The sequence below is a fragment of the Mesorhizobium sp. M00.F.Ca.ET.216.01.1.1 genome (genome assembly GCF_004010325.2).
Taxonomy (GTDB): Bacteria; Pseudomonadota; Alphaproteobacteria; order Rhizobiales; family Rhizobiaceae; genus Mesorhizobium.
Genome location: NZ_SADR02000004.1, coordinates 1 through 56,614, shown reverse-complemented (window position 1 = coordinate 56,614; position 56,614 = coordinate 1). Strand labels below are relative to the sequence as shown.

Below are 56,614 nucleotides of genomic sequence, written 5' to 3'. Positions count from 1 at the left end.
TCGCCAGGACGGCGGTCAAGCATGTCGTGGTCGCCACGATGGGTGACATGCTCGGCGGCCTGAAGGGAGCGATCGTCAACCTGGTCGTGCGCCGCGTGAAGAAGATGGTGCCGGCCTGGTCGCTGCCCGGCCACGTCAAGTTCAATGCGGCATTGAAGGCCGGTGCCGGAATGGACTTCAAGCCCGCCAAGGTCGCCGCCGACGATATCGCCTTCCTGCAATATACGGGCGGCACCACCGGCGTCTCCAAGGGCGCTACGCTGCTGCACAGCAATGTGCTGGCCAATGTCGCCCAGAACGCGCTCTGGATCGAAGACGCCTACACGATCAAGCCGAAACCGGCGCACCCCAACTTCATCTGCGCGCTGCCGCTCTACCATATCTTCGCGCTGACGGTGAACGCGCTGATGGGCATGCAGCAAGGTGCCCAGAACGTGCTCATTCCCAACCCGCGCGACATTCCCGGCTTCGTCAAAGAGCTGAAGAAGTATCCGATCCACATCTTTCCGGGTCTCAACACGCTGTTCAATGCACTGCTCAACAATGAGGAGTTCCGCAAGCTCGATTTCAAACCGCTGATCCTGACGCTGGGCGGCGGCATGGCGGTGCAGAAGGGCGTTGCCGAGCGCTGGAAGGCGCTGACCGGCTGTCCGGTCACCGAGGGCTACGGGCTTTCGGAAACCTCGCCGGTGGCGACCGCCAACAAGTTCAGCGACGGCGACTTCACCGGCACGATCGGCCTGCCGCTGCCTTCGACCGAGATCGTCATCCGCGATGAGGACGGCAACGATTTGCCTCTCGGCGAGGTCGGAGAGATCTGCATCCGCGGACCGCAGGTGATGGCCGGCTACTGGAACCGGCCGGACGAGACCGCCAAGGTGATGACCGAGGACGGCTTCTTCAAATCGGGCGACATGGGCTTCATGGACGAGCGCGGCTACACCAAGATTGTCGACCGCAAGAAGGACATGATCCTGGTATCCGGCTTCAACGTCTATCCGAACGAACTCGAGGAAGTCGTGGCCCAGCATCCGGGCGTGCTCGAAGTGGCGGCGATCGGCGTACCGGACGAACATTCGGGCGAGGTGCCGAAACTGTTCGTCGTCAAGAAGGACCAGGCACTGACCGCGGAAATGCTGACCGCCTATTGCCGCGACAACCTGACCGGTTACAAGCGGCCCAAATATATCGAATTCCGGACCGAACTGCCGAAGACGCCGGTAGGCAAGATCCTGCGGCGGGCGTTGCGGGGATAGGCACAGCTTTGGGCGATTGCCTTGCCGGCGACGACGCCGTGGACATACGTTCGCATCCCGACCCGGCAGCGTTCATCAGGGTGAACATGCGCGTCACCGCTGTTCCTGAGCTTTCCAAAATCCGGCTTTACACCGCCCATCCTGGAAGTGGCCTGCGGCGGCTTATCGAGTGGACCGAAAACGAAGTCGAGGTAGACGACTTGGCCGAGCCTGACGAGGACGCGCCGGAAATGCAGCCGCCCTACTGGGCCTATGCCTGGGCCGGCGGCGCCGTGCTCGCCCGCTACATCCTCGACCGACCGGAGACGGTGGCGGGTCGCCGCGTGCTCGACCTCGGTGCCGGTTCGGGCATTGTCGGCATCGCCGCGGCAAAGGCCGGGGCACGCGAAGTGATCGCAGCCGAGATCGACCGCAATGGCGTTGCAGCACTTGGCCTCAATGCAGCGGCGAACGGCGTCGCGATCACGGTGACCGGCGAGGACGTCACCGCCGGTCCGCCACCGGCGGTCGACCTGGTGATGGCCGGCGACCTGTTTTACGCCTACGACGTAGCCGAGCGCGTCACACCCTTTCTTGACCGTTGCCTGGCTGCCGGCATCGGCGTGCTCATCGGCGATCCGGGCCGCGCCTGGCTGCCGCGGTCGCGGCTTCGCATGCTGGCCGAATACAAGGTGCCGGATTTCGGCGAAGGCCGGGGCACTGCGATGAAACCCAGCAGCGTTTTCTCGTTCGAGCCGGAGGGCGTTTAGCCGACGCGCGAAGGATGCGCGTCGCTGTCCGCGCCGAGCGAATGCCGCGCGCATGCGTGCTTAGGTCGTCTCCTTGACCCTGGCCGCCAGAAAGTCCGGCAGGTCGGCAACCGAATCGAGAACGACGTCGGCGATCTGCGACAGCGATTCACGCGTGCCGGTGCCAGAGAGAACGCCGATCGCCAGTCCGCAGCCGCCGGCCCGCGCCATCTCCAGGTCGTGGCGGTTGTCGCCGACCATGGCGATCGCCGCCGGCTTCAGGCCAGTCAAGTCGGAGAAGGCGAGGATCGTATCCGGCGCCGGTTTGGGATTGGCGACCGCATCATAACCATAGGCCGCGTCAAAAAGCTGGGCGACGCCGAGCGTCATCAGGGTCTTCTCAGCACCGCTGGTCGAATCGTTGGTGGCGACGCCGAGCCGGTAGGATCTCTTGTGAAGCAGGCCAAGCGTCTCGACCACGCCGGGCAGCGCCACTGCCATCGCCGATCCCTGCACCGAGGTGATCTCGTTGAAGCGGGCGACGGCAAGCATCTGGTCTTCGTCGGACAAGCGCGGAAACCACAGCTCGACAACATCCATGTTGGTGCCCGAGGCAAAGATCGAATCGGGCTTGAAGCGCTTGGTGGCGAAGTCGAAGCCCGCAGCCGCAAGCAGCCTGTCGGCCTTCCAGCGATCGCCCTCGGACGCATCCATCGCCATGAAATCGGCGACGCCGAGCCAAGTGGCGTTGAAGTCGACAAGCGTGCCGTCCTTGTCGAACAATATTCCCTTGATATCCAAGCCTTTTACTCCGAGCCGCGCAATCGGTGGATGTGTCCCACCAGCCCGGCGGTCGAAGCATCCCGCTTTGCGGCATTCTCCTTGCCTTCCACGACAGGCAGCAGCCCCGTGGCCAGCTCCTTGCCGAGTTCGACGCCCCATTGGTCGAAGGAATTGATGTTGAAGAGCGTGCCTTCGACAAAGACGCGGTGCTCATAGAGTGCGATCAGCCGCCCGAACGTATGCGGGTCGAGCTTCCTGTAGAGGATGGTCACCGAGGGACGGTCGCCGGAGAAGACGCGGTGCGGGGCGATCCTGTCGATATCGGCTGAATTCATGCCTTTCGCCAGCATCTGAGCGCGGGCTTCCTCCAGCGTGCGGCCCTTCATGAAGGCTTCCGACTGTGCCAGGCAGTTGGCAAGCAAAAGGTCGTGGTGATGTTTGAGGTCGGGCTCGTGGCCGACGGCGGCGGCTAGGAATTCGACCGGGATGAAGTCGGTGCCCTGGTGCAGGAGTTGGAAGAAGGCGTGCTGGCCGTTGGTGCCGGGCTCACCCCAAACCAGCGGGCCGGTCGGCGTCTTGACGGTGCCGCCGTCGAGGGTGACGCTCTTGCCGTTCGATTCCATGTCGAGTTGCTGCAGATAGGCCGGCAGCCGTGACAGGCGCTGGTCGTAGGGGATGACGGCGCGGGCGGGGTATTTGCAAATGACGCGGTGCCACCAGCCGATCAGACCCATCAGCGCCGGCAGGTTCGTTGCCAGCGGCGCGGTGCGGAAGTGCTCGTCCATCTCATGTGCGCCATCGAGAAAGGCGCGAAAATTCTTCGGCCCGATGGCGATCATCACCGGCAGGCCGATCGCTCCCCATAAGGAGTAACGGCCGCCGACCCAGTCCCAGAAGCCGAAGACGCGGTCCGGCGCGATGCCGAATTTCGCCACCAGGTCGAGCGCCGTCGAGACGGCGGCGAAATGCTTGCCGACGGCTTGCTTGCCGAGCGCCTTCTCAACCCATTTACGCGCCGTCTCGGCATTGGTCATCGTCTCGACGGTGGTGAAGGTCTTCGAGGCGACGATGAACAACGTGGTTTCGGCGGAAAGGCCTTTCAGCGTGTCGTGGACATGGGCGCCGTCGATATTGGAGACGTAATGCGCGCGCGGCCCGTCGTGATAGGGCGCCAACGCCAGCGTCGCCATGGCCGGGCCGAGGTCGGAGCCGCCGATGCCGATGTTGACGATGTCGGTGATCTTCTTGCCGGTGGCGCCGGCCGCCTTGCCGGAGCGCACGGCTTCGGCGAAGGCGCCCATCGCGTCGAGCACGGCGACAACTTCCGCCCTCACGTCCTGGCCGTCGAGCACGACGCCCTTGCCGGTCAGGTTGCGCAGCGCCGTATGCAGCACGGCACGGCCTTCGGTTACGTTGATCTTCTTGCCCTCGAACATCGCGGCGCGGCGGCCGTCGAGATCGGCGGCACCGGCCAGTTTCTCGAGCAGGTCCATCGTCTGCGCATCGACCGCACATTTCGACCAGTCAAGCAGCAGGTCGCCGTCGGTGGCGGAGAATTTCTCGAAGCGCTGCGGATCGGCAGCGAAAGCCTCGCGCATGGTGCCCGATCTGGCCGCGCGATGATCGCGCAACGCGGCGAGCTGTTTTTGAAAGGACGCTTGATCCACTGCCTCACTCCGAGCCTTTTGAGATGCATCATATCAGACCGGATGTTTCCGGCGCGTGTCGTCGCGGCAAACTATCGGGTTGAATTCGGTTCGTTTCAATGCGCAGCGATGACGCACTGCGTCACGCCGCGATGCCGCAGTGCAGCATCCAAGACGGCAAAGGATCACTGGCATAAATCCCAGCGATCAGAAAAATTGATTGGCGCAACACCTTGTGCCACCAGTACATTCCACTGGTCCAGCCAAGAAAAAGGCTGGCCATCGAGGAACATCTCCCATGCCACAGCGAAACGACACGGCCATATGGTCCGGCCTGTTCCGGATTTCGGCGGAATCCGGCCAGACCCTCCAGGCTCAGATCCGTCAAGCGATCGTCGCCGCCATCCTCGACCGGCAGATTGCCGCTTCGATGCCGCTTCCGTCCTGCCGAATCCTGGCCGAGAAACTCGGCGTTGCCCGCGGTACCGTGGTGCTGGCTTTCCAGCAACTCGTCGACCAGGGTTTCCTGGTAGCGCGCGAACGGCGTGGCCACTTCGTCAATCCAGATGTGTTGGCGACGCCGGCAAAGCCGCACCAGAAGGCACCCGACCAGGCCAACGAGATCGACTGGAAGGCGCGCCGGCAGATCGCCGCCAGCGACATGCCGCCGCCGGCCAAGCACGACAACTGGATCAAGTCGTCCTACCCGTTCGTCTACGGCCAGTTCGACCCGGCGCTGTTCCCAACCGCTGAATGGCGCGAGTGCAATCGCATGGCGCTTGCCGTGCTCGAAATACGCAACTGGGCGTCCGACATGGTCGACCGCGACGACCCGCTGCTGATCGAGCAGATCCAGGCACGGCTGTTGCCGCGGCGTGGCATCTTCGCCAACCCGGACGAGATCATCGTGACGCTGGGCGCCCAGAACGCGCTCTATATGCTGGCCACGCTGCTGATGACCAAGGGCTCCAAGGTGGCGATGGAGGATCCCGGCTATCCCGACGCACGCTCGATCTTCCGCCTGGCGGGTGCCGACATCCAGCCGGTCCCGGTCGACCAGTCCGGCATCGTAACCTCTTCGATTCCCAACGATTCCGGCTTCGTCTTTGTGACACCGAGCCATCATTGCCCGACCATGGTGCCGCTGTCGGCGGAGCGTCGGCAGGACCTTTTGGCACGGGCCAACCGCTACAACCAGATCATCATCGAGGACGGCTATGACAGCCAGCTTCTGGATGAAGCGCCGCAGCAGGCGCTGAAGAGCCTCGACCGTTCCGGCCGCGTCGTCTATGTCGGCTCGATGTCGAAGACGCTGGCTCCCGGCCTGCGGCTTGGCTACATCGTCGCCTCCGCCGGGCTGATCGCCGAGCTTCGCGCACTGCGCCGCTTCATGCTGCGGCACCCGCCGGCAAACAACCAGCGTGCGGTCGCGCTGTTCCTGTCGCTCGGTCATCACGAGGCGCTGGTGCGGCGGCTGTCGAGCGCCTTCGACGAACGGCGCAAGCGTCTGGTCCAAGCGATTTCCGCTTTTCTGCCGGAATGGCGTTCGACCGATTCGGCCGGCGGCACGTCGCTCTGGCTCGAGGGGCCGCGCGGTACCGATTCGCGCGGCCTGGCCGAGGCCGCCGCGTCGCGCAGCGTCATCATCGAGCCTGGCGACCGCTTCTTCGACCGCACCGAAAAGCCGTCGCGTTTCATGCGCTTGGGCATTTCCTCGATCGCGCTCCAGCACATCGAGCCCGGCATTCGCGAACTGGCGACAGCGGCTGGACGCAGGCCGGCGGCAGCTTGATCCTCTCCCCAGACCGGGGCTTGGCGCATGATCCTTTCCGAAAATCGGAATCGATTTTCGGAAAGGATCATGCGCCAAATCAAAGTGCTACAGCGTTCTTTGCGCGTCGAAGAGGACGCGCGGCGCTGTAGCGCGCCTCCGGTTTCCTTTAGCGCCCTGGCATATGCGACGGCACCCGCTGGCTCATAGGCTGTGCCAATGCCGGCGGCATAGTCGAGGCACAAGGGGACGAAGCAGACCGATGGTGGACCAACCGCCGCGCCCCGCTTCGCAGCTAAAGGTGGAGTGCCTCCATGTCAGTGGCTCTTGAAAAGCAGGATTCGTCCGCAGAGCAACGTTCGCGGCGTTCCGGCGGGCGCGAGGCGCGCCGCGCCATGCGGGCAGCGCCGCTTGCCGACGACATCAAGCCGGTGCGCGCCGGCCTCGAAGGCGGCAGCTACGGACCACTCAGCGAAAACGATCGCGAGCGCATCCACGAGGCCGTGCTGACCCTTCTGGAGACGGTCGGCTTTGCCAATGCCATTCCCTCTTGCATCGAGGCGCTGACCAAGGCCGGCGCAACCCATGGCGACGACGGCCGCATCCGTTTCCCCCGCGCCCTCGTCCTCGATACGATCAAGAAGGCGGCACGGCATTTCACGCTGCACGGCCAGGATCCGAAGCACGACATGGTGATCCAGGGCAAGCGCGTGCATTACGGCACTGCGGGTGCCGCAGTGCATCTGGTCGACGTCGAGAAGCGCGAATACCGCGAGTCGCTGCTGCAGGACATCTATGACGCCGCCCGCCTCGTCGAGGGGCTCGACAACATCCATTTCTTCCAGCGCACGATGGTGCCGCGCGACATCCCCGATCCGCTCGATATGGATTTCAACACGCTCTACGCCTGCGTGATGGGAACGTCCAAGCATGTCGGCACGTCGTTCACGGTGCGTGAGAACGTCAAGCCGGCGCTCGAAATGCTCTATGCCATTGCCGGCGGCGAGGAAAACTTCCGCGCCCGGCCGTTCGTGTCGAACTCGAACTGCTTCGTGGTGCCGCCGATGAAGTTTGCCGAGGACGCCTGCGGCGTGCTCGAAGCCTGCGTCGATGGCGGCATTCCGATCCTGTTGCTGTCGGCCGGTCAGGCGGGCGCGACGGCGCCGGCGGCGATCGCAGGAGCCGTGGTGCAGGCGGTGGCCGAGGTGCTGGTAGGCCTCGTTTATGTCAACGCCATCAAACCCGGCCATCCGGCGATCTTCGGCACCTGGCCGTTCGTCTCCGATCTCAGGACCGGGGCCATGTCGGGCGGTTCGGCCGAGCAGGCGGTGCTGACCGCGGCCTGCGCGCAGATGGCGCAATTCTATGACCTGCCCGGCGGTTCGGCCGCCGGCATGACGGATTCGAAGCTGCCGGACATCCAGTCCGGCTACGAAAAGGGCATCACCAATGTGATGGCCGGTCTTTCCGGCCTGAACCTCGTCTACGAATCGGCCGGCATGCATGCCTCGCTGCTCGGCTTCTGCCTGGAAAGCCTGATCATCGACAATGACATGCTCGGCCACTGCTTGCGTTGCGTGCGCGGCATCGAGGTGACCGACGAAGCGCTATCGATCGACACCATCGCCGACGTCTGCCTGAAGGGGCCGGGCCACTATCTCGGCAACGAGCAGACGCTCAGGCTGATGCAGACCGAATATTTCTATCCGGCCGTCGGCGACCGCTTTTCGCCGAAAGAGTGGAACGAGAAAGGCAGGCCCGACATATTGCAGCGGGCGATCGCCGAGAAGAAGCGCATCCTCGCCGAGCGCTTCCCGCGTCATGTGCCGAGGCCGGTCGACGACAAATTGCGAGCCCGCTTCGGCGACATGATCAAGCTGCCGCGCAGCGGCATGGGCGGCTAGGCCGCTTCCCGTCAGTCAGCGCTCAGCCCGTAGCGCTCGACGACCTCGGCGCTGATCAGCCTGGCATGCAGCGCCATCAGCACGATCTGCGCATCGAAGCTGTCGCCGGCCTCGAGTGCCGCCTCGATCCGGCGCTCTGCGCCCAGCCTAAGCTCAAGCCCATTGGCCAGTTCGAACGCTTCCGGCCCGGCGATGCAATAGCCGAACAGCTGCGCCAAGGATGGATAGGCTTGTGGCGGCGGCTCGTCGGGCCAGTGATCCTTCATCAGATTGACGATGGTGAGTTTTACGCCCTCCGGCACGAGGGCGGGGTGAAGGTCGACGCCGCGCATTGCGGCGTCGAGCTCCCTGAGATCGCCTGAGCGGCCGAACATTCCAAGGAATCCCAGGGAAGAACGCCGTCTCGTCATGATGGTCATCCGTTTCCCATCAATATGGCACCGCGCGCCCTATTACGCACAAGAGGCGGATTGCCTGGAGACTGGGCGGCTATCTGGTGAAAGCTGTAATACGAGTCTGGCTTCGCCGATCACCGGTGGGAACCAGAGCAATTTCTGCGAGGCAAAGACGATGAAAAAGACCTATCACGGCAGCTGCCATTGCGGCGCAGTGCATTTCGAGGCCGATCTCGACCTCGCCGACGGCATCCGCAAATGCAATTGCAGCTTCTGCTGGAAGCTCGGCTACCGCAAATCCTTCACAGCCTACGAGGCACTGCGGGTGACGGATGGCCGCGACCGGATGCGGGAATACAAGGCGAGCCCGTCCGACTGGCCGGAAGGCGACATCAACCACTATATGTGCCCGAACTGCGGCGCAAATTTCTTCTCCCGCGGCTACCTCGACTTCATGGGCGGGAATTTCTGGGCGGTGAATGTCGCCTGCCTCGACGATGCCACCGAAGAGGAACTCGCCGCAGCACCAATCGTCTACGAGGACGGCAAGCGCAACAGACAGGACCAAGCGCCGGAGATCACTGGATATTTATAGGCCGCGGTTCAGGCAAGCCGGCGGTTTTGATCGAGATCAAGCCGCCAGCTTGCCCATTTGCGAAAGCACCCGCGATCTGGCGTTCAGTGATTGTCCCGCGGTACGCCGCTGGTGTGCGCCACGTCCTGGTATTTTACCGCCGGCTTCAGCACCATGCCCGCGGAAAACTGGTCGACCATGCCGCGCTGGATCTCCTGCCACGGCGTCTGATGCTTGGGGTAGTGATAGCCGCCATTGTTCTGCAATTCGGCGCGCCGCCGCGTGATCTCGTCATCGGTGACGAGGATGTCGGCGGTGCCCTTGCGCAGGTCGATGCGGACGCGGTCGCCGGTTTTCAACAGCGCCAACCCGCCACCGATGGCGGCTTCGGGCGAGGCATTGAGGATCGAGGGTGAGCCCGACGTGCCAGACTGGCGGCCGTCTCCGATACAGGGCAGCGCATGGATGCCCTTCTTGATGAGATAGGCTGGCGGCTGCATGTTGACGACCTCGGCGCCGCCCGGATAGCCGATCGGGCCGGCGCCGCGCATGAACAGGATGGTGTGTTCGTCGATGCCCTGCGCCGGATCGTCGATGCGGGCATGGTAGTCCTCGGGTCCGTCGAAGACGATTGCCTTGCCCTCGAAGGCCTCTGGGTCCTTCGGATTTGAGAGATAGCGCTCGCGGAATTCGGGCGATATGCCGCTGGTCTTCATGATCGCCGAATCAAACAGGTTGCCCTTGAGGTTGATGAAGCCGGCATTGGTCTTCAGCGGTTCGGCGGCCGTGCGGATGACGTCGGTACTCTCGTTGGCGACCCCCTTGCAATTGTCGCCAATCGTCTTGCCATTGACGGTGATGGCATCGGGATGCGGCAACAGGCCGCCCTTCATCAGTTCGGCGACCACTGCCGGCACGCCGCCGGCATGATGGTAGTCCTCGCCTAGATATTCGCCCGACGGCTGCAGGTTGACGAGCAGCGGTATCTTGTGGCCGACGTTCTGCCAGTCGTCATTGTCGAGCGGCACGCCGAGATGGCGGGCGATGGCGTTAAGATGGATCGGCGCATTGGTGGAGCCGCCAATGGCCGAGTTGACCACGATGGCATTCTCGAAGGCCTTGCGGGTCATGATGTCGGACGGCTTCAGATCCTCGTGCACCATGTCGACAATGCGTTTTCCCGTCTCGTAGGCGATCTGGCCGCGCTCGCGATAGGGCGCCGGAATGGCGGCCGAACCCGGCAGTTGCATGCCGAGCGCCTCGGCCAGCGAGTTCATGGTGGTGGCGGTGCCCATGGTGTTGCAATAGCCGGTCGACGGCGCCGAAGAGGCGACGATATCCATGAACTCGTCATAGTCGATCTCGCCGGCCGACAGGCGCTGGCGCGATTCCCAGACGATGGTGCCGGAGCCGGTGCGCTTGCCCTTGTGCCAGCCGTTGAGCATCGGGCCGACCGACAGCGCAATAGCCGGAATGTTGACGGTGGCCGCGGCCATCAGCAGGGCAGGCGTCGTCTTGTCGCAGCCAATGGTGAGCACGACGCCGTCGAGCGGATAGCCGTAAAGCACCTCGACTAGGCTGAGATAGGCAAGGTTGCGGTCAAGTGCGGCGGTCGGCCGCTTGCCGGTTTCCTGGATCGGGTGGCAGGGGAACTCGAACGGAATGCCGCCCATCGAGACGATACCCTCGCGCACGCGCTTGGCCAGTTCGAGATGGTGCCGATTGCAGGGCGAGAGATCCGAGCCAGTCTGGGCAATGCCGATCAGCGGCTTGCCGGACATCAGTTCGGCGCGCGTCAGCCCGTAGTTCAGGTATCGCTCCAGATAGAGTGCCGTCATGCCGGGATTGTCGGGGTTGTCGAACCACTCCTGCGAGCGAAATTTCTTCTTTGTTGTGGGTGCGCCGGCCATCATGGTCTCCGTATTTGTATGACAAATCGATATGACAACGCGCGGGAGCAAGCAAGGGGGACGTGAGATCCAAACCCGGACTTTGGTGCGATGGACATGTACCTGGCTGTACGCTACGGCTTCGGGCCTGTCATGTCCGGGAGATTTTGATGGCTTTGGTGATCGAAGGCGAGGAGCGCATCGCCGCATCCCTGCAAAAAGTTTGGGAAGCGCTGAACGACCCGGACGTTCTGAGAAAAACCATTCCCGGCTGCCTGAGCCTGGAGAAAAAGTCGGACACCGAAATGGCGGCGACCGTGGTGGTGAAGATCGGACCGATCAAGGCGACGTTCAACGGCGGGGTGACGCTGAAGAACCTCAACCCGCCGCATTCCTACACGATCCAGGGCGAGGGCAAGGGCGGCATCGCCGGCTTCGCCAAGGGCGGCGCCGACGTGACGCTGACCGCCGACGGACCGGAGACGACGATCCTCAAATACGCGGCCAAGGCCGATGTCGGCGGCAAGATCGCCCAGCTTGGCAGCCGGCTGATCGAATCGACCTCGAAAAAACTTGCCGGGCAGTTCTTTTCGAGCTTCGGCGCGACGGTGGGTGGCTAAGCATTCCCCCTCGAGGGAAGGGTAGCTCGCAGGTCGGGTGGGATCCTCAGTGACGCGCTCCGTCTTGTCCTGTCAAAGGTCGAGGTTACCCTCCCGCCTCGCTTCGCTCGGCACCCTCCCCTCAAGGGGAGGGGATCCGCATCACTCGAATACGATCGACGGCACCGCGGCTTCGGCCGTGCCGCGTTCTTCGTTGACCCTGTCCCAGACCTTCGAGGCGATGTCGCGGTAGATCTTTGCCTCGGCGCCGCCTGGCTTCGAGGCGACCACCGGGGTACCGGCATCCGAGCTTTCGCGGATACCCATTTCGAGCGGCACCTCGCCGAGGAAGGTGACGCCGAGACGCTCGGCCTCGCGGCGCGCGCCGCCGTGGCCGAAGATGTCGTAGCGCTTGCCGGTGTCGGGGGCGAGGAAGTAACTCATATTCTCGACTATTCCCAACAGCGGCACATCGACCTTTTTGAACATGTTGAGCCCTTTGCGGGCGTCGATCAGGGCAAGGTCCTGCGGCGTCGAAACGATGATGGCGCCGGCCAGCGGCACCTGCTGGGCCATGGTGAGCTGGGCGTCGCCGGTGCCGGGCGGCATGTCGACGACGAGCACGTCGAGCGGACCCCATTCGACCTCGCGCAGCATCTGCGTCAGCGCCGACATCACCATCGGCCCGCGCCAGATCATCGGCGTCTCCTCGTCGACGAGGAAGCCCATCGACATGACCTTCAAGCCATAATTCTCCATGGGCTTCAGGACCTTGCCGTCGACGGTCTGCGGACGGCCATGGATGTTGAGCAGCCGCGGCATGGACGGGCCATAGATGTCAGCGTCGAGCACGCCGACCTTGAGGCCGTTGGCGGCAAGGCCAAGCGCGATGTTGACGGCGGTGGTCGACTTGCCGACACCGCCCTTGCCGGAGGCGACGGCGATGATCGCCTCGATGCCGGGCACGCCGCGCTTGCCGTGACTGTGCGAGGCGGGCGCCTGAGGCGTTGGCCGCGCTGGTGCAGCCGGCGGTGCGGGCCTGGGAGCGGGTCTTTGCGGGACCGGAGCCTCCATGCCGCCGCCCTTCTTCTCCGCCGTCAGTGCAACGACGGCGCTGGCAACCCCGGGGATCGCCTTGACGACACGCTCGGCAGCGGCGCGCAGCGGCTCCATCTCCTGGGCGCGGGCAGCGGGAACTGTGATCGAGAAGAAGACCTTGGAATCGGCAATGAAAATTTCGGAGACCATGCCGAGGTCGACGATATTGCCGGTGAAGTCCGGTCCGTTGACCGTCTTCAGGCGCTCGATGACGATTTCCTTGGTCACGGACATGAGTTTTTTCCTCTGCTTTTCGCTCCACATAGTGCAATTCCCGAACAGAACCAAGCGGCGGAACGACACGTATCGCGGCATGCCTTCAAAGCCTGCACTCGCCTGCGGGTATTGCAGGAGTCAAAACGTCTCGAGTGAAGGCGCACTCCGATCAGACAAGGTGCGGTCGCCACACGACGACGCAGCGCTATTTCCTACACAGCGTTTGGGACGTGCCCGCCAGCAAGGAGGAGACCATCATGCTCGGAAACAGCAATGCAACAGCCAACCTCGCGGTCAAGGATCTGGTCAAGGCCAAGGCCTTCTACGAAGGGACACTCGGCCTCAATGAAGTGCACAATGAGGGCGGCGAGTTGATCGTCTACAAAAGTGGCGACACCAGCATCAATGTGTACCAGTCGAAGTTCGCCGGAACCAACAAGGCGACGGCGCTGACCTGGATGGTCGGCGAGGAGATCGATGATGTCGTCAGGGCGCTGAAATTGAAGGGCGTCGCTTTCGAGCACTACGACATGCCCGGCCTGACGCTGGAGGGCGATATCCATGTCGGTAACGGCATGAAGGTCGCATGGTTCAAGGACCCGGACGGCAACATCCTGAACCTTGTGGACCGGTAGATCTAGGCGTTCGCGCACTGCTGCCGCGCCATGCCAACGTGCTCACATCACCTTGCCAGGCCGACCGCCAGGTAGGTGAGAGCCGAAATCGCGGCCGTGGCCGGCAAGGTGACGATCCACGCAATGACGATGTTGCCGGCAATACCCCAGCGGACAGCCGAGACGCGGCGCGCAGCGCCGACGCCGACGATGGCGCCGGTGATCGTGTGCGTGGTCGACACGGGAATACCGAGCCAGGTGGCGGCAAACAGCGTGATTGCGCCGCCGGTCTCGGCGCAGGAACCCTGCATCGGATTGAGTCGGGTGATCTTCGAGCCCATCGTGTGGACAATGCGCCAGCCGCCGAATAACGTGCCCAGCGCCAGCGCCGATTGGCAGGTGATGACGACCCATAGCGGCACGTAGAATTTTTCTCCAAGCATGCCTTGCGAATAGAGCAGCACGGCAATGATGCCCATGGTTTTCTGCGCGTCGTTGCCGCCGTGCCCGAGCGAATAGAGCGAGGCAGAAAAGAACTGCATGACGCGGAACGTGCTGTCCACGGCGAACGGGGTCTGCCGCACGAACAGCCAGGAGACAACAAGGATCAAGACGAGCGCCAGAAGAAACCCGGCTGTCGGCGACAACACGATCGCCGCCGTGGTCTTGCCCAGCCCAGCCCAAACGATGGCGCCGCTGCCTGCCTTTGCAACGCCGGCGCCGACCAGGCCGCCGATCAGCGCATGCGAGCTGCTGGAAGGGATTCCGACCAGCCAGGTGACAATGTTCCACAAAATGGCGCCGACGAGCGCAGCGAAGATCACCGCCGGTGTGACGATGCTGGCATCGATGATGCCGGTCCCCAGCGTCTCCGCGACATGAAGACCGAAGAACAGGAAGGCGATGAAGTTGAAGAAGGCCGCCCAGAACACTGCAAAGTGCGGCCTCAGCACGCGGGTGGAGACGATGGTGGCGATAGAGTTGGCGGCATCGTGCAAGCCGTTTAGAAAATCGAAGAACAGCGCGACAGCGACAAGGCCGACCAGCAGGGGAAAGGCAATAGCGGCTTCCATCAGCTAAACGTTCTCGATGACGATGCCGCTGATCTCGTTGGCGACGTCCTCGAAACGGTCGACCACCTTTTCCAACTCACCGTAGATTTCGCTGCCGATCAGGTAGGCCATCGGGTCGCTGCGGCCATGCCGCTTGAACAGATCCTTCAGGCCCTGCTCGTGCAGATCGTCGGCCCGACCTTCCGCGCGCATCACCTCTTCGGCGATGGCGTTGAGGCGCACCGTATGCGCCCCGACCTTGCTCAGCAGTGGAATGGCCTCGGCGACCAGCTTGGCCGCATCGACGATGACGCCACCCATTTCCTGCATCAGCGGGTCGAATTCCTTCTTCTCGAACAGCTTTACCGTCTTGACGGTCTTGTGCATCATGTCGATGGCATCATCCATCGACTGGATCAGGTCCTTGATGTCGCCGCGATCGAAGGGCGTGATGAAGGAGCGCCGCACGGCGTGGAGGACTTCGGCGGTGATGTGATCGGCCTCGTCCTCAAGATCGACGATCTTCTGGCACCAGCGATCGATATCCTTGCCCTGAAGAAGCTGCTGCAGCGCCTCGGCGCCGCCGACCACGGTGCGGGAGTGCTGTTCGAACAGGTCGAAGAAGCGATCTTCGCGCGGCAGCAGCCTACGGAACCAGCCCAGCATGTTCGATCTCCGTCGCGCCCGGTCCACGACCCGTTCCATTCACATAGCGCCGCATTCCGCCGCGGGAAACTGGTAAGCCGGCTGAAAGATGTGGATGCCGGCCTTTGCGCATTGAGCTTGCGGTGAAGCACATTTTCCCCGACCTTGCGCGGAACGATCGGGCAGAAAGTCCATAACCGGCTCCAAGTGGCATGATCGACAAACTGGAATTCTTCATCGCGCTGGCCAGGGAAGAGCATTTCGGCCGGGCGGCGGAAGTGTGCGGCGTCACCCAACCGACGCTTTCGGCCGGCATCAAGCAACTGGAAGGCCAGCTCGGCGTGATGCTGGTTCTGCGCGGCTCGCGCTTCCAGGGGCTGACGCCGGAGGGCAAGCAGGTGCTGGTGTGGGCGCGCCGCATCGTCGGCGACACCCGCACCATGCGCGAGGAGATGCGGGCGGCGCGCCACGGCCTTTCCGGACGCATCCGCATCGCCGCGATCCCGACGGCGCTCGCCATGGTGGCGCGGCTGACGACGCCATTTCGCGCCAAACATCCCGGTGTCACTTTCTCGGTGCTATCGCGCACCTCGATCGAGGTGCTGTCGCTGCTCGGCAATTTCGACATCGACGCCGGCATCACCTACCTCGACAACGAGCCGCTGGGGCGGGTGACCAGCGTGCCGCTCTATGACGAGCGCTATCAACTGATCACCGCTGTCGGAAATCCCTACTCCGACCGCGACAAAGTGACATGGGCCGAGATCAGCCAGCTGCCGCTCTGCCTGTTGACGCCGGACATGCAGAACCGCCGTCTCATCGACCAGCACCTGGCCGAGGCCGGCGTGCAGGTGCGGCCGACGCTCGAATCCAATTCGATGATCGTGCTGTTTTCCCATATCCGCACCGGTAAATGGTCATCGATCATGCCGCTCAACCTCTCGGAAACATTCGGCTTTTCCGAGCCGATCCGGGCCATTCCGATCGTCGAGCCGGATGCCAGTCATACCGTCGGGCTGGTGGCCGCGCCGCGTGAGCCTCATACGCCACTGGTCTCGGCGCTGTTGGACGAGGCGATGGCGCTGGCGGACGATTTCCACGCGCGCCGCTAGGCTAGATATGGCTGCTGGACGCAATTGATAGAGAATTTCTATCGAGCAACGGCACAGCTTTATTGATCTAGCGGGTTTCCTCTGATTTCCTAAGTACTTAGCGGAAGATCGCCATGACCAGGGAGGGCGCTGCATGACAATGCAGCCTGCAAGTACCGAGATCGCATCGCGCACGGCAGCGATCGTCCAGGAGCTGAAAGGCCTCGAAGGCCCGCTGCTGCCGATCCTGCACAGCATCCAGGAGGAGTTCGGTCATGTGCCGCAGGACGCGCTGCCGGTGATCGCCGAGGCGCTCAACATCTCCAGGGCCGAGGTGCATGGCGTCGTCACTTTCTACCATGACTATCGGCGTCATCCCGCCGGGCGGCATGTGCTTAAGCTCTGCCAGGCGGAAGCCTGCCAGTCGATGGGTTCGGACGCGATCGCGGCCAAGCTCAAACAATTGCTGGGCATCGGCTTCCACGAGACGACCCGCGACGGTTCGGTGACGCTGGAACCGGTCTATTGCCTCGGCCTTTGCGCCTGCTCGCCGTCGGCGATGCTGGACGGCGAGGTGATCGGCCGGCTCGATGACGAAAAGCTCAACGAGATCGTCGCCGAGGTGCGCTCATGATCCCGCGCATCTATATTCCCGGCGATTCCGGCGCGCTGGCGCTTGGCGCCGAAAAAGTCGCCAAGGCGATTGCGAAGGAACTCGCCGACCGCGGCGTCGAGGCCAAGATCGTGCGCAACGGCTCGCGTGGCGCCTATTTCCTCGAGCCGATGGTCGAAGTGGCGACCGCCAATGGCCGCGTCGCCTACGGGCCGGTGAAGCCTTCGGACGTCAAGAGCCTGTTCGACAGCGGTTTCCTCACCGGCGGCCACCACAAGCGCTGGCTGGGCGCGCCTGACAAGATCCCGTTCCTGGCCAGGCAGACGCGTCTGACCTTCGCGCGCTGCGGCGTCACCAATCCGCTGTCGCTCGACCACTACAAAGCGCATGGCGGGCTGAAGGGCCTGCAAAATGCGGTGGCGATGGCGCCCGCCGACATCGTCAGCCAAGTGACCGAGTCCGGCCTGCGCGGACGTGGCGGCGCCGGTTTCCCGACCGGCATCAAATGGAAGACGGTGCTCGATACCACGGCCGACCGCAAATACATCGTCTGCAACGCCGACGAGGGCGATTCGGGCACATTCGCCGACCGCATGATCATGGAAGGCGACCCTTTCGTACTGATCGAAGGAATGGCGATCGCCGGCATCGCGACGGGCGCCACCAAGGGCTTCATCTATATCCGCTCGGAATATCCGCACGCGGTGGCGGCCATGCGGAAGGCCGTCGAAACCGCGCGCCGGAACGGCGTGCTCGGCGTCAGTGTCATGGGCTCTCCCAACACGTTCGACATGGAAGTCCGCGTCGGCGCCGGCGCCTATGTCTGCGGCGAGGAGACCTCCCTGCTCGACAGCCTCGAAGGCAAGCGCGGACAGGTGCGGGCCAAGCCGCCGCTGCCGGCGCACAAGGGCCTGTTCGGCAAACCGACGGTGATCAACAACGTCATCTCGCTGGCTTCGGTGCCTGTCATCATGGACAAGGGTGCCGCCTTCTACAAGGATTTCGGCATGGGCCGTTCGCGCGGCACCATCCCGATCCAGATCGCCGGCAACGTCAAATATCCCGGTCTCTATGAGGCGGCGTTCGGCATGACGCTGGGCGAGATCGTCGACGATATCGGCGGCGGCACGGCGACAGGACGGCCGGTCAAGGCCGTTCAGGTCGGCGGGCCGCTTGGCGCCTATTTCCCTCGCGCTTTGTTCGACACGCCGTTCGACTACGAGTCGTTTGCCGCCAAGGACGGGCTGATCGGCCATGCCGGCATCGTCGTTTTCGACGACACGGCCGACATGCTGAAACAGGCGCGCTTCGCCATGGAATTCTGCAGCATCGAAAGCTGCGGCAAGTGCACGCCCTGCCGCATCGGCTCGACGCGAGGCGTCGAGGTGCTGGACCGGCTGGCCCAGAACATCGAACCCGAGAAGCAGATCGCGCTGGTCACCGACCTTTGCAATACGATGAAGTTCGGCTCGCTTTGCGCCCTGGGCGGCTTCACTCCGTATCCGGTGATGAGTGCACTCAACCATTTCCCCGACGACTTTCGGCCGACGCCGGTCGCCGAAGCAGCGGAATAGGAGCGGACAGGCATGAACGCGGCATTCGATATCAAATCGCTGGTCCAGGAAATCGACTACGGCACGCCCGCCTCGGAAGCGCAACAGCAGGTGACGCTGACGGTCGACGGCAAGTCAGTGACGGTGCCGGCGGGAACCTCGATCATGCGCGCTTCGATGGAAGCGGGCGTCGAAATCCCGAAGCTCTGCGCGACCGACATGCTGGACTCGTTCGGCTCCTGCAGGGTCTGCCTCGTCGAGATCGATGGCCGCGGCGGCACGCCGGCCTCCTGCACGACGCCGGTCGGCGAAGGCATGGTTGTGCACACGCAGACTGATCGCCTCAATGCCATCCGGCGCGGCGTGATGGAACTCTACGTCTCCGACCATCCTGTCGGCTGGAACGAGAAGGCCGGCACCGGCGCCAGCGAGTTCGACAAGGTCGTCAAGACGGTCGGCCTGACTGAGAACCGCTATGGTGTGGACGGCCGCAACCATGTGGCGCCCGGCAACGGCTCGCTGGCCATCGACTACATCGCGCGTGACGAGTCGAACCCCTATTTCACCTACGACGCAGCGCAGTGCATCGTGTGCTCGCGCTGCGTGCGCGCTTGCGAGGAGGTGCAGGGCACGTTCGCGCTGACTGTCGAGGGCCGCGGCTTCGAATCCAGGGTCTCGGCCGGCATGCACGAGGCGTTCGTCGATTCCGAATGCGTGTCCTGTGGTGCCTGCGTGCAAGCCTGCCCGACCGATGCGCTGAGGGAAAAATCCGTGCTGGCGAAAGGCCTGCCGGAGCGCTCGAGCGTCACCACCTGCGCCTATTGCGGCGTCGGCTGCTCGTTCAAGGCCGAGGTCAAGGGCGACGAGGTCATTCGCATGATGCCCTACAAGGAGGGCAAGGCCAATCACGGCCACTCCTGCGTCAAGGGCCGCTTCGCCTACGGCTATGCAACGCACAAGGACCGTATCCTGAAGCCGATGATCCGCGAGAAGATCTCCGATCCGTGGCGCGAGGTGTCGTGGGAAGAGGCGCTCAGCCACACCGCCAATGAGTTCCGCCGCATCCAGTACCAGTACGGCCGCACCTCGATCGGTGGCATCACCTCGTCGCGCTGCACCAACGAAGAAACCTACCTCGTCCAGAAGCTTGTCCGGCAGGGCTTCCGCAACAACAATGTCGATACCTGCGCCCGCGTCTGCCATTCGCCGACCGGCTATGGCCTTGGCCAGACCTTCGGCACCTCTGCCGGCACACAGGATTTCGATTCGGTCGACCATGCAGACGTCATCATGATCATCGGCGCCAATCCGACCGACGCTCATCCGGTGTTTGCCTCGCGCATGAAAAGGCGGCTGCGCGGCTCGCCCGGGAAGGAGGGCGCCAAGCTGATCGTGCTTGATCCGCGCCGCACCGACGTCGTGCGCTCCGCCCATATCGAAGCACAGCATCATCTGCCGTTGAAGCCCGGCACCAACGTAGCGGTACTCACGTCGCTGGCGCATGTGATCGTCACGGAAGGCCTGTTCGACGAGGCCTTCATCCGCGAGCGCTGCGACTGGGCTGAGTTCCAGGACTGGGCGGCGTTTGTCGCCTTGCCCGAGAACAGCCCGGAAGTCGTCGGTCCGCTTGCCGGCGTCGAACCGCAAGAAATCCGCGCCGCCGCCCGCCTTTATGCCACCGGCGGTAATGGCGCGATCTATTACGGCCTCGGCGTCACCGAGCACAGCCAGGGTTCGACCACCGTCATCGCCATTGCCAACCTCGCCATGGCGACCGGCAATATCGGCCGGCCGGGCGTTGGCGTTAACCCGCTGCGCGGCCAGAACAATGTGCAGGGCTCCTGCGACATGGGTTCGTTCCCGCACGAATTGCCGGGCTACCGCCATATCTCCGGCGAGGCGGTGCGCGAGATCTATGAGAGCCTGTGGGGCGTCAAGCTCGACGACGAGCCCGGCCTGCGCATCCCCAATATGCTGGACGCAGCCGTCGACGGTTCGTTCAAGGGCCTCTATGTGCAAGGCGAGGACATCTTGCAGTCCGACCCTGACACCAAGCATGTCGCCGCCGGCCTGGCGGCGATGGAATGCGTGGTGGTGCACGATCTCTTCCTCAACGAGACGGCCAACTACGCGCATGTCTTTCTGCCCGGCTCGACCTTCCTCGAGAAGGACGGCACCTTCACCAATGCCGAGCGCCGCATCAACATGGTGCGCAAGGTGATAGAGCCGAAATGCACCTATGCCGACTGGGAAACGACGCAAAAGCTCGCCCAGGCGATCGGCCTCGACTGGAACTACCAGCATCCGTCGGAGATCATGGACGAGATCGCCAGGACGACGCCGAGCTTCGCCGGCGTTTCCTTCGACCTTCTCGACAGGATGGGCTCGGTGCAGTGGCCCTGCAACGAGAAGGCGCCGCAGGGCACACCGATCATGCATATGGACGGCTTTGTGCGCGGCAAGGGCAAGTTCATCCGCACCGAATATGTGGCGACCGACGAAAAGACCGGACCGCGTTTCCCGCTGCTGCTCACTACCGGCCGCATCCTGTCGCAATACAATGTCGGCGCGCAGACGCGGCGCACCGACAATGTCGTGTGGCACAGCGAGGACCGGCTGGAGATCCACCCGCACGACGCCGAAAACCGGGGCCTTCGCGACGGCGATTGGGTCCGGCTGACCAGCCGCTCGGGCGAGACGACGCTGCGCGCGCTGATCACCGAGCGGGTATCGCCCGGCGTGGTCTATACGACCTTCCACCATCCGGACACGCAGGCCAACGTCATCACCACCGACTTCTCCGACTGGGCGACCAACTGTCCGGAATACAAGGTCACCGCCGTGCAGGTCGGTCCGTCAAACGGCCCGTCGGAATGGCAGCGCGAATATGACGAGCAGGCGAAGCGCAGCCGCCGCATCGCTTCGCTGGAAGCGGCGGAGTAGCGTCCGGTGTCCTGCCGGAGCATCCCCCTCTGGCCTGCCGGCCATCTCCCCCTCAAGGGGGGAGATTGGCAGCGTCATGCTCACCATCCTTCCTGCAACGTCGGCGATTGGCGAAAACCGGCGCGACGTCCGATCTCCCCGCTTGAGGGGGAGATGGCCGGCAGGCCAGAGGGGGGTGCCCTTTGACCCGCAAACGCCCCGCCATCACTCAGATCTCGCGCCTCGCGCACCGCGCTGGCGGCACTGCGGCTGCCAATCGCATGGTGCCGGAGGAGACGCCGGTGGCGTTTTCCTTTGCCGGCACCACCCATGCGGTGATGATGGCAAGCCCCGCCGATTTCGAGGATTTCGCGCTCGGCTTCTCGCTGACCGAAGGCATCATTGCCGACCCGCAAGAGATCGAGGCGATCGAGGTCGAGGACCTCGGTGCCGGCATCGACATCCAGATCCGGCTGAAAGATCAGGCCAACACCCGCTTCGAGGCGCGGCGGCGCAGGCTCGCCGGCCCGGTCGGCTGCGGGTTGTGCGGCATCGAGTCGATCGAGGAAGCGATGCGCTCGGTCGAGGCAGTCGGTTCGTCAAAGCTTACGCTTCAGGCCGACGACATCGTCCGCTCGGTCAAGCTTTTGTCGAAGGTGCAGCCGCTGCACGCCGAGACAGGCGCGGTCCATGCTGCTGGCTTCTACCTCCCCGGCAAGGGCATCGTCCTGGCGCGCGAGGATGTCGGCCGCCACAACGCGCTCGACAAGCTGGCCGGCGCGCTCGCGAGGGCCGGCATCGGCGGTGCTTCGGGGGCTGTCGTCGTTACGTCGCGGGTTTCGGTCGAGATGGTGCAGAAAACGGCGGCGATCGGTGCCCCCTTCATCATCGCCGTCTCGGCGCCGACGGCGCTTGCCATCCGCACCGCCGAGGACGCCGGCATGACGCTGGTGGCGCTGGTGCGCGGCGACGATTTCGATATCTTCACCCATCCCGAGCGGGTGGTTTCCGGAGTTGCCAAGCATGTCGCATGACGAAGGCCACATCATGAGCACCAGCGAAAAGCTGGTCCGCATGGCCAACCAGATCGCAGCCTTCTTCCATTCCAAGCCGCGCGATGAAGGCATTGCCGGCGTTGCCGAGCATATCAACAAGTTCTGGGAACCGAGGATGCGGCGGCAATTGTTCGAGATGCTGGACCATGGCGGCGAAGGGTTCAACGAACTTGTCGTGGCTGCTGCGGCAAAGATCAAGCGACCGGGCGCGCCGGAAGAAGCAGGCTTCGTGGCCGGCGAGCGCGGCGCTCCGGGCGGCAAGGGCCCGGCGGCCTCGAAAGCCGCGAGCGCCGCTTCGCAGAAGTAGGGCTTTTCAGGACTCCTTCTACCTATATTCCCTTTCTCTAAAGTTTGATCTGCCGCAAGCGCCGCGCTATTGTCGGCGATCAGAAATCGTCGGGCCGGGCGGACAATCTCGTGAGGCCGATCGAAACTCGATACGCCCGTAGTGGCGATGCGCGGATCGCCTATCAGGTGGTCGGCCAGGGATCGTTTGATCTTGTCTTGGTCCCCGGCTTCATTTCCAATCTCGACCTGCACTGGGAAGACGAAGGCTACAGTCGACTTCTGAGGCGGCTTTCGGCGTTCTCGCGGTTGATCCTGTTCGACAAGCGCGGCACGGGCCTGTCGGACCGCGTCGATGCCCACCACCTGCCCAGCCTCGAAACCCGCATGGACGACGTACGCGCGGTGATGGACGCCGCCGGCAGCGGCCGCGCGGCGTTGCTCGGTGCGTCGGAAGGCGCGCCGATGGCGATGCTGTTCTCCGCCACCTATCCGGAGCGGACGCGGGCTCTGGTGCTCTACGGCGGCTATGCGCATTTTCACAAATGGGTGATGCCGCCGGAACGCCTCGACGCCTTCATCGAGATGGCGGAGACGGCATGGGGCACCGGCGCCACCTTGCCGCATTTTGCGCCCGGCCGGGTTGACGATTCGCGTTTCGCGCTTTGGTGGGGGCGCTTCGAGCGATTGTCGGCGAGCCCGACGGCAGCGGCGGCACTGGCGCGCATGAATGCGGGTATCGATGTGCGCAGCGTGCTAGGGGCGATCAGCGCACCGACGCTGCTGCTCCACCGCCGCAATGATGCGCGGGTCGACCCCGATGCTAGCCGCTTCCTGGCCAAAAAGATCCCGAATGCGCGGCTGGTCGAGGTACCCGGGCGCGACCACCCGATCTGGACCGGTGACGTCGACCGGGTGGCCGATGAGATCGAGGAGTTCCTGACCGGCCAACGCGCGGTGGCCGAGGTGGAACGCGTGCTGGCCACGCTTCTGGTGACCCGCGTCTACGACACGGCACGGCTTGGCGACCGCATGTGGAGCGAACGCAGCCAGCGCTTCCAGGAAACCTGGCGGCTGCTGGTCGGGCGTCATGGCGGCCGTTCGGCAGGCACGCATGGCGAGCTGATTATCTCACGCTTCGACAGCCCTGCGCGCGCCTTACGCTGCGCGGCGGCGCTGCGCTACGCCGCGCAGGAAATCGGCATGGCCAGCGCCCAGGGGGTGCATGTCGGCGAGATCGAATTGCGCGGACCACCAGTGGGGCTGACGGCGCGCGTGACGACGCAGCTTGCCGCCCATGCCGGCCGCGGCGACATTCTCGCCTCGCGGCTGGTCGCCGATCTGGCAACCGGCTCGGGCGTTCATTTCACTGACGCCGGGCACATCGCGCTCGACGAACTGGACGAGCCGCTGGCGCTGGTCCTGGCGATGTCGGAGCAGCATCTGGAACCGGCCTGCCATGCCAAAACCCGACCGGCTGAGCCAACCGCACTAACGGCGCGCGAAAGCGAGGTGGTGAGCCTGATTGCCGACGGCAAGAGCAACGCCGCGATTGCCGCGGAATTGAGGCTGAGCGAGCACACGGTCAAGCGCCACGTCGCCAACATACTGCTCAAGCTGGACCTGCCATCGCGGGCCGCGGCAGCGGCATTTTCTGCCAGGCACGCTGGCCCGGATGGGCCATGAGAGCCATGGCGCTTTCGGGCGAAGCGGCCGAGGGAGCATAGGCGCTATCAATTCTCCCCACGCAGGCCAGGCGGATGTCGCCGGGAAAGTGCTGCAAACGGAGGATAAAATGCTGAGGTGGAAGATCAAATCGCTTGCGACGGCGGCGGGGTTTGGCGCGCTGCTCGCTATTTCTCCGGCCAAGGCCGAGGATGCCTCGGCGACGGCTGCCTACAAGGATATCCAAGCGACGCTCGGCTCTGTGCCAGACATGTTCAAGACCCTTCCGGACGTCGCTGTCGCCGGCGCCTGGGCCGAGATTAAGGGGGTTCAGCTCAACCCGAACACCGCGCTCGACGGCAAGACCAAGGAATTGATGGGCCTCGCTGTCGCGTCGCAGATTCCGTGCCAGTACTGCATCTATTTCCACACTCAGGCGGCCAAGCTCAACGGCGCCACCGACGAGGAGATCAAGGAGGCGGTGGCAATGGCCGCGATCGTGCGCCACTGGTCGACGATGCTCAACGGCAGCCAGGTCGATCTCGCGACGTTCAAGCAGCAGAGCGACGAGGTGTTCGCTGCCGTCAAGGCGAAGTCGCAATAAAAATCGCTGCCCGGCGCTCAGCGCCGGGCAGTGTCTGTGCAATCGAACGCCCGATCGTGAAGACGGGCCATGGAGGATAAAATGCTGACCAAGACACAGGCCGTTGACGGCGCGGCGATCAAGAAAGCGATCGAAGGCCGTGATGGAAAGATGCTGTCGAGCTTCTATACCGACGATGCCCTGGTGCGGGTGATCGACCGCAACAACCCACCGAGCAAGCCACGCGAAATCCGCGGACGTGCGGCGATCACCACGTTCTGGGACGACATCTGCAGCCGGGCGATGACCCACAAGGTCGACACCACCATCGCCGACGGCAACAGCCTCGCCTTCACCCAGGCGTGCGCCTATCCGGATGGCACGAAGGTGTTCGCCGCAGCGATGCTGGAGCTGAACAACGGGCGGATTGCGCGGCAGACCGTCGTGCAGGCCTGGGACGAGTAATCAATCATGGCCCACGGGCCGAATCTCGGAGGAGAACCAACATGTTCAGCGCAAGGTGGCAGATCGATGCGAAGTTCGGGCACAAGCAGACCGTGCTCGAACTGTTGAAGAAATGGGAGCGCGAGATCGGCTCGCAGGTCGGTCTCGACGAGTTGAAGTTCCAGATCATGACCGGATCGATCGGTGCACGGGAGGCGACGGTCGAGTCACACCACCAGGTCGAAAGTCTCGCCCAGTTGGAGGAGTTCTTCGCCAAGATCAGCAAGATCGAGGCGCACGCCAAATGGGGCAAGGAGATGGAGCCCTATGTCGTGTCGGGCACCAGCCTGTGGAACATCTATCGCATTGTGGAGTAGTGAGCGCAGCACCCTCTACCTCGCCTCCACAAGGGACGAGGTAGAAGGCGCTAGCCATGCGCTACCATGACATGGCGGACGGCGGTGTAGTCCTCCAAGGCATAGAGCGACATGTCCTTGCCGTAGCCGGATTGTTTCATCCCGCCATGCGGCATCTCGTTGGTCAGCATGAAATGCGTGTTGATCCAGGTGCAGCCATATTGCAGCCGGGCAGCCGTCGCCATGGCGCGCGAAACATCCTTGGTCCAAACCGACGACGCCAGGCCGTAGTCGCTGTCGTTGGCCCAGTTCACCGCCTCGTCGACTTCCGAAAACCGGGTGACCGAGACAACCGGCCCGAACACTTCGCGGCGCACGATCTCGTCTTCCTGCAGCGCGCCGGCGACAACGGTCGGCTGGTAGAAGAAGCCGGAACCTTCGCCCGGTTTGCCGCCGGTGGTGATCTCGATGTGCTTCAGCTCCGAGGCGCGTTCGACGAAGCTCGATACGCGGTCGCGCTGGCGGCGTGAGATGAGCGGCCCGATCTCGTTCTCGGTATCGTCGGGACGGTTGTACTTGATAGTCGAGACGGCCGAAGAGAGATCGGCGACCAGCTTGTCGTAGATCTTCTTGCCGGCATAGATGCGGCAGGCAGCGGTGCAGTCCTGGCCGGCATTGTAGTAGCCGAAGGCGCGCAGGCCGTTGACCACCGCATCAAGATCGGCATCGTCGAAGACGATGACCGGCGCCTTGCCGCCAAGCTCGAGATGCGTGCGCTTGACCGATTTGGCGGCGGCCTGCAGCACCTTCTTGCCGGTGGCGACATCGCCGGTGATCGAGATCATGTTGACCTTGGGGTGGTTGATCAGCGTGTTGCCGACGCTGTCGCCGCGGCCGAGCACGACGTTGACGACGCCCTCGGGCAGGATCTCGGCAAGGATCTTCGCCAGCTTCAATGCGGTCAACGGCGTCTGTTCCGAGGGCTTGAAAACGACAGTGTTGCCGCCGCCGATAGCCGGCGCCAGCTTCCAGGCCATCATCATCAGCGGATAATTCCACGGTGCGATCGAGGCGACGATGCCGATGGCATCACGGCGGACCATCGAGGTGTGGCCAGGAATGTATTCGCCAGCAACCTGGCCGGGCATCGAGCGGACAGCACCGGCAAAGAAGCGGTAGCAGTCGACGATCGCTGGGATTTCGTCGTTGAGCACGGCATTGATCGGCTTGCCGCAATTGAGCGCCTCGAGCGTTGCGAAATCCTTGGCCTCCGCTTCGATGCGGTCGGCGATCTTCAGGAGATAGCCGGCACGCTGCGCCGGCGTGGTGCGCGACCAGGTGACGAAGGCTTTTTCGGCCGCAAGCACCGCCTCCTCGATCTGCGCCTGGCTGGCTTCGGGCAGGTTGAGGATGGTCGCCCCGGTTTTCGGATTGAGGATCGGTTCCTCGGTCTCGGTGCCTTTCTCGAATCTCGAGCCGATAAGCATCTGGGTGTCCATGGCAGTCTCTCCCTTGCGGATTCTTGGCATCATTTGCTCGAACCGGCGATCTGGTCGCCGTCGCGGGTTAGGTAATAGGCAAGAAGGATAGGCAGCAGCGTCACCAGCACGACGACCATGGCCACGACATTGGTGACCGGGCGCTGGCGTGGACGGATCAGCTCCTCCAGCATCCAGATCGGCAGCGTCTGCTGCTGGCCGGCGGTGAAAGTGGTGACGATGACCTCGTCGAACGACAGGGCGAAGGCAAGCATGCCGCCAGCAAGCAGCGCTGTGGCGATGTTGGGCAGCACGACATGGCGGAAGGTCTGGAAGCCGTCGGCACCGAGGTCCATCGAGGCCTCGATCATCGAGCCGGAGGTGCGGCGGAAGCGGGCCACAGCGTTGTTGTAGACGACGACCACGCAGAAGGTGGCGTGGCCGAGCACGATCGTCCAGAACGAGAACGGAATGTCGGCCAGCGCGAAGGCCGAGCGCAGAGCGATGCCGGTGATGATACCGGGCAGAGCGATCGGCAGGATGACCAGCAGCGAGATGGTCTCACGGCCGAAGAACTGGGTTCGTGACACAGCGGCCGAGCATAGCGTGCCGAGGACCAGGGCAATGGCAGTCGAGATGGCCGCGACCCGGACCGACAGCGACAGCGCCTGCCATACGTCCGGCCGGTTCCAGGTGACGGCGAACCACTGCGTGGTCAGTGCCGGTGGCGGCCAGACGAAGCTCTTCTCCTCGGTGGTGAAGGCATAGACGAAAATCAAAAGGATCGGCAGGTGCAGGAAGAGCAAGCCGCAGGCAGCGGCGATTTTCAGGCCGAGAGGGGCGGATTGTGAGCGATCAGAGCGCATCGAAGGCCCCCATGCGCTTGGCGCCCCAGAGGTAGAAGCCCATGATGACGATCGGCACCACGGTGAAGGCGGCAGCGAGCGGGATGTTGCCGGCGGTGCCCTGCTGCGAATAGACGGCCTGGCCGATGAACAGCCGCGACGTGCCGATGATCTGCGGGATGATGTAGTCGCCGAGCGTCAGCGAAAAGGTGAAGATCGAGCCGGCGACGATGCCGGGCAATGCCAACGGAAACAGCACGTTGCGGAAGGTCTGGCCGGGCGAGGCGCCGAGATCGGACGAGGCCTCGACCAGATTGCTGGGCACGCGCTCCAGTGCTGCCTGCACGGGAAGGATCATGAAGGGCAGCCAGACATAGACAAAGACGATGAAGGTGCCGGTAAAGGAGACCGACAGCGAATTGCCGCCGACGACCGGCAGCGACAGCCAGGCATCGAGCAGCCACAGCAGATTGAGCTTGGCGAGCAGCCAGGTGAGAATGCCTTCCTTGGCGAGGATAAGCTTCCAGGCGTAGATCTTGACCAGGTAGCTCGACCACAGCGGCAGCATGACACCGAGATAGAACAGCGCCTTCCAGCGGCCGCGCGCATAGCGCGCCGCATAATAAGCGATGGGGAAGGCGATGATCGCCGAGGCAAAAGTGACCAGGGCCGCCATCGTCGCCGTGCGCAGGATGATGTCGAGATTGGCGGCCTGGAACAGGTCGCCATAGGTCTTCAACGTGAACTCGCGGTTGATCAGCCCGGAGAACTCGTCGATCAAGAAAAAGCTCTGCAAGAGCAGCGCGAACAGCGAGCCGATATAGACGATGCCGAGCCACAGTACCGGCGGCAGCAGCATGAGCAACAGCAAGAGCTTCGGCTCGCGCCAAAAAAGGTCCGACAACGCGCCGCGCAGGCCGCCGCTTCCGGGCAGGATAGCGGGCGCGACTTTCGTCGTTATCGCCGCGTCGAGACTCATGCCGGCTCGTCCATCAGATGCAGGTGTTCGCGGTTGAAGGTGAGCACGACCGCTTCGCCTTGCTCCGGCAAGGCAGTGCCGGCCGGCACGATGGCGTGCAACCTCAGCCCGCCGGCGTCGAGCGCCAGCCTTGTCGTGGCGCCGAGATAGTTGGTCGAGACGAGGCGGGCGGCAACGCCGTCGCCGCTGGCGGCGCTACCAACACGAATGGATTCGGGCCTGAGGCTCCCCCAACGATGCTGGCCGGAATAACGCTGGACGAAATCCGGCGGCAGCACGTTTGAGGAGCCGACGAAATCGGCAACGAAGCGCGTCTTCGGCCGCTGGTAGATGTCCTCCGGCGTGCCGATCTGCATGATCTTGCCGTCATTGAAGACGGCGACGCGGTCTGCCATGGACAGCGCCTCACCCTGGTCGTGGGTGACGAAGACGAAAGTAATGCCGAGCGCCTTCTGCAGTGATTTCAGTTCTTCCTGCATGTTTTCACGCAGCTTGAGGTCGAGCGCGCCGAGCGGCTCGTCGAGCAGCAGCACCTTGGGCTGGTTGACCAGCGCGCGGGCGAGCGCGACGCGCTGGCGCTGGCCGCCGGAGAGCTGACCAGGGCGGCGGGCGCCATAGCCCGGAAGCCGCACCAGCGACAGCGCCTCTTCCGCTGCCTTCTGCCGCTCCGGCTTGCCGACGCCCTTGACCATCAGCCCGTAGGCGACGTTGTCGAGCACGTTCAGATGCGGAAACAGCGCATAGTCCTGGAACACGGTGTTGACGTTGCGGCGATAGGGCGGGACGCCTTCGGCGCGTTCGCCGAAGATCGCGATCGAGCCCGCTGTCGGTTGCTCGAAGCCGGCGATGAGGCGCAGGCAGGTCGTCTTGCCGGAACCCGATGGACCAAGCATGGCAAAGAACTCGCCGGGAACAATGTCGAGGTCGACCGCATCGACGGCGCGCACGCTGCCGAAATGGCGGGAGACTCTGGCGAAGGAAACGGCTGAGGTCATGGGTTGTCCTGATCTGTCAGGCTCATCAAATTCAGGCGGTCATGCTGCCCCTCACCGTCTGCCGGCACCTTCTCCCCGTATTGTGACGGGGAGACGGGACTGGCTGAAACGCTCGCGATACCCTCTCCCCGTTCTTCACGGGAGAGGGTAAGGGTGAGGGGCAGCGATGCGCTCTCAGAAAGAGCGAGATGAACTCACCGTCCGCCGATGACGCCGATATAGTCCGACACCCAGCGATAGTAAGGCACGCACTGGTCGTTTTGGGTGGCGCATTTCGACACCGGCGTCTTCCAGAACTTGATCTTGTCGAAATTGTCGTAGCCGTTGGTCTTGCAGCCGTCTTCGCCGAGCAACTCGTTGCCCTTGCAGGCGGCCGGCACCACAGGCAGCGATCCGAACCAGGCGGAGACGTCACCCTGCACCTTCGGCGACAGCGAGTGTTCCAGCCACATATAGGCGCAATTCGGGTGGGCAGAGTCGGCCTCCATCATCGTGGTGTCGGCCCAACCGGTGACGCCTTCCTCGGGGATGGTCGAGGCGACCGGCTTCTTGGCGGCAACCAGCGTGTTGACCTGGTAAGGCCATGAGCCGGAGGCGACGACACCTTCGTTCTGGAAATCGTCGACCTGGATGGCGGCGTCATGCCAGTAGCGCCCAACCAGGGTGCGCTGGACGCGCAGCAGATCGAGGGCCGCCTTGTACTGGTCCTCGGTCAGTTCGTAGGGATCCTTGATGCCGAGCTCCGGCTTGTGGGCCATCAAATAGTTGGCGGCATCGGCGATGTGGATCGGACCGTCATAGGCCTGAACGCGGCCCTTGTTCGATTTGCCGTCGGGCAGCTTCATTTCCTCAAAGACGACGTTCCAGCTCTTCGGCGCTTCCTTGAAGACGTCGGTATTGTACATCAGCACATTCGGTCCCCACTGGTAGGGAACGCCGTAATGGACGCCGCCGACGGTGAACCAGGGAGCATCCTTCAGGCGGTCGTCGACCGTCTTCCAGCTCGGGATGAGATCGGTGTTGATCGGCTGGACGCGCTTGCCGGCGACGAGGCGCAACGAGGCATCGCCCGAAGCAGTGACGAGGTCGAAGCCGCCCTCGTTCATCAGCGAGACCATCTCGTCGGAGGTGTTGGCGGTCTTGACGTTGACCTTGCAGCCGGTGTCCTTCTCGAAGGACGTCACCCAGTCGTAGCCCTTGTCGGTTTCGCCGCGCTCGATGTAACCGGGCCAGGCGACGATGTTGACCTCGCCTTCACCCTTGCCGAGCTCCTTGACCTGGGCGATGGCCTGGCCGGAGAAGGTCAGCGCGACCGTCAACGCAGTGCATGACTTCAGGAATGAATTCATCGTCGATCTCCCATTTGAGGGGCCGCACTCGCGGCGGCTTTCGTTCCCTGACAGAGAAAGTGCTGTGAAATTTCCGGTTTCGCAAATTCATTTATCAGAAAGGCGATATCGGTTTTTCCGATAGATCAGCGGCCAACCTTGTCGGGTCTCTGGCGGACCATTCGCTGCGATTGGGCGAGGCCGATGAAGTCGCGCGCGGCCTGCGGCAGGCCGGAGCCGCGGCGCCAGACCATGCCGACTTGGACGACCGGCAAGGAGCCCGAAAGATCGCGCGATTCGATGCGGTCGCCTTCCAGCGACCACGGCCGATAGACGAGGTCGGGCAACAACGCCACGCCGGCACCGGTGGCGACAAGGCTGCGCACCGCCTCGACCGACCGGGTGCGGAAGGCGACATTCGGCTTGGCGCCAATCGCGGCCAGTAGCTTGCCGGTGTTCTCCTCGATCTCGTCGACGGTGAGCATGATCAGCGGCTCCGAGGCGATGTCGCCGATGCCGATAATGTCGGCGCTGGCCAGCGGATGGCTGAGCGGCACCCACAGCCGGTAGGCCGAGACCTCGAGGATTTCGGACTGCAGCGCGGTGCGGTCGCGCAGGTTGGACGTCACCATGACGGCAATGTCGAGCTTGCCGCCGATCAGCAGGTGCTCGAGGTAGTCGCCATTGTCCTCGATGGCCGAGACCTCGACGCCCGGATAGGCGCGGCGGTAGCGGGCAAGCAGATCGGACAGCACATAGCCGGCGACGAGCGAGGTGACGCCGAGCTGCAGCCGGCCGCCTGCCACCACCTGGTCGCCGAAGAAGGCACGGCGGGCGTCGGAAACGTCGGCAAGGATCTTGGTCGCGTGGCGCAGGAACTGGTGGCCCTTATGGGTGATGTTGAGGCCGCGCGGGTGACGCTCGAACAGTTCGACACCAAGATCATGCTCGAGTTCCTTGATCGCCTCGGTGACCGATGACTGCGAGATCGAGAGGTTCTGGGCGGCGCCAGACACCGTGCCTTGCTCGGCGACGGCGATGAAAAACTGTAATTGGCGGATGGTGAAGGCCATTGCCGGACTAAACACGGCGGAGGCGGCTCTGGGAAGTGGGAACGCCAGTCGCTGATCTTCGAATGGAGATCAGAGCCCGGTTTCGCCGCCCGCAATGCTGAGCCGCGCGCCGGCCTGGCCAAGGGCCGCGGCAATGTCGCGTGGCGGCGGCCGGTCGGTGGCAAGTTCGGAAAAGTCGTCGAAGCCGCAGACCTGGACCAGCCCCTGGCGGCCGAATTTGCTGTGGTCGGTGATGACGAGCGAGCGCTGGCCGCGAGACAGCACCATGCGGGCAAATTCCGCCTCTTCCAAATCATAGTCCATGACGCCGGTCACGGCATCGACGGCGCCGGTGGAGATCACCGCGTGGCTGACGGAAAAGCGGCTGACGAATTCGATTGCCGAGACACCGAGGGCAGCACCGGAATCGCTGCGCAACTCGCCGCCGGCCATGTAGACCTTGTTGCCGTTGATGGTGGCCAGCGTGCGGGCGATGTCGGACGAATTGGTGACGACCGTCAGCCGCCGATGGCCGAGCAGTTCGCGGGCCAGGAACGAGGTGGTGGTGCCGGTGTCGAGCATGATCGATTCGCCGTCGCGGATGGTGGCGGCGACCATGCGTGCGATGGTGCGTTTGGCGTCGGCATTCTCGCGCATGCGGCGCTCGAACGGCGCCTCGCCGGCCATCGACGGCAGGCCGATGGCGCCATGCATCTTCAGGATCGAACCATCATTGGTCAGCGGCTTGACGTCGCGACGCACGGTCTCCAGCGACACCCCCAGCCGGTCGGCCAGGCTGGCGATGGTGATGGTGCCCTCCTCCGTCAGGAGGCGAAGGATTTCGCCGTGCCGTTTCGAGTGGATCATCGGGTTTCACCCAATCGGATTGTTTGTGCGCTGACCGCTTCTAAGGCAAATCTGCCACATGTTACAAGAAATCCTTGCGAGTTCGGGCATAAAGGCAGAAAAGCCCACAAATTTGCGTTGACAAGCCAAGCTGCATGGCGCGACATTATTCCTGTGACAGGCTCGGAAACTGCCACGAAAAAATGATGGCTGAGCCGATCGCAAACTCGCTTGCCCGAACGTCTGAAACCGGCCGACGCAAGCGAAACGGAATTTTTCGAATCCGCGGGGGCGGATGCCGGCGTCGAAGAACCCGGCACAGGGGCTCGTCGGTGCGGTGCGGGATACCGATCCCGGCGTCCCGCACCGACGAGACTTTCGCAGTTCTCCCTCCAGCGGGCCATCTTTGTATTGTGGCGCTTTGTCGAACCTCCGCCAAACGAGGGATGAACCCGTGACTGTCGAAGACCGCATCCGCGCCCTGCCTTGCTGGACCGGCAGCATCGATATCGAGCCACTGCCGGGTGGCCTGAGCAATGAAAACTATCTGGTCAAAGATGCGGCCGGACGGCATGTCGTTCGCTTCGGCAAGGACTATCCGTTCCACCACGTCTTTCGCGAACGCGAGCTGATGACCGCGCGAGCGGCACATGCCGCCGGTTTCGCGCCGGCGGTCCGCTACGCCAAGCCCGGCATCATGGTGACGGAATACCTCGGCGCCAAGACCTGTGCCGCCGAGGATGTGCGTGCCAATCTCGGCCGCGTTGCAGCCTTGTTGCGCGGCTTTCACCGCGAGATGCCCAATCACATCTCCGGCGCCGGTTTCATGTTCTGGGTGTTCCATGTCGTTCGCGACTATGCGCGCACCCTGGAGGAAGGCGGCAGCCGCAAGCGAAGCGATCTGCCCCAGTTGCTGACGCTGGCGGACGAGCTGGAGCGCGCGCAGAAACTGCTGCCGATCGTCTTCGGCCACAATGATCTCTTGCCGGCAAATATTCTCGACGACGGCAGCAGACTGTGGCTGATCGATTTCGAATATGCCGGCTTCAACACGGCGATGTTCGATCTTGCCGGCGCGGCCTCGAATGCCAGCATGAGCGATGAGGAATCCTTCGCCTTCCTGACCGCCTATTTCATGAAGGAACCGGACGAAGCTATCCGCCGCTCGCATGCGGCCATGCAATGCGCGTCGCTGCTGCGTGAGGCGATGTGGAGCATGGTCTCCGAGCTCTATCTCGACACGCCGGGCATCGACTACGTGGCCTATACCCAGGAAAACCTGACGCGGCTCGACGCCGCGCTGGAAAACTACAGAACAAAATACGGGATACAGAAATAATGACCTTGCCCACCCATGCCGGGATCGTCGTTATCGGCGGCGGCATCATCGGCTGTTCGACGGCCTATCATCTGGCGCGCGACCACAAGGCCGACGTGGTGCTGCTCGAACAGGGCAAGCTGACCTCGGGCTCGACCTGGCACGCGGCCGGGCTGGTCGGGCAGTTGCGCTCGTCGGCCTCGATCACGCGCGTGCTCAAATATTCGGTCGATCTCTACAAGGGACTGGAAGCCGAAACCGGACTCGCCACCGGCTGGAAGATGACCGGATGCCTCAGGCTCGCCACCAATGCCGACCGGTGGACCGAGTACAAGAGGCTGGCGACGACGGCCAAGAGCTTCGGCATGGACATGCAGCTGCTGTCGCCGGCCGAGGTCAAGAGGATGTGGCCGCTGCTGGAAACCGGCGATCTCGTCGGTGCCTCCTGGCTACCGACCGATGGCCAGGCAAGCCCTTCCGACATCACGCAGTCGCTCGCCAAGGGCGCGCGCATGCATGGCGCGAAGCTGTTCGAGGACATGCGCGTCACCGGTTTCGAGATGAAGGACGGCCGCATCACCGTGGTGAAGACCGACAAGGGCGATATCGCCTGTGACAAGGTGGTGAACTGTGCTGGGCAATGGGCCCGGCAGGTGGGAGCGCTGGCCGGCATCAACGTGCCGCTGCAGGCCGTGAAGCACCAGTACATCATCACGGAAAAGATCGACGGCCTGTCAACGGACGCACCGACGATCCGCGACCCCGACCGCCGCACCTATTTCAAGGAGGAGGTCGGCGGGCTGGTGATGGGTGGCTACGAGCCGAACCCGCAGGCCTGGATTACTGATCTTCCTGGCGGCGACGTGCCTGATGATTGGGAATTCCGGCTGTTCGACGACGACTACGATCATTTCGAGCAGCATATGAACCAGGCGATCGAGCGTGTCCCGGCGCTGGCCAATGTCGGCGTGAAGCAGATGATCAACGGGCCGGAGAGTTTCACGCCGGACGGCAATTTCATCCTTGGCGTGGCGCCCGAATGCGCCAACATGTTCGTCGGCGCCGGCTTCAACGCCTTCGGCATAGCGGCCGGCGGCGGCGCCGGCTGGGTGCTGGCGCAATGGGTGGTCGACGGCGAGGCGCCGCTCGACCTGTGGGTCGTCGATGTCAGGCGTTTCTCCAACCTGCACCGCGACCGGCAATGGGTCTGCGACCGCACGCTGGAAGCTTATGGCAAGCACTACACGATCGGTTTTCCGCATGAGGAATACGTCAGCGGCCGGCCACGCATCGTCTCGCCGCTGTACGAACGGCTGCAAAAGCATCGCGCCGTGTTCGGCTCGAAGCTCGGCTGGGAGCGGCCGAATTGGTTCGCCCCCGAGGGCGTGGAACCACAGGACATCTATTCGATGGGCCGGCAGAACTGGTTTGCCCCGGTCGGCGACGAACACCGTCACGTGCGCGAAAATGTCGGCATCTTCGACCAGTCATCCTTCGCCAAATATGAAATGACCGGCGCGGACGCGTTGAAGGCGCTGGACTGGATCTGCGCCAACGACATCAACAAGCCGGTCGGCCGGCTGACCTACACGCAGCTTCTCAACACACGCGGCGGCATCGAGGCCGACCTGACCGTGGCACGGCTCGGCGAAGAAAAATTCTACATCGTCACCGGCACCGGTTTCCGTACGCATGATTTCTCATGGATCGAGGACCATGTCGGCAAGGATCTCGACGTCACGCTCACCGATGTCACCGAGGATTTCGGCACGCTGTCACTGATGGGGCCGCGCGCTCGGGACGTGCTGGCCGATGTGACGGATGCGGACGTATCGAACACCAGCTTCCCGTTCGGCCATGTGCGCGAGATTACCGTCGCCGGCCACTCGGTGCGGGCACTACGCGTCACCTATGTCGGCGAGCTCGGCTGGGAGCTGCATGTGCCGATCGCGGCGACGGGCGAGATCTTCGATGCGCTGATGGCGGGCAGGAAATACGGCATCCGCCCGGTAGGCTACCGGGCGCTGGAGTCGCTCAGACTGGAAAAAGGCTACCGCGCCTGGGGCTCCGACATCACGCCCAATGACACGCCGCAGGAGGCCGGCCTCGGCTGGGCGGTGAAGCTTCGAAAGAACACGGATTTCGTCGGACGGCGGGCGCTGGAAAAGATCAACGGCGCGGCGCCGAACAAACGCTTTGCCGGCTTCACCGTCGATAATCCCGAGATCGTGCTGCTCGGCCGCGAGACGATCCTGCGCAACAACGAGCCGGTCGGTTACCTGACCAGCGGCGGCTATGGCTACACGCTGGACAAGAACATCGGCTACGGCTATGTGCGCAATGCCGATGGGGTGAGCGATGATTTCCTCGCCTCCGGCGACTACGAGCTGGTGGTGGCGATGGAACGAACGCCGGCAAAGATCCACCTCGAGCCGCTTTACGATCCGGCCGGAGAAAAGGTGAAAGCGTAGGATCAGTTCACGCGCAGGACGAGACCGCGGCTGGGCACGGTGTCTGCCTCGCCCGGCATGGAGACATAGGGCAGCGTCTCCTCGGCGCGGGTGACGATGCCTTGCGCCTCCAGGGCAGCGATCCGCGTGGAAAAACCCGCTTCCCACAGCGTGTTCTTGACCGTCAGCACGAACACCCCGCCCGGCCGGCAGACGCGGATCAGTTCGTCCAGCCCTTCGGCGCCGACATGGCCCGAGGTGAAGACGCCGGCCGATACGATGCCGGCGTAGGCGCCATCCGCGAAAGGCAGCGGACCGCCGAGCGCCAGGCAGTGAAGTGCCGAATAGACGCCTTTGCGCGCTGCCTTGGCCAGCATGCCCTCCGAGATGTCGAGCGCCTCGACCTTGGGATAGCCGGTGATGGCGAGCCATTCGCCGATCAGCCCGGTGCCGGCGCCGGCATCGAGAAGCGGTGCCGCGCCACGCGGCAAATGGCGGGCAAGCAAGGCAAGGCAGATGGTCGGATGGCGGTAGCCGGCCGCCGACATGTCGGCATCGTAGGTGTCGGACCAGCGGTCGTATAGCGCCGCCACCTCCTCGGGGCGCTTGGCCGCATAGACAGCGCCGAGCGCACCCTGATGCTTGCTGTCCGTCATCGCTGCTCCGTCCGCCGTAAGTCAAAGTGCTTTCGCATGTCCAGACGGACGCGCTGCGCTGCAGTGGCCATCTGCGATCTGATGATAGCCAAACGGCGAAAACTGTGGAACCGTCGTCGCGACAAATAACGGCGTGATGGGGACGCAGTGATGGTGGAGGACGAAGCACGCGCGACGCTTGCCGGCATTCCGACGCTGGCCGGTTACGAGGGGCCGCTGGAACGGCTCGGCGGCCTTACCAATCTCGTCTTCAGGGCCGGAGACCTCTGCCTGCGTATCCCGGGCAAAGGCACCGAGGAATATGTCAACCGTGCCAACGAAGCGGTGGCGGCACGAGAGGCGGCGAGGGCCGGCGTCAGCCCGGACGTGCTGCATTTCGACGAAAAGACCGGCATGATGGTGACGCGCTTCGTCGCCGGCGCGGAAACGATGTCGCCGGAAGAATTCAAGACGCGATCGGGCAGTCCGGCACGCGCCGGCAAAGCCTTCCGCAAGCTGCACACATCCGGCGCGGTATTTCCCTTCCGCTTCGAGCTTTTTGCGATGATCGACGACTATCTGAAGGTGCTGTCGACCAAGGATGTCGAGCTGCCCGCCGGATATCACGACGTCGTGCGCGAGGCCGGGGTCGTGCACTCGGCACTTGCCGCCAATCCACTCCCCATCGTCGCCTGCCACTGCGATCCGTTGTGCGAGAACTTCCTCGACACGGGCGACAGGATGTGGATCGTCGACTGGGAATATTCGGGAATGAACGATCCGCTCTGGGATCTCGGTGACCTTTCGGTCGAAGGTAAATTCGACGCGGCGCAGGACGAAAAGATGATGCACGCCTATTTCGGCCGCCAGCCGACGCCGGCCGAGCGCGGCCGCGTCGTCATCTACAAAGCGATGTGCGACCTTTTGTGGACGCTTTGGGGGCTGATCCAGCTTGCCAACAACAATCCGGTCGATGATTTCCGTGCCTATGCCGACGGTCGTTTTTCACGCTGCAAGGCGCTGATGGAGACGCCGGAGTTTTCGCGACATCTGGCGGCGGTGCGCGTTGGTTAGGTCCAGAAGTCTGGACCCTAATTTACACCTTTCGGCACGTTTTCGGGCAGTACGGTGTCGACCACCTTCTGGCGATGGAAGATGAACAGGCCGGCCAACACGACGATGGCCGAGCCGATCAGGATGCGCGGGCCGGGCGCGTCGCCAAAGAAGACGAGCCCGAAGATGACGGCCCACAACAGCAGGCTGTAGTGCAGCGGCGCCAATGTCGAGGCCGGCGCCAGCTTCAGCGCCCTGGTGATCATCAGATGCGCACCACAGGAGACGATGCCGAGCAGCAGCATGGCGCCGAAATCGAGCGAGGATGGCGTCTGCCACGTGCTGGTCGTCAGCACCGCGCCGACCAGCAAGGTGCCGATGGTTTGCCAGGTAACGAGCGAGGTGTCGCTGGTGCCGCGCAGCCGCCGGTTGAGGATGATGGCGAAAGCGAAGGCGATGCTGCCGGCCAGAGCGAACATCGACGACAGCGAAAACGCAGCCGAGGAGGGCTTCAGCATGATCAGCACACCGCAGAAACCGACCAGGATCGCCATCCAGCGGCGCCAGCCGACCTTTTCGCCAAGCAAAAGATGCGACAGCGCTGCGACGTAGATCGGCCCGGCCATATAGAAGCTCATGACGTCGGCGAGCGGCAGATAGATGACGGCGGCATAGAACAGCCCAGTGTCGAGCGTCGTCATCACCACGCGCAAGAGCTGAAGTTCCGGCCGCTCCATGCGAAACAGCTTGCCGGGGCCTTGATGCGCGATCATCGGGCCGAGCACGAAAAAGGCGCCGATCGAGCGGATCATCACGACCTGGCCGACGGAAAAGCTGGCGACCAGCCATTTGCCCATCGCATCGTTCAAGGCGAACAGGAAGTCTCCGGCCAGCATCAACAGGATGCCGGCTAGCAGCACGTTCCTGATCGTCGAATTCTGGGCTGCGGGCTGCGCCATGCCGTTGCCGGTTCCTCCCGTGTGTACGGTGAACCGCGTCGTAGACGCAAAGCGGCAGTCTTGACGAGCGGAAATCGGGAAATCAGTAAGACCAGCGCCGGGAATCGGCTGGTTCTAGGTCGTGGACCTAGGCGGACCTATGCCGCCGGTTCACCTTGCCTGGCCGGCCGGCGATCGAAAGCCGCGTTTCCTGCCTGGTCCGCTCGGCCACCACCTTGCCCCTGGCAATGACGCAGAGGCGCTCGGGACGCAGGCGCAAGGCCTCGACCGGATTACCGGCGTCGACAACGACGAGGCTGGCGCGCTTGCCGACCGCCAGGCCGAGATGATCGAGGCCCATGATGGCGGCGTTGACATTGGTGACCATGTCGAAACAGCGCGCCATCTCGGCCGGGCTCGACATCTGTGCGACGTGAAGGCCCATGAAGGCAACGTCGAGCATGTCGGCGGTGCCCAGCGAATACCAGGGATCGAGCACGCAATCCTGGCCCCAGCCGACGCGGATGCCGTGGGCGAGCATCTCCTTGACGCGGGTCAGGCCGCGGCGCTTTGGAAACGTATCGTGACGGCCCTGCAGCATGATGTTGATCAAAGGATTGGGGATCGCCGAGACGCCGGCCTCGGCGATCAGCGGCAACAGCTTCGAGACGTAGTAATTGTCCATGGAATGCATCGAGGTGAGATGCGAGCCGGCGACCCTGCCCTGCAACCCAAGGCGCTGCGTTTCATAGGCAAGCTGCTCGATGTGGCGCGACAGCGGGTCGTCGGTCTCGTCGCAATGCAGGTCGACCATCAGGCCGCGCTTGGCCGCGATCTCGCACAGTTCGGTGACGGAGCGCGTGCCGTCGGCCATGGTGCGCTCGAAATGCGGAATGCCGCCGACGACATCGACGCCCGTGTCGAGCGCGCGGAGGGTGTTTTGGCGCGCCGTCGGCGAGCGGTAAAACCCGTCCTGCGGGAAGGCGACCAGCTGCAGATCGATATAGGGCGCGACCGTTTTCTTCACGTCGAGCAGGGCTTCGACCGCCAGCAGCCGGTCGTCACAGACATCGACATGGGTGCGGATGGCGAGCAGGCCCATCGACACCGCCCAGTCGCAATAGGCGAGCGCGCGCTCGCGCACGGCCTCGTGGGTCAGCAGGGGCTTCAACTCGCCCCACAGCGAAATGCCTTCGAGCAGCGTGCCCGAAACGTTGATGCGCGGAATGCCCAGGGAGAGCGTCGCGTCCATGTGAAAGTGCGGATCGACGAAGGGCGGCGAGACCAGATTGCCATGGGCATCGATCGCCGCGCCGGCGGTGACGTTCAGTTCGGGGTCGATGGCCGCGATCGTCTCGCCGATGATGCCTATGTCGGCGATGGTGCCGTCTGGCAGCGTTCCACCACGGACAATCAGGTCGAAATTCATCTGTCGTCATCCTGTTGAAGAATCACAAAGCCATGGTGACGCAAAAAAGACAGGTTACCGCTGGACCATGCGCGACATCATCAACGAGTTCATGATCTCGCGAGACATAACCAGTTTATGCCTTGAGGTATCCGGCGCGGGAACAGCATCACGCCGCTCTCCGCACCGGTTCGGTCCCTCATTCCGGCACGTACCTTACCGCGCCTTTTGCCGCACTGGTCGCCATCGAGGCATAGGCGCGCAACGCCGTCGTCACCTTGCGCTTGCGCTTTTCCTCGGGCTTCCAGGCAGCGGACCCTTTCGCCTCCATCGCCGCGCGGCGAGCGGCCAGCTCGGCGTCGCTTACCGCGAGATGAACCGTGCGGTTCGGAATGTCGATCTCGATCGTGTCGCCTTCCCTGACCAGCCCGATCAGGCCACCTTCCGCCGCTTCCGGCGAGACATGGCCGATCGACAGGCCGGAGGTGCCGCCGGAGAAGCGGCCGTCGGTGATCAGCGCGCAGGCCTTGCCGAGGCCCTTCGACTTCAGATAGCTGGTCGGATAGAGCATCTCCTGCATGCCGGGGCCGCCGCGCGGCCCTTCGTAACGGATGACGACGACATCGCCGGCCTTGATCTCGTTCCCCAGGATCGCCTTGACGCTGGCATCCTGGCTTTCGAATACCCTGGCCGGGCCGATGAATTTCAGGATCGACTCGTCGACGCCTGCGGTCTTCACGATGCAGCCGTCGAGCGCCAGGTTGCCTTTCAGCACGGCAAGGCCGCCATCCCTGGAAAACGGATGCGCAGCCGAGCGGATGGCGCCCTTCTCGCGGTCGAGATCGAGCTCGTCCCAGCGACGGTCCTGGCTGAAGGCGACCTGCGTCGGCACGCCGCCCGGTGCCGCCAGGAAGAAATCGCGGACGTTCTGGCTGGTCGTGCGGGAAACATCCCAATGGTCGAGCGCTTCGCCGAGGCTCGCCGCGTGCACCGTCGGCAGGTCGCGGTTGATCAGCCCGGCTTCGTCGAGTTGGCCGAGGATCGCCATGATGCCGCCGGCGCGGTGGACATCTTCCATGTGGACGTCGGCCTTGGCCGGCGCCACCTTGCACAGCACAGGGACCCGCCGCGACAGCCGGTCGATGTCCTCCATGGTGAAATCGACCTCGCCCTCATGCGCGGCGGCCAGGATGTGCAGCACGGTGTTGGTTGAACCACCCATGGCGATATCGAGCGTCATGGCGTTCTCGAAGGCGCCCTTCGAGGCGATGCTGTGCGGCAGTGCGGTGTTGTCGTTCTGCTCGTAGTAACGCTGGGCGAGATCGACGATCAGATGGCCGGCCTCGACGAACAGACGCTTGCGGTCGGCATGGGTGGCCAGCGTCGAGCCATTGCCGGGCAGCGACAGGCCCAACCCTTCCGTCAGGCAGTTCATCGAATTGGCGGTGAACATGCCGGAGCAGGAGCCGCAGGTCGGGCAGGCCGAGCGCTCGATGACCTTGACGTCCTCGTCGGAGATCTTGTCGTCGGCTGCGGCCACCATGGCGTCGACCAGATCGAGCGCCTGCGTCTTGCCGGCGAGCACGACCTTGCCGGCTTCCATCGGCCCGCCGGAGACGAAGACGGTCGGGATGTTGAGGCGCAGCGAAGCCATCAGCATGCCCGGAGTGATCTTGTCGCAATTGGAGATACAGACCATGGCGTCGGCGCAGTGCGCGTTGACCATGTACTCGACCGAGTCGGCGATCAATTCGCGCGACGGCAGCGAATAGAGCATGCCGTCATGGCCCATGGCGATGCCGTCGTCGACAGCGATGGTGTTGAATTCCTTGGCGACGCCGCCGGCCTTTTCGATCTCGCGGGCGACTAGCTGGCCAAGATCCTTGAGGTGGACATGACCCGGCACGAACTGGGTGAAGGAATTGACCACGGCGATGATCGGCTTGCCAAAGTCGGAATCCTTCATCCCGGTGGCGCGCCAGAGACCGCGGGCGCCGGCCATGTTGCGGCCATGGGTGGTTGTGCGGGAGCGATAGGCGGGCATGCGTCTTTCCTTGCTGGCTGGCGCGCTCGATTGGCGGCGCGGCATAGCGGAATTCGGATCGCAGGCGTTATAGACGCCACAACCTGCTCTGACCACAGTTTTGCGATGCACCAGATAGAGACGGGCGGCCAGGCCTGAGGCCAAAGATGGCAAGTCGGTCATGGCGGATGAAAAAATCGGAGGTGCTGTCGGATCGCGCTTCGCTCGGGCGTCCTTGGGCAACGGCAGGGATCAAGGGACCGATCGCCAAGCCGGCCGTTTCACATTGGAAGCCAATTGCAAACCAGCCCGAGGAGCAAGAGATGCAGAAAATCACCACCTTCCTATGGTTCGACGGCCAAGCCGAAGAGGCCATGAACCACTACATCTCCATCTTCAAGAATTCGAAGGTGGTGAGCGTCACGCGCTGGCCCAAGGGGCACGCTCTTGAAGGCAGCATGCTGGTGGCCTCGTTCGAGCTCGACGGCGTGCCGTTCCGGGCGCTCAACGGTGGACCGCAATACAAGTTCACCGAGGCGATCTCGCTGTCGATCGACTGCAAGACGCAGGAAGAGGTGGATCATTTCTGGAGCAGGTTCACCGAGGGTGGTGGCGAGCCCGGCCCCTGCGGCTGGCTGAAGGACAAGTTCGGCGTCTCCTGGCAGGTCGTGCCGGAACAGCTGCCGCGACTGCTGCAAGATCCGGACCGGGCCAAGGCCGGCCGCGTCATGCAGGCGATGATGCAGATGGGCAAGATCGACATCGCCAAGCTTGAGCAGGCGGCCAAGGGCTGAGCGAAAACGATCCTTCCCTTCTTCTCCTTGTGGGAGAAGGCGGATTGGCGCGTAGCGCCAAGACGGTTGAGGGGTACCGGACGGAGCGCGATGGTGCCAGCCTGGAACACACCTCATCCGACCGAGCTTCGCTCGGCCACCTTCTCTCTGCTCAAGCCGCCTTGTCGCGGACCTGATAGTCCTTCACCGCTGCGAAGCGGATCGCCTTCCAGCGCTCAGCTTCATAGTTGAGCGAAAAGGCATGCTGGGCCAGGAATACCGGGTCATTGTCGAGGTCGCGGGCGATGTCGCCCCGATGCGCCTCGATGAAGCGCTGAAGCTCCAGCCTGTCGTCGGCCGATATCCATCGGCAGACCGAAAACCGCGACATCTCGAAATCGACGGGCAGCGTATATTCGATGTTCAGCCGCTCCTTCAGCACGTCGAGCTGCAGGGCGCCGACGACACCGACGATGGCCGGTGAGCCGTCCTCCGGCGAGAACAATTGCACGACGCCTTCCTCGGCCATCTGGTGCAGCGCCTCCTTCAGCTTCTTGGCCTTCATCGCGTCGCCGAGGCGGACGCGGCGCAGGATTTCCGGCGCAAAATTCGGCACGCCGCGGAACAGGATCTCCTCGCCCTCGGTCAGCGTGTCGCCGATGCGCAACGTGCCGTGGTTGGGGATGCCGACGACGTCGCCGGCAAAGGCCTCGTCGGCGGTGACGCGGGTGCGGGCGAAGAAGAATTGCGGCGCCGACAGTGACATCGGTTTTCCGGTGCGCACCAGCTTGACCTTCATGCCGCGCTCGAGCTTGCCCGAGCAGACGCGGACGAAAGCGATGCGGTCGCGGTGATTGGGATCCATGTTGGCCTGGATCTTGAAGACGAACGAGGTCATCTTGTCCTCGGTCGCCTCGACCTTGCGGGTGTCGGCCTCCTGCGCGCGCGGCGGCGGCCCGTAGGCGCCGAGCGCTTCGATCAGGTCGCGCACACCGTAATTGCGCAGCGCCGAGCCGAAATAGACCGGCGTCAGATGACCTTCGCGGAAGGAGTCGATGTCGAGCGGACGGCAGGCTTCGCGTGCCAGCTCCAGTTCCTCGATAAAATCCTCACGCTCGTTTTCCGGCAACAGGCCGGCAACGCGGTTGGAATCGGGACCGTTGACCGGCGTACGCTCCTTTTCCGCATCGCCCCTGCGCACGGCATTCAGCGCCAAATGATAGGTGCCGGAAAAGGTTTTTCCCCGACCGATCGGCCAGGTGATCGGCGCGGTGTCCAGTGCGAGCTTCTGCTCGATCTCGTCGAGGATATCGAACGGGTCGCGGCTTTCGCGATCCATCTTGTTGACGAAGGTGATGATCGGGATGTCGCGCAGCCGGCAGACCTCGAACAGCTTCAGCGTGCGCGGCTCGATGCCCTTGGCGGCGTCGATGACCATGACCGCCGCATCGACCGCCGACAGCGTGCGGTAGGTGTCGTCGGCGAAATCCTCGTGGCCGGGCGTATCGAGCAGGTTGAAGACGTTGTCCTCGTACTCGAAGGTCATCACCGAGGTGACGACCGAAATTCCGCGCTCGCGCTCGATCTTCATCCAGTCCGAACGGGTCTGGATGCGATCCTTCTTGGCCTTGACCTCGCCGGCAAGCTGGATGGCGCCGCCGAACAGAAGCAGCTTTTCGGTAAGCGTCGTCTTGCCGGCGTCGGGGTGCGCGATGATCGCGAAAGTACGGCGGCGGGCCACCGCTTCTGTTATCGTTTCAGGCATTATTCAGGATTTCCGTATGACAGGCCGGCTTCTAGCAGCGCAGTGTTGAGCTGTCGACCTGTCCCGGCGGTTCACCCTCCGGCGTCAGGCCGGTTCGATCACACGGCTCTCGAAGGCGATCTCGGGTATCCAGCCGGCAATGGCGGCGCCGATGCTGTCGGCATGGTCCTCCTGCAAATAATGCGCGCCGGGTCCGAGATCGATCAGCCGGCAGTTCTTCAGGCCGGCTGCGAATTCCCGTGCCGCTTGCGGCGAGACGAGGGCGCCGGGGTCGCCTGAGAAAAGCAGCTTCGGGTAAGAGGAAAGCCGGAGCGCGCGATGGTCGTGCTCACTGATGGCGGCGACATCGGTGGGCTGGCCTTCGATCGGCAATTCCCGCGGCAGGCGCAGGATCGGCTTGCGCGACTGCGGCGTCGGGAACGGCGCCCGGTAGGCTGCCATCTCGTCATCGCTCATCGTGCGTAGCACCGAGGCCGGCAGCACCTTTTCGACGAAGATGTTGTCTTCCAGGACAAGCTTTTCACCGACATCCGGCGTGCGCAGCGCCTTGAACAATTCACGCGCCTGCGGGCGCTGATGAAAATCGTCCCAGCATCCGAAGGGACGGATGAACTCCATGAAGGCTAAGCCGAGAATGTTTCGTGGCCGCCTAGCGGCGAGATGGAAGGCGAGCGCCGTGCCCCAGTCCTGCGCGACTATGATCATATTGGCGATGCCAAGCGCCTCGAGGAAAGCGTCGAGGTAACGGACATGGTCGAAGAAGCGATAGTCGATGTCAGGCTTGCCGGATTGGCCAAAGCCTATCAGGTCGGGCGCGATGCAGCGGCCGAACGGCGCCACATGCGGGATGATGCCGCGCCAGATGTAGGACGAGGTCGGGTTGCCGTGCAGGAAGAGCACCGTCGGACCGGCCGTGCCGGCCTCGACATAGGACATGGTGGAATCGAGCACCGCGACTTGCGAGCGCGGCATCACGATACTGGATTGCTGCTTTTCGTGTTTCGGGTTCATCGGATCGGCTCCTCTACGAAGACTGTTTTGAAGACGATGTTCTTGAAGCGCTCGAGCGGCTCGGGGCTGCGTTCGACCTTCATGCGCAGCATCGCGCCTTGCCAGGAGCTCAAAAGGAAGTCGGCAAGGTCCTCGGCATCGAAGGCATCGGTGATGTGGCCGGCCGCCTGGCCCTCGGCGATGCACTCGGCGAAAGGCTTGCGCCAGCGTTCGAAGATTGCGACGAGCTGCAGCCGCAGCGGCTCGCTGTGCGCCGCTGTCTCAAGGCTGAGATTGCCGATCATGCACCCCTGTGCCCAATCATGCGCCTCCAGCTTTGAGGTGATGACGTCTAGGTAGCGGCGCAAGCGCGCGACAGGGGCCGTACCGTCCCGGGCAAGGGCCTGTTCGACCAAACCGCTGACATAGGCGAAATAACGGTCGAGGACCTCGGCAGCAAACGCCTCTTTGGAGGCAAAATGGTTGGTGAAGGACCCCGGACGGGCATCGGCCGCGGCGACGATGTCGCGCACGCCGGCGGAGGAGTAACCGGAATTCCAGATGGTCTTGAAACCAGCGTCGAGGAGCTTTTCGCGAAGTGAATGTCTAGCCATCTCGATATAATACGTACGTACGTATTATTGTCAAGAGTCGCATTTGGCGCAGTGATCTATTGGCAGAACGCGCCGGCAGTGGCATCGGAGTGCTTCTACGGACGGTGTGGACGCACAGCGAGGAAAGAGCATGACAGCGGCACATGAGGTGATCGTCATCGGCGCCGGCATCATCGGCGCCTCCATTGCCTGGCACCTGGCGAAGGCCGGGGCGCGGGTGACGATCATCGACGATAGCGGTGCCGGCGGCGTCGCGACGCCGAATTCCTTTGCCTGGATCAATGCCAGCTGGGGCAATCCGGAAAAGTATTTCCGGCTGCGCACCCGCTCGATGGCCGAATGGACGCGGCTGGCGAAGGATCTGCCCGGCATTCCGCTCGCCTGGTGCGGCGGCCTGTGCTGGGACCTGCCAGCGGCCGAATTGGAAGCCTATGCTGCCGAACATTCCGCCTGGGGCTATGGCATCGAGCGCGTCGACCGTGCGCAAGCCGGACTCATCGAGCCCAACCTGACCGAGCTTCCCGATTTCGCTCTCTATGTGGCCGAGGAAGGCGTCGCCGAGCCGGTTGCCACCACGCAAGCGCTCCTGGCCGACGCCGAGCGGCTCGGTGCGCGGGTGCTGACCGGAACGGCGGTCACCGCACTGACACAGATCAACGGCATGCTTACCGGCGTGGATACATCCGGCGGGCACATTGCTGCCGACGAGGTGGTGATCGCTGCGGGAGCCGGTTCTGCGGCAATAGCCGCGACGGCCGGCATAAAACTGCCGATCGAGACCCCGCCCGGCCTGATCGTGCATTCGCGTCCATACAAAAAACTACTCAACGGCCTGGTGATCGGCGATCGGCTGCATATGCGCCAGACGGCTGAACGCCGCATCATCGCCGGCTCGGATTTCGGCGGCGCCGATCCGGGTATGGATGCCGAAGCCACCGCCCGCGACCTGTTTTCAGCGATGAAGGCCATGCTGCGCGGCGCCGACGGATTGGAACTGGATTTCCACACCGTCGGCTACCGGCCGACGCCCATCGACGGCTTTCCAATCATCGGACGCGCTGAAGGCGCTAGCGGTGTCTATGTAGCGGTCATGCATTCCGGCATCACGCTGGCGCCCGCTGTCGGCCTGTTTGCTGCCCGGGAAATCCTCGACGGCGCGCGCGATCCGCTGCTGGCGCCTTATGGGCTGGAGCGCTTCTCTCAATAGCCGCGCCGCCGAGGTCGATTGCAGTCCGCGCTCCACGCCCCCCTCTGTCCTGCCGGACATCTCCCCACGGGTGGGGAGATTGGATGTCACGATGGCTTTCGCCAATCTCCGACGCCCAACAATGACGGAGTCGGCGGAGCTGCCGATCTCCACTCCTTGTGGGGGGAGATGCCAAGTTTTGGCAAAGAGCGAAGGAAAGAGGGGCCCTGTCCCGCGACGTCGCCGCGGTTGGGCGAGGGATCTATACGGCTAGCGCCAGTCTTACCGGCTGCAGCGCGAACGGACGGATGCTTATGCCATCTCTGGTGATGGTGACGAAGCTTGATGCGGGATCGCCTGCCAGTCGCCGCCGTCCGGTCGACGGGTTCGGAAACGATGCATCGCCCGCCGCCGTTGCGGAAGACCGAGGTGTAGAGCGTCGGTGCATGATCGTCAGTGGCGTAGCGGACCGCACACAGCGCTTGCCCGTCCGAAAAAGCTGCGGTGAGTTTCAGAGCCGGCTCAAAGCTGGCGCGGCGCGCGGCGTCGATGACCCGGCTGGTGGCGCGCGATACGGCGCCTTGCGGATCGAGATAGGCCGCCCACCGGCACATTTGCTGCTAGCGTCCCCTGTTGTGCGTCCGTTCGTAGAGCTCGCGGATGATTCCGCTTGCCGTAGAGTCGAACAAAAACGGCAAGAAAGCGTGAACGAGCGCGGCGAAAGCCGCCATGAACAATCGCGACGAAAACCACGCGGCGAACGCCATGTGGCCGAAATAGGTTTCGCCCACCGTAGCCGGGTGAGAAGTGAAAAGTCGTGCAAGCCATGTGGTCATGCTGATCCCCTTTTCAGCGTGTGAAGCCCGATCTTGGGTATCCTGACACGCCTCGCCAGTTCATCGATCCCAAAATATCCTTGTCTTTGGCCAATTGTTGGGACAAGCATCCCACATGGCACAGGAAATCGATGAAATCGATCGAAGATTGCTAGCGGAGCTGCAACGTGACGGCACGCTGTCGGTCGACCAATTGTCGGAAAGAGTATCGCTATCGCGCAACGCCTGCTGGCGCCGGGTGAAGCGGCTGGAGGAGGACGGCGTCATCACCGGCCGGGTGGCGCTGGTCGATGCCGACAAGCTCGGGCTTGGCCTATCGGTGTTCGTGCTGATCCGGACCTCCCATCACGATCCGGACTGGCTGCAGAAATTCCGCGCAGCGGTGACCGGCTTTCCCGAGATCACCGGCGTCTACCGCATGTCCGGCGATCTCGACTATGTACTGCGCGCCCGCGTTGCCGACGTGAAGGCCTATGACCGGCTCTACCAGCGGCTGATAGCCAAGGTGGCACTGTCGGACGTTTCGGCCTCCTTCGTCATGGAGGAGATCAAGGAGACGACGGTCGTTCCGGTGGAACTGCGCTGAAAGAAAGCCGTTGATAGCACTGCGGCCGAGTTGACCGAATCGGTGTTCGCGACGATAGGATCGGCCTTATGCGCGCAGCCCTTTATCCTTCCTCCGTCATTGGTCCGCCAGTCGGCTTCGTCAGGTTGCCGCATGGCGAGGGCCTGCCGCTTCCCGCCTATGAAAGCTCAGGCGCGGCCGGCATGGACCTGCGCGCTGCGGTGCCGGATGACCGGCCGCTGCTGATCCTGCCCGGAAAGCGCGCGCTGGTGCCAACCGGGCTGATCCTCGAAATTCCGGAAGGCATGGAAGGCCAAATTCGGCCGCGCTCCGGTCTCGCCTTCAAGCACGGCATCACCTGCCTCAACACGCCGGGCACCATCGACAGCGATTATCGTGGCGAGGTGAAGGTGCTGTTGATCAACCACGGCGACGAGGACTTCACGGTGACGCGCGGCATGCGGATCGCCCAGATCGTTTTCGCTTCGGTGACGCAGGTAGCGGTCGAGGAGCGCACGTTGACAGGCGGCACGATGCGCGGCTCGGGCGGATTCGGGTCGACCGGCACGGCCTGATGAGAATTCCAAAACTGGTTATCTTCGATTGCGACGGGGTTCTGGTCGACACAGAGAACCTTGCCAATCGACGCCTCGCCGAATGGCTCGGCGCCGCCGGCTTTCCGGCAAGCTTCGAATATTGCCGCAAGAACTTTTCCGGCCGCAGCATGGTCTCGGTGCAGAAGGAAGTCGAGACGACGGGCGTCAGCCTCGGCGCCGATTTCGTCGAGCGCTGGAACGCCGGCCTGCCGGACCTGTTCGCACACGGCGTCGAAGCTATTCCATATGTTCGCGAGTTCATCGAAGCCGTGCGCGCCGCCGGCATCGCCACCTGCGTCGCCTCGTCGGCACGGGTTTCGAAAATGCACATCACACTCGGCCAGACAGGGCTGCTGCCGCTATTCGAGCACGCGCTGTTCAGCTCGACCATGGTCAGCCGTGGCAAGCCGTTTCCAGACCTGTTCCTGCACGCGGCTACGACGATGGGCTTCGTGTCCGCTGACTGCATCGTCATCGAGGACAGCGTCGCCGGGACGCTGGCCGGCATCGCCGCCGGCATGCGCGTTTATTCCTATCACGGCGACCCGCATACCGACCGAGACGGACTGGCCGAAGCCGGCGGCATCTTGTTCGACGATATGCGCGAGCTGGCCGGACTGGTGCCAATCCACTGATCGGCCCACTTCAGGCTGCATGTGGCCGCTGGACGCCCAAATCGTTCATGCTAGCTTGCATACGCCCGACTGAACGAGATGCCGAACCACATGAACTGCATCCTGCTTCGCTTCATCCTTGCTTGCCTGCTGCTGCCATGCCTGTGGACGGCAGCGGGCGCACAAGGTGTCAGTTTTCCGGATCTGGGCAGCACCATCCCCGGCCGCAAGGACGTCAGCTATCTCGACCTCGCCAGGATGGTCGTTCCCGATCTGGCGGCGGGCAAGGACGGCCTCTACGAGGGCACATTGCCGACCAAGATGCGCCATATCGCCGGAGCCGAATACGACGGCTCACCACCTCCGACATCAAGCCTTCCCTACGTTGCCGTGCTCGACATCAAGGTCGGCGGCAAGAACCGGCTGACGATGCTGTTCGATCTCGGGCAATCTCCTGACAGCGCCGAGGGCTTTGCGGCGCTGGCGCTCTACGATCTCACTGGCAAGCCGAGATTGCTCGACACTGTCAATGTCGCCGTCGACCGGAGCACCTATTTCCGCGATCCGGGCAAGCTTGCAGTCGGCCCCGGCGATGACGCCATCATCACGATGAGCACGCATTTCAATTCGAGCCAGGGCTATGTGATCACGCCGCTGATCCTGGTCCGCAACGACCGATTCGAGCTGATCGACATGATCTATACGTTCGACGAGAACGTCTGCACCCACAAGCGCACGCAGGACGTGGCCTTCCAGTCGATCGCGGACGGTCAGCCCTATGCTGCGATCAAGGTGACGGTGACCGACGCCACCGTGCCGAGCAGCGAAAGCTGCGACGAGCAACAGCCGCCAGAGGCTTCGTCGCACGACATTTCCGTCACCTATCATTGGGACAGGGCCGCGTCGCGCTATGTCAAGGATTCCGATGCGCTCGACGATTTGGCAGCAGAGAACGCCAAACGCTTCTGAGCCAACCGCATTCGTTTGCCCGCCGCAAATCGGCACGATAGAATCCGGTCTCACACCCGCACCTGAAGGGGACACATCCATGGACAAGGGCAAGATCTTTCGCGACCTGCATGCCTCGACCTTCGTCATGCCCAACCCCTGGGATGTCGGCACGACGAAGCTGCTGACCTCCTTCGGCTTCAAGGCCCTGGCGACGACCAGCGCCGGCTTTGCCTTTTCGCGTGGCCTGCCCGACGGCGCGGTGACATTCGAGACGATGATCCATCACTGCCGTGATGTGACGGCGGCGACCAACCTGCCGGTCTCGGCCGATCTCGAGCGAGGCAAGGGCGACAGTGCGACAAGCGCCGCCGAGACCATCTTCGCGGCCGAGGCGGCAGGCCTTGCCGGCTGCTCGATCGAGGACCACACCGGTGATCCGGACAAGCCGATCTACGATTTCTCGCACGCCGTCGAGCGTGTCGCCGCAGCGGCAGAAGCAGCGCGGGCGCTGAAGCGCGATTTCGTTTTCACCGCGCGGGCCGAGAATTTTCTGTGGGGCAAGCCCGACATCGACGACACGATCAAGCGGCTGCAGGCTTTCGAGAAGGCCGGCGCCGACGTGCTCTACGCGCCGGGCCTCGGTGACATCGAGACGGTGCGAACGGTGTGTTCGGCGGTAACCAGGCCGGTCAATGTGCTGGCGAGGCCCGACTTCACCATCGCCGACCTCGCCCAGGCAGGGGTCAAGCGCATCTCGCTCGGATCCGGGCTGACCAATTTCGCCTTCGGCATGCTGGAGACGGCGGCGCGCGAGATCCTGCAGGACGGCAGCTTCGGCTTCGCCCGCGCCGCCATGCCTTTCGGCAAGCTGCAGGCGCTGTTTTCCAAGCCCGACGCATGACGCTCACTGTTGTCGACATGCACACCGGCGGCGAGCCGCTGAGGATCGTCACCGGCGGTTACCCGCCAATCCCAGTGGGCACCATCCTGGAAAAGCGCGCCTATGTACGCGATCACCTCGATCATCTGCGGAAGATCCTGATGTTCGAGCCGCGCGGCCATTACGACATGTATGGCGCGCTGCTGGTCGAGCCGGACCTGCCCAGCGCCGACCTAGCGGTGCTGTTCATGCACAATGAGGGTTATTCGACCATGTGCGGCCACGCCATCGTTGCGCTCGGCCGCTATGCCGTCGACGAGGGGCTGGTGGCGCTGCAGGAGCCGGTGACAACGGTCAATATCGAAGCTCCGTGCGGACTGGTCGTCGCCTCGGTGGAGGTGCAAGGCGGCAAGGCGGATGCCGTGTCGTTCGAAAGCGTGCCAGCCTTTCTCTTCGCCCGCGACCAGAAGGTCGACCTGCCGGGTTTCGGCGTGGTCGGCTTCGAAATCGCCTATGGCGGCGCTTTCTATGCGCTGGCCGATTGCCGCCAGTTCGGGCTGGAATTCGGCCGCAACCGCGTGCGCGATTTCGTCGATGCGGCAACGGCGCTGACGGAAAAGCTCAAGGCCGAATTCCCGCTGTCGCATCCCGATCATGCCGACCTTGCCTTCCTCTACGGCACCATCCTGACCGACGGCGACGACGCGTTTTCCAGCCGGCCGACGAAAAACATCTGCGTCTTTGCCGAGGCCGAGGTTGACCGTTCACCGACCGGCTCGGGCGTCACCGCCCGGCTGGCGGCGATGTATGCCAAGGGCGAGATCGAGATCGGCCAGACGCGGTTGTTCGAGAGCATCGCCGGCTCGCGCTTTTCCGGCGCAGTAGCGCGGACGGCCAGAGCCGGCTCGCATGACGCGGTCATCGCCCGTGTCGGCGGCCGCGCCTACTACTCAGGCCGGGCCGAATTCATCGTCGAGGCCGATGACGAGCTGGGGCGCGGGTTCCTGCTGCGCTAGCTCTTATGACCGTGGTCAAGCGTGGTAGATGAACTTTTCCGCCCCATGCACGCTCTTACGGTCGCCCGGCCCGATCAGACCAGCAATGTACAGCGGACACATCCGGCGCCGAGCTGGATGCGAAAGACCTGCCAAAAACGGCCGAAGCCAGTGCTCGAGATCGGTTTGCCAGTCCACGTCCATTGATCGGCCCTCCATACGCCGACCTCCCATGAATCACGCAAACTCTCGCTTGGGAATTCCAAAACTCGCCCGCCGCTAAATAACTGCCAAAGTAGTGCTAGGCCGTGAACTCATAAACACGTTGTGCGATGGCTGACGAGAGTCCGCTTTAGGTTGAACTCCGGAAGTCGGTCAGGATCGGAGCCACTTCCGGAACGCGCCAAGAAGCGGACAATCCGCTATCGGATGCTTTCCCGTGTAGCGAACGCGAAAGTCCGTTCGGGGCAGCGAGCGGCGCGACCGAATTTGCCGCAGCTGCGCACCTTGCCGATGTCGATCCCGGCAGCGACGCGCAGTATTTACCTTTGACGTGGGAGAAGTAGGGAGATCTTGACCCGAGGTGCGAAAAAGCAACGCAAATACAGCTGATTAGTTATGACGTAGGTATTCTCGCAGATATGGTATTGGTCGTCTGTGGATTCCTGTACACGGTCCCGTGGGATGATGAAATTATGCGGCAAGTAAGTGTAACCGCCATCAATCCTGGACCGCACCGAAGACCGAGGTATGGCGCGGCAATCAGAACCACCGCAACACTTGAATTTCGTCTGTGGGTCAATCTTGTCTTCGTACCAATCATGGGCGTTAGCGGTTGTTGCGGCGGCGATACACATTGCCGTGAAGATGAACCTTCGCATGGCATTCCTCAGGTATTCGGCAGGCGCTGCTCGTTCGAGCGTCTATGTATATTAGCGTTCCACTAAAAATACCATTGGTCTCCGAATGACTAACGCAGCTCCAGCAAGCGGCGCTCGCAACTGAAAGGCGGCATCGGGTCAGAGATCGGGATAGGGGGACGCCTCGCGGCGCCGCCCCTCCCACACCACCGGGCATACGGATCACGTACCACGGCGGTTCGACCGGATTAAGCTTAGACAGAGACATAGAGACGGGGGAGACCGAGCGACTCGAAGTGGTGGTTGCGCAGGGCCTGTTGGACCGCCGGGTGTCCTGACATGCGCCAGAATCCCGTCGGTGAACCGGCAGCAACCGCGGCCCGGAGCTTTGGCACGCCACGACGGCGCAGCTCCTTGTAGCGGTTGTGCCCGTTCTCCCATTGCCGCCAAAGATACATACGTAATCTTCGGCGGGTCCACGCTTCCAAGTTCGTAAGCACCCGCGGGGTCTGGCAGAAGCCGAAGTAGCCGCGCCATCCGATGAGGTATGGCTTCAGCTCCTTGACCAGCTGCGGCAGACTTATGCCCCGGGTCCGGCGTGTCATATCCCGGATTAGCGCCTTGAATTTGGCGAGGGCCTTCGGCGCGATGCGCCGCTCGCTCCCGTCATTCGCGATGCTGAACCCCAGGAACTTCCGCTCCTCCGGCCGCGCCACCGCGCTCTTCGCCTCGTTGGCCTTCAGCCGCAGCTTCTGGGTCAGGAACCGGCTTACGGAAGCCATGACCCGTTCGCCGGCGCGGCGGCTGCGAACATAGATGTTGCAGTCGTCGGCGTAGCGGCAGAAGCGGAGACCACGTCGGGCCAGTTCGCTGTCGAGGTCGTCGAGCAGGAGGTTACTCAGGAGGGGCGAGAGCGGACCGCCTTGCGGGGTCCCCTCGTCCACCGGACGGACCAAGCCGTCCTCCATCACCCCGGCATTGAGGAATGCCCGGATGAGTTTGAGCACACGCTTGTCCGCCACCCTCGCGGCGACGCGCGCCATCAGGCTGTCGTGATTGACTCGATCGAAAAATCTTTCGAGATCAAGATCGACCACGTAGCTGTAGCCCTCGGCAATGTAGCATTGCGCTTGGGCTACCGCTTGATGAGCGGAGCGTCCCGGACGGAAGCCGTAGCTGTGCTCGGAGAATGTCGGGTCCCACTGCTCCTGGAGAACCTGCAGCAGGGCTTGCTGGATCAGCCTGTCGACGACGCAAGGCACGCCGAGCTTTCTGACCCCGCCCTCCGGCTTGGGGATTTCGACCCGCTTGACCGGCTGTGGCTGGTAGGTTCCCTTGAGCAATCGATCCCGAATGCTTGGCCAGTGCTCACGCAGGTAGCCCTTGGCGTCGTCGATGGTCATCCCATCCACGCCTGGACCGCCCTTGTTGCTTCGAACGCGTTTCCACGCTGTTTCCAGATTCTCTCGGCTACATACCGTCTCCATCAGTTGTTCTGTCCAAGCCGGGCTTTCGTGTGCAGACTTCGCCACGAGCGGTTCGGCCCCTTGGTAACCGCTGGCAGGGGCTTCACCCCGATCCCTCGGTTCTAGGGCCAGTGAATACTGGGTCTTCTGCCGCTTTCCACTCATGAGTTGCCAGTCCTACTTGCCACTTCCAATCGTTCGGGCCTTCGGTCATCGTTTCCGGCTCGGCCTATCCGTTTGCTCCGCCTTTCGGCCTTGGAGTGCCTCACTAGCCTTGCCGACAGCATCACCTACTACGCCCTCTGCTGACTTGCGGCGCGGCGATCAGGATGAGATTCAGCGTCAATCAAGATGAGACTCGGCGGGGGTGGTGTGACGCAGTGAGGGCGTAGCCCGAACGGAGTTACACCACCCCCGCGGCGTCACTGCCGACGTCTG

General features: G+C 63.4%; 52 protein-coding genes and 1 pseudogene (1 of these 53 cut by a window edge). 28 read left to right on the top strand and 25 right to left on the bottom strand.

What is annotated here, in order from left to right; translation table 11 throughout:
- Together EN859_RS07065 and EN859_RS07060 are read left to right on the top strand one after the other, a co-directional pair.
- Nucleotides 1-1,256: the 3' portion of a long-chain fatty acid--CoA ligase gene (locus tag EN859_RS07065; RefSeq protein WP_127852827.1), read on the top strand. 679 nt of this gene lie to the left of the window's left edge; the window shows 1,256 of its 1,935 coding nt (coding positions 680-1,935); its start codon lies beyond the left edge, outside the window; the stop codon is at nt 1,254-1,256.
- Nucleotides 1,257-1,342: 86 nt separating this feature from the next.
- Nucleotides 1,343-2,005 (top strand): 50S ribosomal protein L11 methyltransferase, encoded by a 663-nt coding sequence (locus tag EN859_RS07060; protein ID WP_127852884.1) that lies wholly within the window; start codon nt 1,343-1,345, stop codon nt 2,003-2,005.
- Between the two features lie 60 nt (nt 2,006-2,065).
- Here EN859_RS07060 and EN859_RS07055 read toward each other — a convergent pair whose 3' ends face one another.
- From EN859_RS07055 to EN859_RS38015, 3 genes are all read right to left on the bottom strand, one after another.
- Complete coding sequence (locus EN859_RS07055; protein ID WP_127852828.1) at nt 2,066-2,785, bottom strand: HAD family hydrolase; 720 nt, start codon at nt 2,783-2,785, stop codon at nt 2,066-2,068.
- Nucleotides 2,786-2,790: 5 nt separating this feature from the next.
- Entirely contained in the window at nt 2,791-4,434 is a 1,644-nt protein-coding gene (pgi, locus tag EN859_RS07050; protein WP_127852829.1) for a glucose-6-phosphate isomerase, read from the bottom strand.
- Between the two features lie 121 nt (nt 4,435-4,555).
- A complete protein-coding gene (locus EN859_RS38015) occupies nt 4,556-4,696 on the bottom strand; it encodes a hypothetical protein (RefSeq protein ID WP_189501752.1) in 141 nt (46 codons plus the stop codon).
- A gap of 15 nt (nt 4,697-4,711) precedes the next feature.
- Between EN859_RS38015 and EN859_RS07045 the strand changes: the two genes are divergently transcribed.
- Together EN859_RS07045 and EN859_RS07040 are read left to right on the top strand one after the other, a co-directional pair.
- Nucleotides 4,712-6,205, top strand: a complete 1,494-nt coding sequence (locus EN859_RS07045; protein ID WP_127852830.1) for a PLP-dependent aminotransferase family protein — start codon at nt 4,712-4,714, stop codon at nt 6,203-6,205.
- A 293-nt stretch (nt 6,206-6,498) separates the two neighbouring features.
- Nucleotides 6,499-8,088, top strand: a complete 1,590-nt coding sequence (locus EN859_RS07040) for a trimethylamine methyltransferase family protein (RefSeq protein WP_127852831.1) — start codon at nt 6,499-6,501, stop codon at nt 8,086-8,088.
- 11 nt (nt 8,089-8,099) lie between these two features.
- Here EN859_RS07040 and EN859_RS07035 read toward each other — a convergent pair whose 3' ends face one another.
- Nucleotides 8,100-8,498, bottom strand: a complete 399-nt coding sequence (locus tag EN859_RS07035; RefSeq protein ID WP_127852832.1) for a hypothetical protein — start codon at nt 8,496-8,498, stop codon at nt 8,100-8,102.
- Between the two features lie 160 nt (nt 8,499-8,658).
- Here EN859_RS07035 and EN859_RS07030 point away from each other — a divergent pair, with 160 nt between their 5' ends.
- Nucleotides 8,659-9,078 carry a GFA family protein gene (locus tag EN859_RS07030; RefSeq protein ID WP_127852833.1) on the top strand — a complete coding sequence of 140 codons (420 nt, stop codon included), beginning with the start codon at nt 8,659-8,661 and terminating at the stop codon, nt 9,076-9,078.
- An 83-nt stretch (nt 9,079-9,161) separates the two neighbouring features.
- Here EN859_RS07030 and EN859_RS07025 read toward each other — a convergent pair whose 3' ends face one another.
- Nucleotides 9,162-10,967 (bottom strand): IlvD/Edd family dehydratase, encoded by a 1,806-nt coding sequence (locus tag EN859_RS07025; RefSeq protein ID WP_127852834.1) that lies wholly within the window; start codon nt 10,965-10,967, stop codon nt 9,162-9,164.
- 149 nt (nt 10,968-11,116) lie between these two features.
- On the opposite strand from EN859_RS07025, the gene EN859_RS07020 reads away from it, so the two are divergent.
- A complete protein-coding gene (locus tag EN859_RS07020) occupies nt 11,117-11,566 on the top strand; it encodes a carbon monoxide dehydrogenase subunit G (protein WP_127852835.1) in 450 nt (149 codons plus the stop codon).
- A 141-nt stretch (nt 11,567-11,707) separates the two neighbouring features.
- Here the strand turns inward: EN859_RS07020 and EN859_RS07015 are convergent, their stop codons facing one another.
- Nucleotides 11,708-12,877: an Mrp/NBP35 family ATP-binding protein gene (locus EN859_RS07015; RefSeq protein WP_127852836.1), complete on the bottom strand. Its 1,170-nt coding sequence runs from the start codon at nt 12,875-12,877 to the stop codon at nt 11,708-11,710.
- Between the two features lie 239 nt (nt 12,878-13,116).
- On the opposite strand from EN859_RS07015, the gene EN859_RS07010 reads away from it, so the two are divergent.
- Complete coding sequence (locus tag EN859_RS07010) at nt 13,117-13,494, top strand: VOC family protein (RefSeq protein WP_127852837.1); 378 nt, start codon at nt 13,117-13,119, stop codon at nt 13,492-13,494.
- 47 nt (nt 13,495-13,541) lie between these two features.
- Here the strand turns inward: EN859_RS07010 and EN859_RS07005 are convergent, their stop codons facing one another.
- Nucleotides 13,542-14,546, bottom strand: coding sequence for an inorganic phosphate transporter (locus EN859_RS07005; RefSeq protein WP_127852838.1), 1,005 nt, complete (start codon nt 14,544-14,546; stop codon nt 13,542-13,544).
- Between the two features lie 3 nt (nt 14,547-14,549).
- The gene (locus EN859_RS07000) at nt 14,550-15,191 is read right to left on the bottom strand and encodes a DUF47 domain-containing protein (RefSeq protein WP_127852839.1); all 642 of its coding nucleotides are present in this window, start codon (nt 15,189-15,191) and stop codon (nt 14,550-14,552) included.
- A 191-nt stretch (nt 15,192-15,382) separates the two neighbouring features.
- Between EN859_RS07000 and EN859_RS06995 the strand changes: the two genes are divergently transcribed.
- The 10 genes from EN859_RS06995 (at nt 15,383) to EN859_RS06945 (ending at nt 25,758) form a co-directional block, all read left to right on the top strand.
- Nucleotides 15,383-16,282, top strand: coding sequence for a LysR family transcriptional regulator (locus EN859_RS06995; protein WP_127852840.1), 900 nt, complete (start codon nt 15,383-15,385; stop codon nt 16,280-16,282).
- Between the two features lie 133 nt (nt 16,283-16,415).
- Nucleotides 16,416-16,895, top strand: coding sequence for a formate dehydrogenase subunit gamma (locus EN859_RS06990; RefSeq protein WP_127852841.1), 480 nt, complete (start codon nt 16,416-16,418; stop codon nt 16,893-16,895).
- A complete protein-coding gene (locus tag EN859_RS06985; protein WP_127852842.1) occupies nt 16,892-18,448 on the top strand; it encodes an NADH-quinone oxidoreductase subunit NuoF in 1,557 nt (518 codons plus the stop codon). The genes EN859_RS06990 and EN859_RS06985 overlap by 4 nt, the downstream gene beginning before the upstream one ends.
- 12 nt (nt 18,449-18,460) lie before the next feature.
- Nucleotides 18,461-21,370: a formate dehydrogenase subunit alpha gene (gene fdhF, locus EN859_RS06980; RefSeq protein WP_127852843.1), complete on the top strand. Its 2,910-nt coding sequence runs from the start codon at nt 18,461-18,463 to the stop codon at nt 21,368-21,370.
- Between the two features lie 182 nt (nt 21,371-21,552).
- Nucleotides 21,553-22,383 (top strand): formate dehydrogenase accessory sulfurtransferase FdhD, encoded by an 831-nt coding sequence (fdhD, locus tag EN859_RS06970; RefSeq protein WP_127852845.1) that lies wholly within the window; start codon nt 21,553-21,555, stop codon nt 22,381-22,383.
- On the top strand, nt 22,373-22,711 hold the full coding sequence (locus tag EN859_RS06965; protein WP_127852846.1) for a formate dehydrogenase subunit delta: 339 nt from the start codon (nt 22,373-22,375) through the stop codon (nt 22,709-22,711). The genes fdhD and EN859_RS06965 overlap by 11 nt, the downstream gene beginning before the upstream one ends.
- 110 nt (nt 22,712-22,821) lie before the next feature.
- Nucleotides 22,822-24,375 carry an alpha/beta fold hydrolase gene (locus tag EN859_RS06960; protein WP_127852847.1) on the top strand — a complete coding sequence of 518 codons (1,554 nt, stop codon included), beginning with the start codon at nt 22,822-22,824 and terminating at the stop codon, nt 24,373-24,375.
- Nucleotides 24,376-24,484: 109 nt separating this feature from the next.
- Nucleotides 24,485-24,958 carry a carboxymuconolactone decarboxylase family protein gene (locus tag EN859_RS06955; RefSeq protein ID WP_127852848.1) on the top strand — a complete coding sequence of 158 codons (474 nt, stop codon included), beginning with the start codon at nt 24,485-24,487 and terminating at the stop codon, nt 24,956-24,958.
- 81 nt (nt 24,959-25,039) lie between these two features.
- On the top strand, nt 25,040-25,402 hold the full coding sequence (locus EN859_RS06950; protein WP_127852849.1) for a nuclear transport factor 2 family protein: 363 nt from the start codon (nt 25,040-25,042) through the stop codon (nt 25,400-25,402).
- Nucleotides 25,403-25,443: 41 nt separating this feature from the next.
- On the top strand, nt 25,444-25,758 hold the full coding sequence (locus tag EN859_RS06945) for a hypothetical protein (RefSeq protein WP_127852850.1): 315 nt from the start codon (nt 25,444-25,446) through the stop codon (nt 25,756-25,758).
- Between the two features lie 50 nt (nt 25,759-25,808).
- Here the strand turns inward: EN859_RS06945 and EN859_RS06940 are convergent, their stop codons facing one another.
- From EN859_RS06940 to EN859_RS06910, 7 genes are all read right to left on the bottom strand, one after another.
- Nucleotides 25,809-27,236: a gamma-aminobutyraldehyde dehydrogenase gene (locus EN859_RS06940; RefSeq protein WP_127852851.1), complete on the bottom strand. Its 1,428-nt coding sequence runs from the start codon at nt 27,234-27,236 to the stop codon at nt 25,809-25,811.
- 29 nt (nt 27,237-27,265) lie between these two features.
- Nucleotides 27,266-28,081: an ABC transporter permease gene (locus tag EN859_RS06935; protein ID WP_127852852.1), complete on the bottom strand. Its 816-nt coding sequence runs from the start codon at nt 28,079-28,081 to the stop codon at nt 27,266-27,268.
- Nucleotides 28,071-29,039, bottom strand: a complete 969-nt coding sequence (locus tag EN859_RS06930) for an ABC transporter permease (RefSeq protein ID WP_127852853.1) — start codon at nt 29,037-29,039, stop codon at nt 28,071-28,073. Before EN859_RS06930 ends, EN859_RS06935 begins: the two co-directional genes overlap by 11 nt.
- Nucleotides 29,036-30,034, bottom strand: a complete 999-nt coding sequence (locus tag EN859_RS06925; RefSeq protein ID WP_127852854.1) for an ABC transporter ATP-binding protein — start codon at nt 30,032-30,034, stop codon at nt 29,036-29,038. Before EN859_RS06925 ends, EN859_RS06930 begins: the two co-directional genes overlap by 4 nt.
- Nucleotides 30,035-30,228: 194 nt before the next feature.
- Nucleotides 30,229-31,383 (bottom strand): ABC transporter substrate-binding protein, encoded by a 1,155-nt coding sequence (locus EN859_RS06920; protein ID WP_127852855.1) that lies wholly within the window; start codon nt 31,381-31,383, stop codon nt 30,229-30,231.
- Nucleotides 31,384-31,508: 125 nt separating this feature from the next.
- A complete protein-coding gene (locus tag EN859_RS06915) occupies nt 31,509-32,435 on the bottom strand; it encodes a LysR substrate-binding domain-containing protein (RefSeq protein ID WP_127852885.1) in 927 nt (308 codons plus the stop codon).
- Between the two features lie 69 nt (nt 32,436-32,504).
- Entirely contained in the window at nt 32,505-33,281 is a 777-nt protein-coding gene (locus EN859_RS06910) for a DeoR/GlpR family DNA-binding transcription regulator (RefSeq protein ID WP_127852856.1), read from the bottom strand.
- Between the two features lie 433 nt (nt 33,282-33,714).
- On the opposite strand from EN859_RS06910, the gene EN859_RS06905 reads away from it, so the two are divergent.
- Nucleotides 33,715-34,599, top strand: a complete 885-nt coding sequence (locus tag EN859_RS06905; RefSeq protein ID WP_127852857.1) for a phosphotransferase family protein — start codon at nt 33,715-33,717, stop codon at nt 34,597-34,599.
- Nucleotides 34,599-37,049, top strand: coding sequence for an FAD-dependent oxidoreductase (locus EN859_RS06900; protein ID WP_127852858.1), 2,451 nt, complete (start codon nt 34,599-34,601; stop codon nt 37,047-37,049). The genes EN859_RS06905 and EN859_RS06900 overlap by 1 nt, the downstream gene beginning before the upstream one ends.
- A gap of 2 nt (nt 37,050-37,051) precedes the next feature.
- Here EN859_RS06900 and EN859_RS06895 read toward each other — a convergent pair whose 3' ends face one another.
- On the bottom strand, nt 37,052-37,684 hold the full coding sequence (locus EN859_RS06895) for a class I SAM-dependent methyltransferase (protein WP_127852859.1): 633 nt from the start codon (nt 37,682-37,684) through the stop codon (nt 37,052-37,054).
- Nucleotides 37,685-37,834: 150 nt separating this feature from the next.
- On the opposite strand from EN859_RS06895, the gene EN859_RS06890 reads away from it, so the two are divergent.
- A complete protein-coding gene (locus EN859_RS06890) occupies nt 37,835-38,737 on the top strand; it encodes a phosphotransferase family protein (RefSeq protein ID WP_127852860.1) in 903 nt (300 codons plus the stop codon).
- A gap of 17 nt (nt 38,738-38,754) precedes the next feature.
- Here EN859_RS06890 and EN859_RS06885 read toward each other — a convergent pair whose 3' ends face one another.
- The 3 genes from EN859_RS06885 to ilvD all read right to left on the bottom strand — a co-directional run bounded on the left by EN859_RS06885 (nt 38,755) and on the right by ilvD (nt 43,106).
- Nucleotides 38,755-39,675: a DMT family transporter gene (locus EN859_RS06885; protein ID WP_127852861.1), complete on the bottom strand. Its 921-nt coding sequence runs from the start codon at nt 39,673-39,675 to the stop codon at nt 38,755-38,757.
- A gap of 127 nt (nt 39,676-39,802) precedes the next feature.
- Nucleotides 39,803-41,083: an amidohydrolase family protein gene (locus EN859_RS06880; RefSeq protein WP_127852862.1), complete on the bottom strand. Its 1,281-nt coding sequence runs from the start codon at nt 41,081-41,083 to the stop codon at nt 39,803-39,805.
- Nucleotides 41,084-41,261: 178 nt separating this feature from the next.
- Complete coding sequence (gene ilvD / locus EN859_RS06875; RefSeq protein WP_127852863.1) at nt 41,262-43,106, bottom strand: dihydroxy-acid dehydratase; 1,845 nt, start codon at nt 43,104-43,106, stop codon at nt 41,262-41,264.
- Between the two features lie 302 nt (nt 43,107-43,408).
- Between ilvD and EN859_RS06870 the strand changes: the two genes are divergently transcribed.
- Complete coding sequence (locus EN859_RS06870; protein ID WP_127852864.1) at nt 43,409-43,879, top strand: VOC family protein; 471 nt, start codon at nt 43,409-43,411, stop codon at nt 43,877-43,879.
- 151 nt (nt 43,880-44,030) lie between these two features.
- Here the strand turns inward: EN859_RS06870 and EN859_RS06865 are convergent, their stop codons facing one another.
- The 3 genes from EN859_RS06865 to EN859_RS06855 form a co-directional block, all read right to left on the bottom strand.
- Nucleotides 44,031-45,623, bottom strand: coding sequence for a peptide chain release factor 3 (locus EN859_RS06865; RefSeq protein ID WP_127852865.1), 1,593 nt, complete (start codon nt 45,621-45,623; stop codon nt 44,031-44,033).
- Between the two features lie 84 nt (nt 45,624-45,707).
- Nucleotides 45,708-46,634 carry a haloalkane dehalogenase gene (locus tag EN859_RS06860; RefSeq protein ID WP_127852866.1) on the bottom strand — a complete coding sequence of 309 codons (927 nt, stop codon included), beginning with the start codon at nt 46,632-46,634 and terminating at the stop codon, nt 45,708-45,710.
- Nucleotides 46,631-47,227: a TetR/AcrR family transcriptional regulator gene (locus EN859_RS06855; RefSeq protein ID WP_127852867.1), complete on the bottom strand. Its 597-nt coding sequence runs from the start codon at nt 47,225-47,227 to the stop codon at nt 46,631-46,633. The genes EN859_RS06860 and EN859_RS06855 overlap by 4 nt, the downstream gene beginning before the upstream one ends.
- Before the next feature lie 130 nt (nt 47,228-47,357).
- Here EN859_RS06855 and EN859_RS06850 point away from each other — a divergent pair, with 130 nt between their 5' ends.
- Nucleotides 47,358-48,434, top strand: a complete 1,077-nt coding sequence (locus EN859_RS06850) for an FAD-binding oxidoreductase (protein WP_127852868.1) — start codon at nt 47,358-47,360, stop codon at nt 48,432-48,434.
- Between the two features lie 599 nt (nt 48,435-49,033).
- Here the strand turns inward: EN859_RS06850 and EN859_RS06840 are convergent.
- Nucleotides 49,034-49,249 (bottom strand): DUF6356 family protein, encoded by a 216-nt coding sequence (locus EN859_RS06840; protein ID WP_127852869.1) that lies wholly within the window; start codon nt 49,247-49,249, stop codon nt 49,034-49,036.
- Between the two features lie 115 nt (nt 49,250-49,364).
- Here EN859_RS06840 and EN859_RS06835 point away from each other — a divergent pair, with 115 nt between their 5' ends.
- The 6 genes from EN859_RS06835 (at nt 49,365) to EN859_RS06810 (ending at nt 53,871) form a co-directional block, all read left to right on the top strand.
- Nucleotides 49,365-49,835, top strand: coding sequence for an Lrp/AsnC family transcriptional regulator (locus EN859_RS06835; RefSeq protein ID WP_127852870.1), 471 nt, complete (start codon nt 49,365-49,367; stop codon nt 49,833-49,835).
- A 68-nt stretch (nt 49,836-49,903) separates the two neighbouring features.
- Nucleotides 49,904-50,389: a dUTP diphosphatase gene (gene dut / locus EN859_RS06830; RefSeq protein WP_127852871.1), complete on the top strand. Its 486-nt coding sequence runs from the start codon at nt 49,904-49,906 to the stop codon at nt 50,387-50,389.
- The gene (locus EN859_RS06825; RefSeq protein ID WP_189501750.1) at nt 50,389-51,045 is read left to right on the top strand and encodes an HAD family phosphatase; all 657 of its coding nucleotides are present in this window, start codon (nt 50,389-50,391) and stop codon (nt 51,043-51,045) included. Before dut ends, EN859_RS06825 begins: the two co-directional genes overlap by 1 nt.
- A gap of 90 nt (nt 51,046-51,135) precedes the next feature.
- Nucleotides 51,136-51,993 carry a hypothetical protein gene (locus tag EN859_RS06820; RefSeq protein WP_127852873.1) on the top strand — a complete coding sequence of 286 codons (858 nt, stop codon included), beginning with the start codon at nt 51,136-51,138 and terminating at the stop codon, nt 51,991-51,993.
- A gap of 79 nt (nt 51,994-52,072) precedes the next feature.
- The gene (locus EN859_RS06815) at nt 52,073-52,876 is read left to right on the top strand and encodes an oxaloacetate decarboxylase (protein ID WP_127852874.1); all 804 of its coding nucleotides are present in this window, start codon (nt 52,073-52,075) and stop codon (nt 52,874-52,876) included.
- Complete coding sequence (locus tag EN859_RS06810; protein WP_127852875.1) at nt 52,873-53,871, top strand: proline racemase family protein; 999 nt, start codon at nt 52,873-52,875, stop codon at nt 53,869-53,871. Before EN859_RS06815 ends, EN859_RS06810 begins: the two co-directional genes overlap by 4 nt.
- A 48-nt stretch (nt 53,872-53,919) precedes the next feature.
- On the opposite strand, the pseudogene EN859_RS06805 reads toward EN859_RS06810, so the two are convergent.
- Both EN859_RS06805 and ltrA read right to left on the bottom strand, forming a co-directional pair.
- Nucleotides 53,920-54,091 (bottom strand): annotated as a pseudogene (locus EN859_RS06805) (IS701 family transposase); the annotation flags it as partial.
- Between the two features lie 873 nt (nt 54,092-54,964).
- A complete protein-coding gene (gene ltrA, locus EN859_RS06800; RefSeq protein ID WP_127852886.1) occupies nt 54,965-56,197 on the bottom strand; it encodes a group II intron reverse transcriptase/maturase in 1,233 nt (410 codons plus the stop codon).
- Between the last annotated feature and the right edge of the window lie 417 nt (nt 56,198-56,614).

Bases quoted from the DNA above. Each gene is read 5' to 3' on its own strand.
- EN859_RS07060 (WP_127852884.1), top strand. From the start codon at position 1,343: ATGCGCGTCACCGCTGTTCCTGAGCTTTCCAAAATCCGGCTTTACACC.
- EN859_RS38015 (WP_189501752.1), bottom strand. From the start codon at position 4,696: ATGGCCAGCCTTTTTCTTGGCTGGACCAGTGGAATGTACTGGTGGCAC.
- EN859_RS07045 (WP_127852830.1), top strand. From the start codon at position 4,712: ATGCCACAGCGAAACGACACGGCCATATGGTCCGGCCTGTTCCGGATT.
- EN859_RS07040 (WP_127852831.1), top strand. From the start codon at position 6,499: ATGTCAGTGGCTCTTGAAAAGCAGGATTCGTCCGCAGAGCAACGTTCG.
- EN859_RS07035 (WP_127852832.1), bottom strand. From the start codon at position 8,498: ATGACGAGACGGCGTTCTTCCCTGGGATTCCTTGGAATGTTCGGCCGC.
- EN859_RS07030 (WP_127852833.1), top strand. From the start codon at position 8,659: ATGAAAAAGACCTATCACGGCAGCTGCCATTGCGGCGCAGTGCATTTC.
- EN859_RS07025 (WP_127852834.1), bottom strand. From the start codon at position 10,967: ATGGCCGGCGCACCCACAACAAAGAAGAAATTTCGCTCGCAGGAGTGG.
- EN859_RS07020 (WP_127852835.1), top strand. From the start codon at position 11,117: ATGGCTTTGGTGATCGAAGGCGAGGAGCGCATCGCCGCATCCCTGCAA.
- EN859_RS07015 (WP_127852836.1), bottom strand. From the start codon at position 12,877: ATGTCCGTGACCAAGGAAATCGTCATCGAGCGCCTGAAGACGGTCAAC.
- EN859_RS07010 (WP_127852837.1), top strand. From the start codon at position 13,117: ATGCTCGGAAACAGCAATGCAACAGCCAACCTCGCGGTCAAGGATCTG.
- EN859_RS07005 (WP_127852838.1), bottom strand. From the start codon at position 14,546: ATGGAAGCCGCTATTGCCTTTCCCCTGCTGGTCGGCCTTGTCGCTGTC.
- EN859_RS07000 (WP_127852839.1), bottom strand. From the start codon at position 15,191: ATGCTGGGCTGGTTCCGTAGGCTGCTGCCGCGCGAAGATCGCTTCTTC.
- EN859_RS06995 (WP_127852840.1), top strand. From the start codon at position 15,383: ATGATCGACAAACTGGAATTCTTCATCGCGCTGGCCAGGGAAGAGCAT.
- EN859_RS06990 (WP_127852841.1), top strand. From the start codon at position 16,416: ATGACAATGCAGCCTGCAAGTACCGAGATCGCATCGCGCACGGCAGCG.
- EN859_RS06985 (WP_127852842.1), top strand. From the start codon at position 16,892: ATGATCCCGCGCATCTATATTCCCGGCGATTCCGGCGCGCTGGCGCTT.
- fdhF (WP_127852843.1), top strand. From the start codon at position 18,461: ATGAACGCGGCATTCGATATCAAATCGCTGGTCCAGGAAATCGACTAC.
- EN859_RS06965 (WP_127852846.1), top strand. From the start codon at position 22,373: ATGTCGCATGACGAAGGCCACATCATGAGCACCAGCGAAAAGCTGGTC.
- EN859_RS06955 (WP_127852848.1), top strand. From the start codon at position 24,485: ATGCTGAGGTGGAAGATCAAATCGCTTGCGACGGCGGCGGGGTTTGGC.
- EN859_RS06950 (WP_127852849.1), top strand. From the start codon at position 25,040: ATGCTGACCAAGACACAGGCCGTTGACGGCGCGGCGATCAAGAAAGCG.
- EN859_RS06945 (WP_127852850.1), top strand. From the start codon at position 25,444: ATGTTCAGCGCAAGGTGGCAGATCGATGCGAAGTTCGGGCACAAGCAG.
- EN859_RS06940 (WP_127852851.1), bottom strand. From the start codon at position 27,236: ATGGACACCCAGATGCTTATCGGCTCGAGATTCGAGAAAGGCACCGAG.
- EN859_RS06935 (WP_127852852.1), bottom strand. From the start codon at position 28,081: ATGCGCTCTGATCGCTCACAATCCGCCCCTCTCGGCCTGAAAATCGCC.
- EN859_RS06930 (WP_127852853.1), bottom strand. From the start codon at position 29,039: ATGAGTCTCGACGCGGCGATAACGACGAAAGTCGCGCCCGCTATCCTG.
- EN859_RS06925 (WP_127852854.1), bottom strand. From the start codon at position 30,034: ATGACCTCAGCCGTTTCCTTCGCCAGAGTCTCCCGCCATTTCGGCAGC.
- EN859_RS06920 (WP_127852855.1), bottom strand. From the start codon at position 31,383: ATGAATTCATTCCTGAAGTCATGCACTGCGTTGACGGTCGCGCTGACC.
- EN859_RS06915 (WP_127852885.1), bottom strand. From the start codon at position 32,435: ATGGCCTTCACCATCCGCCAATTACAGTTTTTCATCGCCGTCGCCGAG.
- EN859_RS06910 (WP_127852856.1), bottom strand. From the start codon at position 33,281: ATGATCCACTCGAAACGGCACGGCGAAATCCTTCGCCTCCTGACGGAG.
- EN859_RS06900 (WP_127852858.1), top strand. From the start codon at position 34,599: ATGACCTTGCCCACCCATGCCGGGATCGTCGTTATCGGCGGCGGCATC.
- EN859_RS06895 (WP_127852859.1), bottom strand. From the start codon at position 37,684: ATGACGGACAGCAAGCATCAGGGTGCGCTCGGCGCTGTCTATGCGGCC.
- EN859_RS06890 (WP_127852860.1), top strand. From the start codon at position 37,835: ATGGTGGAGGACGAAGCACGCGCGACGCTTGCCGGCATTCCGACGCTG.
- EN859_RS06885 (WP_127852861.1), bottom strand. From the start codon at position 39,675: ATGGCGCAGCCCGCAGCCCAGAATTCGACGATCAGGAACGTGCTGCTA.
- EN859_RS06880 (WP_127852862.1), bottom strand. From the start codon at position 41,083: ATGAATTTCGACCTGATTGTCCGTGGTGGAACGCTGCCAGACGGCACC.
- ilvD (WP_127852863.1), bottom strand. From the start codon at position 43,106: ATGCCCGCCTATCGCTCCCGCACAACCACCCATGGCCGCAACATGGCC.
- EN859_RS06870 (WP_127852864.1), top strand. From the start codon at position 43,409: ATGCAGAAAATCACCACCTTCCTATGGTTCGACGGCCAAGCCGAAGAG.
- EN859_RS06865 (WP_127852865.1), bottom strand. From the start codon at position 45,623: ATGCCTGAAACGATAACAGAAGCGGTGGCCCGCCGCCGTACTTTCGCG.
- EN859_RS06860 (WP_127852866.1), bottom strand. From the start codon at position 46,634: ATGAACCCGAAACACGAAAAGCAGCAATCCAGTATCGTGATGCCGCGC.
- EN859_RS06855 (WP_127852867.1), bottom strand. From the start codon at position 47,227: ATGGCTAGACATTCACTTCGCGAAAAGCTCCTCGACGCTGGTTTCAAG.
- EN859_RS06850 (WP_127852868.1), top strand. From the start codon at position 47,358: ATGACAGCGGCACATGAGGTGATCGTCATCGGCGCCGGCATCATCGGC.
- EN859_RS06840 (WP_127852869.1), bottom strand. From the start codon at position 49,249: ATGACCACATGGCTTGCACGACTTTTCACTTCTCACCCGGCTACGGTG.
- EN859_RS06835 (WP_127852870.1), top strand. From the start codon at position 49,365: ATGGCACAGGAAATCGATGAAATCGATCGAAGATTGCTAGCGGAGCTG.
- dut (WP_127852871.1), top strand. From the start codon at position 49,904: ATGCGCGCAGCCCTTTATCCTTCCTCCGTCATTGGTCCGCCAGTCGGC.
- EN859_RS06825 (WP_189501750.1), top strand. From the start codon at position 50,389: ATGAGAATTCCAAAACTGGTTATCTTCGATTGCGACGGGGTTCTGGTC.
- EN859_RS06820 (WP_127852873.1), top strand. From the start codon at position 51,136: ATGAACTGCATCCTGCTTCGCTTCATCCTTGCTTGCCTGCTGCTGCCA.
- EN859_RS06815 (WP_127852874.1), top strand. From the start codon at position 52,073: ATGGACAAGGGCAAGATCTTTCGCGACCTGCATGCCTCGACCTTCGTC.
- EN859_RS06810 (WP_127852875.1), top strand. From the start codon at position 52,873: ATGACGCTCACTGTTGTCGACATGCACACCGGCGGCGAGCCGCTGAGG.
- ltrA (WP_127852886.1), bottom strand. From the start codon at position 56,197: ATGGAGACGGTATGTAGCCGAGAGAATCTGGAAACAGCGTGGAAACGC.